At 28.6% G+C, this 57,671-nt stretch carries 58 protein-coding genes, 1 pseudogene and 2 riboswitches (1 of these 61 running past the window's edge); of the genes and pseudogenes, 43 read left to right on the forward strand and 16 right to left on the reverse strand.

Features of this window, described 5'->3' with window-relative positions; genetic code table 11:
• The 3 genes from BUB83_RS09955 to BUB83_RS09965 form a co-directional block, all read left to right on the forward strand.
• Positions 1–1,248: PTS sugar transporter subunit IIA (locus BUB83_RS09955; protein ID WP_159434069.1), on the forward strand; the 1,248-nt coding region annotated here is incomplete at its 5' end.
• Between the two features lie 17 nt (positions 1,249–1,265).
• Positions 1,266–2,195: a 1-phosphofructokinase gene (pfkB, locus tag BUB83_RS09960; RefSeq protein ID WP_073338323.1), complete on the forward strand. Its 930-nt coding sequence runs from the start codon at positions 1,266–1,268 to the stop codon at positions 2,193–2,195.
• Positions 2,196–2,209: 14 nt separating this feature from the next.
• Positions 2,210–3,463: a zinc-binding dehydrogenase gene (locus BUB83_RS09965; protein WP_073338324.1), complete on the forward strand. Its 1,254-nt coding sequence runs from the start codon at positions 2,210–2,212 to the stop codon at positions 3,461–3,463.
• Positions 3,464–3,523: 60 nt separating this feature from the next.
• On the opposite strand, the gene BUB83_RS09970 is transcribed toward BUB83_RS09965, so the two are convergent.
• From BUB83_RS09970 to BUB83_RS09985, 4 genes are read right to left on the reverse strand one after another with little or no spacing between them, the layout of a single operon-like run.
• On the reverse strand, positions 3,524–4,222 hold the full coding sequence (locus BUB83_RS09970; protein WP_073338325.1) for a YesL family protein: 699 nt from the start codon (positions 4,220–4,222) through the stop codon (positions 3,524–3,526).
• 37 nt (positions 4,223–4,259) lie between these two features.
• A complete protein-coding gene (locus BUB83_RS09975; RefSeq protein ID WP_073338326.1) occupies positions 4,260–4,763 on the reverse strand; it encodes a hypothetical protein in 504 nt (167 codons plus the stop codon).
• A 14-nt stretch (positions 4,764–4,777) separates the two neighbouring features.
• Positions 4,778–5,401 carry a J domain-containing protein gene (locus BUB83_RS09980; protein ID WP_073338327.1) on the reverse strand — a complete coding sequence of 208 codons (624 nt, stop codon included), beginning with the start codon at positions 5,399–5,401 and terminating at the stop codon, positions 4,778–4,780.
• Positions 5,385–6,266 carry a DUF5685 family protein gene (locus BUB83_RS09985; protein WP_073338328.1) on the reverse strand — a complete coding sequence of 294 codons (882 nt, stop codon included), beginning with the start codon at positions 6,264–6,266 and terminating at the stop codon, positions 5,385–5,387. The genes BUB83_RS09980 and BUB83_RS09985 overlap by 17 nt, the downstream gene beginning before the upstream one ends.
• Positions 6,267–6,504: 238 nt before the next feature.
• Between BUB83_RS09985 and BUB83_RS09990 the strand changes: the two genes are divergently transcribed.
• Complete coding sequence (locus BUB83_RS09990; RefSeq protein ID WP_073338329.1) at positions 6,505–7,548, forward strand: DNA polymerase IV; 1,044 nt, start codon at positions 6,505–6,507, stop codon at positions 7,546–7,548.
• Positions 7,549–7,640: 92 nt separating this feature from the next.
• Positions 7,641–8,000, forward strand: coding sequence for a hypothetical protein (locus BUB83_RS09995; protein WP_073338330.1), 360 nt, complete (start codon positions 7,641–7,643; stop codon positions 7,998–8,000).
• A 78-nt stretch (positions 8,001–8,078) separates the two neighbouring features.
• On the opposite strand, the gene BUB83_RS10000 is transcribed toward BUB83_RS09995, so the two are convergent.
• Positions 8,079–8,738: an HD domain-containing protein gene (locus BUB83_RS10000; protein WP_073338331.1), complete on the reverse strand. Its 660-nt coding sequence runs from the start codon at positions 8,736–8,738 to the stop codon at positions 8,079–8,081.
• A gap of 173 nt (positions 8,739–8,911) precedes the next feature.
• Between BUB83_RS10000 and BUB83_RS10005 the strand changes: the two genes are divergently transcribed.
• Together BUB83_RS10005 and BUB83_RS10010 are read left to right on the forward strand one after the other, a co-directional pair.
• Positions 8,912–9,685: a nitroreductase family protein gene (locus BUB83_RS10005; RefSeq protein ID WP_073338332.1), complete on the forward strand. Its 774-nt coding sequence runs from the start codon at positions 8,912–8,914 to the stop codon at positions 9,683–9,685.
• Between the two features lie 32 nt (positions 9,686–9,717).
• A complete protein-coding gene (locus BUB83_RS10010; RefSeq protein WP_073338333.1) occupies positions 9,718–10,287 on the forward strand; it encodes a class I SAM-dependent methyltransferase in 570 nt (189 codons plus the stop codon).
• Positions 10,288–10,375: 88 nt separating this feature from the next.
• On the opposite strand, the gene BUB83_RS22205 is transcribed toward BUB83_RS10010, so the two are convergent.
• Entirely contained in the window at positions 10,376–10,537 is a 162-nt protein-coding gene (locus BUB83_RS22205) for a hypothetical protein (RefSeq protein ID WP_200801464.1), read from the reverse strand.
• Positions 10,538–10,786: 249 nt separating this feature from the next.
• Here BUB83_RS22205 and BUB83_RS10015 point away from each other — a divergent pair, with 249 nt between their 5' ends.
• The 13 genes and pseudogenes from BUB83_RS10015 to BUB83_RS10075 all read left to right on the forward strand — a co-directional run bounded on the left by BUB83_RS10015 (position 10,787) and on the right by BUB83_RS10075 (position 25,626).
• The gene (locus tag BUB83_RS10015) at positions 10,787–12,658 is read left to right on the forward strand and encodes a type IA DNA topoisomerase (protein ID WP_073338334.1); all 1,872 of its coding nucleotides are present in this window, start codon (positions 10,787–10,789) and stop codon (positions 12,656–12,658) included.
• A complete protein-coding gene (locus tag BUB83_RS10020; RefSeq protein ID WP_084133502.1) occupies positions 12,651–13,382 on the forward strand; it encodes a hypothetical protein in 732 nt (243 codons plus the stop codon). The genes BUB83_RS10015 and BUB83_RS10020 overlap by 8 nt, the downstream gene beginning before the upstream one ends.
• A 178-nt stretch (positions 13,383–13,560) precedes the next feature.
• On the forward strand, positions 13,561–14,133 hold the full coding sequence (locus BUB83_RS10025) for a TetR/AcrR family transcriptional regulator (RefSeq protein ID WP_073338335.1): 573 nt from the start codon (positions 13,561–13,563) through the stop codon (positions 14,131–14,133).
• 24 nt (positions 14,134–14,157) lie between these two features.
• Positions 14,158–16,365, forward strand: a complete 2,208-nt coding sequence (locus BUB83_RS10030; RefSeq protein ID WP_073338336.1) for a DNA topoisomerase III — start codon at positions 14,158–14,160, stop codon at positions 16,363–16,365.
• Between the two features lie 267 nt (positions 16,366–16,632).
• Entirely contained in the window at positions 16,633–16,902 is a 270-nt protein-coding gene (locus BUB83_RS10035) for a hypothetical protein (protein WP_073338337.1), read from the forward strand.
• A 319-nt stretch (positions 16,903–17,221) separates the two neighbouring features.
• Positions 17,222–19,576: a sensor histidine kinase gene (locus BUB83_RS10040; RefSeq protein ID WP_084133503.1), complete on the forward strand. Its 2,355-nt coding sequence runs from the start codon at positions 17,222–17,224 to the stop codon at positions 19,574–19,576.
• A gap of 58 nt (positions 19,577–19,634) precedes the next feature.
• Positions 19,635–19,937 (forward strand): hypothetical protein, encoded by a 303-nt coding sequence (locus BUB83_RS10045; protein ID WP_073338338.1) that lies wholly within the window; start codon positions 19,635–19,637, stop codon positions 19,935–19,937.
• Positions 19,938–19,969: 32 nt separating this feature from the next.
• Positions 19,970–20,176: a hypothetical protein gene (locus BUB83_RS10050; protein ID WP_073338339.1), complete on the forward strand. Its 207-nt coding sequence runs from the start codon at positions 19,970–19,972 to the stop codon at positions 20,174–20,176.
• A gap of 122 nt (positions 20,177–20,298) precedes the next feature.
• Complete coding sequence (locus tag BUB83_RS10055; RefSeq protein WP_073338340.1) at positions 20,299–20,550, forward strand: MBL fold metallo-hydrolase; 252 nt, start codon at positions 20,299–20,301, stop codon at positions 20,548–20,550.
• Positions 20,551–20,668: 118 nt separating this feature from the next.
• A complete protein-coding gene (locus tag BUB83_RS10060) occupies positions 20,669–21,637 on the forward strand; it encodes an alpha/beta fold hydrolase (RefSeq protein ID WP_073338341.1) in 969 nt (322 codons plus the stop codon).
• 316 nt (positions 21,638–21,953) lie between these two features.
• Positions 21,954–22,785: pseudogene (locus BUB83_RS10065) on the forward strand (MBL fold metallo-hydrolase).
• 439 nt (positions 22,786–23,224) lie between these two features.
• The gene (gene rsgA, locus BUB83_RS10070) at positions 23,225–24,292 is read left to right on the forward strand and encodes a ribosome small subunit-dependent GTPase A (protein ID WP_073338342.1); all 1,068 of its coding nucleotides are present in this window, start codon (positions 23,225–23,227) and stop codon (positions 24,290–24,292) included.
• A gap of 173 nt (positions 24,293–24,465) precedes the next feature.
• Positions 24,466–25,626: a GGDEF domain-containing protein gene (locus tag BUB83_RS10075; RefSeq protein ID WP_073338343.1), complete on the forward strand. Its 1,161-nt coding sequence runs from the start codon at positions 24,466–24,468 to the stop codon at positions 25,624–25,626.
• Between the two features lie 76 nt (positions 25,627–25,702).
• Here BUB83_RS10075 and BUB83_RS10080 read toward each other — a convergent pair whose 3' ends face one another.
• From BUB83_RS10080 to trhA, 8 genes are all read right to left on the reverse strand, one after another.
• Positions 25,703–26,692 carry a transposase gene (locus BUB83_RS10080; protein WP_084133505.1) on the reverse strand — a complete coding sequence of 330 codons (990 nt, stop codon included), beginning with the start codon at positions 26,690–26,692 and terminating at the stop codon, positions 25,703–25,705.
• A 187-nt stretch (positions 26,693–26,879) separates the two neighbouring features.
• The gene (thiE, locus tag BUB83_RS10085; RefSeq protein WP_073338344.1) at positions 26,880–27,509 is read right to left on the reverse strand and encodes a thiamine phosphate synthase; all 630 of its coding nucleotides are present in this window, start codon (positions 27,507–27,509) and stop codon (positions 26,880–26,882) included.
• The gene (gene thiM, locus BUB83_RS10090; protein ID WP_073338345.1) at positions 27,499–28,314 is read right to left on the reverse strand and encodes a hydroxyethylthiazole kinase; all 816 of its coding nucleotides are present in this window, start codon (positions 28,312–28,314) and stop codon (positions 27,499–27,501) included. The genes thiE and thiM overlap by 11 nt, the downstream gene beginning before the upstream one ends.
• Positions 28,293–29,507 carry a putative hydroxymethylpyrimidine transporter CytX gene (gene cytX, locus BUB83_RS10095; protein ID WP_073338346.1) on the reverse strand — a complete coding sequence of 405 codons (1,215 nt, stop codon included), beginning with the start codon at positions 29,505–29,507 and terminating at the stop codon, positions 28,293–28,295. Before cytX ends, thiM begins: the two co-directional genes overlap by 22 nt.
• Positions 29,500–30,324, reverse strand: coding sequence for a bifunctional hydroxymethylpyrimidine kinase/phosphomethylpyrimidine kinase (gene thiD / locus BUB83_RS10100; RefSeq protein ID WP_073338347.1), 825 nt, complete (start codon positions 30,322–30,324; stop codon positions 29,500–29,502). The genes cytX and thiD overlap by 8 nt, the downstream gene beginning before the upstream one ends.
• Before the next feature lie 14 nt (positions 30,325–30,338).
• On the reverse strand, positions 30,339–30,833 hold the full coding sequence (thiW, locus tag BUB83_RS10105; protein WP_073338348.1) for an energy coupling factor transporter S component ThiW: 495 nt from the start codon (positions 30,831–30,833) through the stop codon (positions 30,339–30,341).
• Between the two features lie 142 nt (positions 30,834–30,975).
• Positions 30,976–31,084: riboswitch (TPP riboswitch) on the reverse strand.
• A gap of 112 nt (positions 31,085–31,196) precedes the next feature.
• Positions 31,197–32,753 (reverse strand): ABC-F family ATP-binding cassette domain-containing protein, encoded by a 1,557-nt coding sequence (locus tag BUB83_RS10110; protein ID WP_073338349.1) that lies wholly within the window; start codon positions 32,751–32,753, stop codon positions 31,197–31,199.
• Between the two features lie 282 nt (positions 32,754–33,035).
• Positions 33,036–33,680 (reverse strand): PAQR family membrane homeostasis protein TrhA, encoded by a 645-nt coding sequence (gene trhA / locus BUB83_RS10115; protein WP_073338350.1) that lies wholly within the window; start codon positions 33,678–33,680, stop codon positions 33,036–33,038.
• 200 nt (positions 33,681–33,880) lie between these two features.
• On the opposite strand from trhA, the gene BUB83_RS10120 reads away from it, so the two are divergent.
• The 6 genes from BUB83_RS10120 (at position 33,881) to BUB83_RS10145 (ending at position 39,979) form a co-directional block, all read left to right on the forward strand.
• Positions 33,881–34,462 (forward strand): DUF1836 domain-containing protein, encoded by a 582-nt coding sequence (locus tag BUB83_RS10120; protein ID WP_073338351.1) that lies wholly within the window; start codon positions 33,881–33,883, stop codon positions 34,460–34,462.
• Between the two features lie 315 nt (positions 34,463–34,777).
• A complete protein-coding gene (locus BUB83_RS10125) occupies positions 34,778–35,224 on the forward strand; it encodes a MarR family winged helix-turn-helix transcriptional regulator (RefSeq protein WP_073338352.1) in 447 nt (148 codons plus the stop codon).
• Positions 35,225–35,270: 46 nt separating this feature from the next.
• Positions 35,271–36,659, forward strand: a complete 1,389-nt coding sequence (locus tag BUB83_RS10130) for a dihydrolipoyl dehydrogenase family protein (protein ID WP_073338353.1) — start codon at positions 35,271–35,273, stop codon at positions 36,657–36,659.
• Positions 36,660–36,715: 56 nt separating this feature from the next.
• A complete protein-coding gene (locus BUB83_RS10135; protein ID WP_159434070.1) occupies positions 36,716–37,177 on the forward strand; it encodes a DUF1499 domain-containing protein in 462 nt (153 codons plus the stop codon).
• A gap of 72 nt (positions 37,178–37,249) precedes the next feature.
• Positions 37,250–38,224: a YbgA family protein gene (locus tag BUB83_RS10140; protein WP_073338354.1), complete on the forward strand. Its 975-nt coding sequence runs from the start codon at positions 37,250–37,252 to the stop codon at positions 38,222–38,224.
• A 126-nt stretch (positions 38,225–38,350) separates the two neighbouring features.
• A complete protein-coding gene (locus BUB83_RS10145) occupies positions 38,351–39,979 on the forward strand; it encodes an IS1182 family transposase (RefSeq protein WP_073338355.1) in 1,629 nt (542 codons plus the stop codon).
• 216 nt (positions 39,980–40,195) lie between these two features.
• On the opposite strand, the gene BUB83_RS10150 is transcribed toward BUB83_RS10145, so the two are convergent.
• Complete coding sequence (locus BUB83_RS10150; RefSeq protein ID WP_073338356.1) at positions 40,196–41,686, reverse strand: carboxypeptidase M32; 1,491 nt, start codon at positions 41,684–41,686, stop codon at positions 40,196–40,198.
• Positions 41,687–41,835: 149 nt separating this feature from the next.
• On the opposite strand from BUB83_RS10150, the gene BUB83_RS10155 reads away from it, so the two are divergent.
• The 5 genes from BUB83_RS10155 to BUB83_RS10175 all read left to right on the forward strand — a co-directional run bounded on the left by BUB83_RS10155 (position 41,836) and on the right by BUB83_RS10175 (position 45,065).
• Positions 41,836–42,153, forward strand: a complete 318-nt coding sequence (locus BUB83_RS10155) for a hypothetical protein (RefSeq protein WP_084133507.1) — start codon at positions 41,836–41,838, stop codon at positions 42,151–42,153.
• Between the two features lie 230 nt (positions 42,154–42,383).
• Positions 42,384–42,608 (forward strand): FeoA family protein, encoded by a 225-nt coding sequence (locus tag BUB83_RS10160; RefSeq protein WP_073338357.1) that lies wholly within the window; start codon positions 42,384–42,386, stop codon positions 42,606–42,608.
• A complete protein-coding gene (locus BUB83_RS10165; protein WP_073338358.1) occupies positions 42,608–42,832 on the forward strand; it encodes a FeoA family protein in 225 nt (74 codons plus the stop codon). Before BUB83_RS10160 ends, BUB83_RS10165 begins: the two co-directional genes overlap by 1 nt.
• A gap of 60 nt (positions 42,833–42,892) precedes the next feature.
• Positions 42,893–44,902, forward strand: a complete 2,010-nt coding sequence (gene feoB / locus BUB83_RS10170) for a ferrous iron transport protein B (RefSeq protein WP_084133508.1) — start codon at positions 42,893–42,895, stop codon at positions 44,900–44,902.
• Positions 44,903–44,912: 10 nt separating this feature from the next.
• A complete protein-coding gene (locus BUB83_RS10175) occupies positions 44,913–45,065 on the forward strand; it encodes a FeoB-associated Cys-rich membrane protein (protein WP_084133509.1) in 153 nt (50 codons plus the stop codon).
• A 63-nt stretch (positions 45,066–45,128) separates the two neighbouring features.
• Here BUB83_RS10175 and BUB83_RS21920 read toward each other — a convergent pair whose 3' ends face one another.
• Positions 45,129–45,284 carry a hypothetical protein gene (locus tag BUB83_RS21920; protein ID WP_159434071.1) on the reverse strand — a complete coding sequence of 52 codons (156 nt, stop codon included), beginning with the start codon at positions 45,282–45,284 and terminating at the stop codon, positions 45,129–45,131.
• Between the two features lie 265 nt (positions 45,285–45,549).
• On the opposite strand from BUB83_RS21920, the gene BUB83_RS10180 reads away from it, so the two are divergent.
• The 12 genes from BUB83_RS10180 to BUB83_RS10235 all read left to right on the forward strand — a co-directional run.
• Entirely contained in the window at positions 45,550–46,212 is a 663-nt protein-coding gene (locus BUB83_RS10180) for an FMN-dependent NADH-azoreductase (RefSeq protein ID WP_073338360.1), read from the forward strand.
• 176 nt (positions 46,213–46,388) lie between these two features.
• On the forward strand, positions 46,389–47,495 hold the full coding sequence (locus BUB83_RS10185) for a GGDEF domain-containing protein (protein WP_073338361.1): 1,107 nt from the start codon (positions 46,389–46,391) through the stop codon (positions 47,493–47,495).
• Between the two features lie 109 nt (positions 47,496–47,604).
• Positions 47,605–48,711 carry a GGDEF domain-containing protein gene (locus tag BUB83_RS10190; RefSeq protein ID WP_073338362.1) on the forward strand — a complete coding sequence of 369 codons (1,107 nt, stop codon included), beginning with the start codon at positions 47,605–47,607 and terminating at the stop codon, positions 48,709–48,711.
• Between the two features lie 49 nt (positions 48,712–48,760).
• Entirely contained in the window at positions 48,761–49,768 is a 1,008-nt protein-coding gene (locus BUB83_RS10195; protein WP_073338363.1) for a C39 family peptidase, read from the forward strand.
• 102 nt (positions 49,769–49,870) lie between these two features.
• A riboswitch (cobalamin riboswitch) is annotated at positions 49,871–50,049 on the forward strand.
• Positions 50,050–50,191: 142 nt separating this feature from the next.
• Positions 50,192–51,388: a glutamyl-tRNA reductase gene (gene hemA / locus BUB83_RS10200; RefSeq protein ID WP_073338364.1), complete on the forward strand. Its 1,197-nt coding sequence runs from the start codon at positions 50,192–50,194 to the stop codon at positions 51,386–51,388.
• Positions 51,346–52,017: an NAD(P)-dependent oxidoreductase gene (locus BUB83_RS10205; RefSeq protein WP_073338365.1), complete on the forward strand. Its 672-nt coding sequence runs from the start codon at positions 51,346–51,348 to the stop codon at positions 52,015–52,017. Before hemA ends, BUB83_RS10205 begins: the two co-directional genes overlap by 43 nt.
• Positions 51,995–52,867, forward strand: a complete 873-nt coding sequence (hemC, locus tag BUB83_RS10210; RefSeq protein WP_073338366.1) for a hydroxymethylbilane synthase — start codon at positions 51,995–51,997, stop codon at positions 52,865–52,867. The genes BUB83_RS10205 and hemC overlap by 23 nt, the downstream gene beginning before the upstream one ends.
• Positions 52,868–52,877: 10 nt before the next feature.
• Positions 52,878–54,347, forward strand: a complete 1,470-nt coding sequence (cobA, locus tag BUB83_RS10215) for a uroporphyrinogen-III C-methyltransferase (RefSeq protein ID WP_073338367.1) — start codon at positions 52,878–52,880, stop codon at positions 54,345–54,347.
• A 6-nt stretch (positions 54,348–54,353) separates the two neighbouring features.
• Entirely contained in the window at positions 54,354–55,322 is a 969-nt protein-coding gene (hemB, locus tag BUB83_RS10220; protein WP_073338368.1) for a porphobilinogen synthase, read from the forward strand.
• A gap of 2 nt (positions 55,323–55,324) precedes the next feature.
• Positions 55,325–56,599 carry a glutamate-1-semialdehyde 2,1-aminomutase gene (gene hemL, locus BUB83_RS10225; protein WP_073338369.1) on the forward strand — a complete coding sequence of 425 codons (1,275 nt, stop codon included), beginning with the start codon at positions 55,325–55,327 and terminating at the stop codon, positions 56,597–56,599.
• A gap of 157 nt (positions 56,600–56,756) precedes the next feature.
• The gene (locus tag BUB83_RS10230; protein WP_073338370.1) at positions 56,757–57,602 is read left to right on the forward strand and encodes a sirohydrochlorin cobaltochelatase; all 846 of its coding nucleotides are present in this window, start codon (positions 56,757–56,759) and stop codon (positions 57,600–57,602) included.
• Positions 57,599–57,671: the start of a cobyrinic acid a,c-diamide synthase CobB gene (locus tag BUB83_RS10235; protein WP_073338371.1), read on the forward strand. 1,241 nt of this gene lie beyond the right edge of the window; 73 of the gene's 1,314 nt are visible here — the first part of the coding sequence; its start codon is at positions 57,599–57,601; its stop codon lies beyond the right edge, outside the window. The genes BUB83_RS10230 and BUB83_RS10235 overlap by 4 nt, the downstream gene beginning before the upstream one ends.

Raw genomic sequence — 57,671 nt, forward strand, 5'->3', positions numbered from 1 at the left:
CAAGCAAAAGAAATTGGAAGTTCAGTATTCTTTTTATTAGAAGCAAATCCAGGTCCAGGGCTTGGAATTTTATGTGCATACTATGTATTTGGTAAAGGAATGTCTAAAAACTCAGCACCAGGAGCAATAATCATACATTTCTTAGGTGGAATACACGAAATTTATTTCCCATATGTATTGATGAATCCAGTATTAATATTAGCTGTAATAGCTGGGGGAGCAAGTGGAGTACTTACATTCACATTATTAGGAGCAGGATTAGTAGCAGCAGCATCACCAGGAAGTATATTCGCTATAATGCTTATGACACCAAAAGGTGGATTAATACCAGTACTTGCAGGGATAGTAGTAGCAGCAGTGGTATCTTTCTTAGTGGCTGGATTCTTCATTAAAAGAGGAAAAGGTAATGACGAAGAATTAGAAGAAGCAAAAGCTAAAATGGTAGATTTAAAAGGTAAAGAATCTTCAGTTGTTAAAATAACAAAAGATATCAAAAAAATAGTATTTGCTTGTGATGCAGGAATGGGTTCAAGTGCAATGGGAGCATCTAAATTAAGATCAAAATTAAATAAAGTTGGATTAAATATAACGGTAGTTAATAATGCTATTAACGAAATACCAGCGGATGCAGATTTAGTAATTAGCCATGAATCTTTGACTTCAAGAGCTAAAACAAATGCACCCACTGCAGAACATGTATCAATAACTGATTTCTTAACAAGCCCAGAGTATGATAAAATAGTTGAAAGATTAAGTTCATTAAATAGTGGAAATAAAGAAGTAGTTGCTGAAGATAAATCAAAAATGGTAGAAACAGAAAATACAGTATTGAGAAAAGAAAATATTAAATTAAATATAAAAAGCACAGATAAATATGAGGCAATTAAAATGGCAGGTAAGCTATTAGTTGAGGGTGGTTATGTAGAAGAGCCTTACATTGATGCAATGCTACAAAGAGAAGAAATTGTTACAACTTATATAGGTAACAACTTAGCAATTCCTCATGGAATAGGAGAAGCTAAAAAATACATTAAAAAATCAGGAGTTGTTGTGTTACAATACCCAGAAGGAGTTTCCTTTGGAGATGGAAACATTGCAAATCTAGTTATAGGTATAGCTGGCATAGGTGATGAGCATTTAGTGATTTTATCTAATATTGCCACTGCATTAGAAGATGAATCTGATGTGAAAAAATTAATAGAAACTAACGATGCTGATTTAATATATAAAACTTTTGTAAATATGTAGTTCTAGGAGGTAATAAAATGATTGTTACAGTTACTTTAAATCCTGCATTAGATAAAACAATGGAAATAGATGATTTTAATTTAGAAAAAATCAATAGAGAAAAAAGATCTAGAGTAGATGCAGGTGGTAAAGGAATAAATGTTTCTAAAGTTATAAAATCTCTTGGCGGCGAAAGTTTAGCAACTGGATTTATAGCGGGTAATGCAGGAAACTTTATAAAACAACAACTAGATAGCTTTGGAATACAAAATAATTTTGTTATAACTCAAGGAGAAACAAGAACAAATCTTAAAGTTGTAGATTTAAAAAATAAAACATATACAGACATTAATGAGAATGGACCTTTTATTTCAGAAGAAGAGTTGTTTAACGCTGAGAAAAAAGTTCAAGATTCTATAAATGAAGAATCTGTATTGGTTCTTTCAGGGAGCATACCTAAAAACTTAAGTAATAAAGTATATTTTAATATGATAACGAAAGCAAAAGAAAAAGGGGCAAAAGTTATTATAGATGCTGATGGAGATTTACTAAAAGAAAGCATTAAAGCTGGACCATATTTAGTAAAACCTAATATTGATGAATTAGAACGATTATATGGTGTAAAATTAAATACAACAGATGAAGTTATAGAGTGTGCTAAAAAGTTGTTTGACTTTGGTGTAGAGCTTGTAGTTGTTTCCTTAGGTGGAGATGGATCAATATTTATTACAAGAGAGAAAACTTTAATAGTTGAACCAATTAAAGTAGATGTTAAAAGTACTGTTGGTGCTGGAGATTCAATGGTAGCAGCGTTAGCATTATCATTAGATAAAAACTATCCTTTTGATGAGGTGGTAAGATTATCTGTTGCAGCAGGAACAGCAGCTGTTATGATGGAGGGTACACAAGCACCAGAATATGAAGATATAATAAGAATTTCAAAAGAAGTAGAATATAAATATATTTAAGGAGAATGATAAAAATGAAAACAAGAGCAGCTAGAATACATGGAAAAAATGATATAAGAGTACAAGAATTTGAATTACCAGAAATAAAGGATGATGAAATTTTAACTAAAGTTATTTCAAATAGTATTTGTATGTCAACATACAAAGCGGCAAAACTTGGTTCAGAGCATAAAAGAGTACCAGAAGATATTGCAGAAAACCCAGTTATTACAGGACATGAATTTTCAGGAGAAATAGTTCAAGTAGGAGCTAAATGGCAAGATCAATTTAAACCAGGGGATAAATTTGCGGTTCAACCTGCATTAAACTATTTAGGTAGTCCATATTCACCGGGATATTCATATAAATATTTTGGAGGAAATGCAACTTATACAATACTTCCTCATGAGTGTATGGAACTTGGATGTTTATTAAAATATGAAGGAGAATCTTTTGCAGATGCTTCTTTAGCAGAGCCAATGTCATGTATCATAGGAGCATTCCATGCAAATTATCATACAAAAGACTTCGTATATGAGCATTTCATGGGAATAAAAGAAGGTGGTAAACTTGCCCTTTTAGCATCAGCTGGTCCTATGGGTATGGGGGCTATAGATTATATAATTCACTGTGATAGAAAGCCTAGTTTGTTAGTTGTATCAGATATAGATGCAGCTAGATTGAAAAGAGCAGAAAGTATTTTAACAGTGGAGGAAGCAAAGAGAAATGGAGTTGAGCTTCACTATGTAAACACAAATGAAGTAGAGAATGGTGAAGAGTATTTAATGGAACTTACAAATGGAGAAGGGTATGATGATGTATTTGTATATGCACCAGTAAAACCAGTTGTAGAAATGGGTGGAAATATTCTTGGAAGAGATGGTTGTTTAAACTTCTTCGCAGGCCCTACAGATAATAAATTCTCAGCTAGTTTTAATTTCTATAATGTACATTATGCATCAACTCACATAGCAGGAACAAGTGGTGGAAGCACAGGGGATATGATTGAGTCTTTAGAGATGACAGCAAAAGGCACAATAAACCCAGCTGTTATGGTAACGCATATTGGTGGATTAGAGGCTGTTCCAGAAACTATTTTAAATCTACCTAATATTCCAGGTGGGAAAAAACTTATTTATCCACATATAGATATGGAGTTAACAGCTATTGATGATTTCGAAGAAAAAGGTAATGCTGATGAAAGATTTAAAGCTTTAAGTGAAATAGTAAAAGCTAATAAAGGGCTTTGGTGTTTAGAAGCTGAGAAATATGTTATAGCTAATTTTTAGTAAAATATAAAATAAGCGGAACAGATAATTGAATATCTGTTCCGCTTTTATTATGTAGTATTATTTGTTTGGGATTAAAGTTTCTTCTATTTCAGTTAAAAAGTCTTTTGAATTATACATTATAGCATATGCACCTACACTAAAAACAAAGAAAGTTGTATATTGAGGATATATAGATAAAATCAAAATTTGAGCAACAACAATAATTATGTTTAGTATTGAGTGTTTAATTCTTTTGAAGCTATAAAAAAATGATAATTTTAAAAGATCTTTTGTATTAAAATAAAATCTTGATATTATAGGGAACATAGTTAATGATATAAATAAAATAATAATTATAAAGCTTAAAAATATATTTGATAAAAATGCAGGCAAATTATTTGCATTAATTAAACTTATATCAAAATACAAAAGCTCTATTAATAAAACAATTAATCCCCATAGTAAAAAGGATTGCTTAAAGCTGTTTTTATAAAACTTAAAAAAACTTTTTGTTAAAGAAATATCTTTATCTCTTATAAGTTTACCCATGGTAGAATAAAGAGCTGTAAGAGAGGGTCCTATTGTAATAGTTGAAGCAATAAAAATTGGAATATACCCTTCTGTAACAACTAATGACCCAAAAGTAAGCATAAAAATAAATGGAATGTTAAGTAGTATAAAATAGACATTTGAGACAAAAATCCATGAAAAATAATTTGTAATAACATAAAGAATGTTATCGTCAAATTGTTTTGAGTTTTGGTTAAATAAGCTCATAGGTTGCTCCAATCTATATTACTGAAAAGTAATATAATTAAAATTTAAATTTTGAAAAACGTTGTATCATTAGGGTTACCAAATAATCATAAGCCATAAATAATAGTTGGGCAAGAATAATGGAAACCACTAAATAAGTTGTTAAGTATTTAATATCAATCATAGTAGCAAAAAACTGTTTGTATAATAAAATCAAAATAACTAAAACAATATTAAAATAAACCAATTTGAGAAATATTTCAATAGGGACTTTTCTTATTTTTTCAATAAGAAATTTTATAAATCCATAAGCTCCAAAAAAAAGTATATATAGTATACTTATACCTTTTAAAGGCAACAAAAATAAGCTTAAAAGACTTATGGCAGAATATATAATAACACTTGTTCTGAAGTTGAGATTTATTATTGCTATTGGTATTAAAAAAGAAGCAACAACAATAAAGGACAACTTATTCGTTGGCATAATTGAACTAAAGTATAGCAGTATAATACTTAGGGCTGTAATCATACCGCCTTTTGCCATGTTAGATGCTTTATTCATATAGAAGGACTCCTTTAACAACAGCCTATTAAATCGCCACCAAAGCATTCACAGAAGGTATCTAAACACCATAAGTTCATGCAAATATTACAGAAATCAGGATCTCCACCACGGTTACCATAGTATTGTTGTCTGTAGGAATTATTTTTAGTATTTATAAAATTCAATGTATCTCTATACTCTTGATTGGAAGGAGACATTTTAGAAGCTGTTGATACATATCTAAAACCTGCATCTTGCCAACCTTTTTGAATATAAAGTAGTCCCATCAAATAATTCCACTCAGCATCATGAATTTTTATTTTATTTAAAGTTTGTTCTGCAGCGGATAGATTTCCAGAACGTATATCCATTCTTATTTTGTTATAATCATATCCAGAAGAACCATTGCCGGAATTTTGTGATGAAGAATAATTATTTGAAGAGTTGTTTTTAGAGGAATTATTAGTAGAACTATTTTTTTCTAAATAATCATAGGCTTCATTTAGTTCTCTCATTTTTTCTTCGGCTAAATCTTTTAGTGGATTATCACCATATTGGTCGGGATGATATTTTCTTGCTTGTTGTCTATAAGCTTTCTTAATTTCGTCCATGGATGCATTTTCTTTGACACCTATCACTTCATAGGGATTTCTCATTATTTTCTACTCTCCTTTTAAATACTATGTCCATTTTCTCAGGTAATCCAAAGAGAAGGATATTTTCTATTAGCAATTTATTTTTTTCTATGGGTAAATTACAAAAATACTCATAGCAACTTCTAGCACAATCACAAAGTAATACGTCAATTCTATTTTCAATTTTAATTTTAAAATCTTGAAATAATAGATTATTCTTATTTAAACTAGCTTCAATAGCATTAAATTTTTTCAAAGCCATATCTTTTTCTAAATCATCAAAAGCATCAATTATATAAATCCATTTTCCTAAATTATACCCAAGCCAATAAAGATCAAATTTAATATCTATATCTTCTGCATAATTTGAAATTATATAAGCTGTTAAGTCAGCAAAAGGATGAGATAACTCATCTAATAAAGAAGCATCAATTTTGGACTCGAGGTTATCAAGTTCCTTTAGTCTTTTCTCAATAAAATTTAATTGATTAATTTTTTGCGTATCTGACGTTTTTATATATCTTTGTAAAAAACCAGCTTTTATTTTGGCTTTTATAGATTTATCATCATTAAAGTCATCCAGTAATTTATAATAAAGTAAAGCAACATTACAAAAGGCGGCATAATCGATTGCGGTAGAGTCCACAACTTTTACTCTAGTTTTTAAAGGATGTGCAATACATCTATTCTTGATATAAGTATTTTTAGTATTAGCTAATGAATCCAGTAGAATAGCTAAAAAGGTCATATCATAGTTTAATGCCAATCTTGGAAGCTCACCAAATTGATTTTTTATAGAAATACACAAACCACAATAGTAAGCCTTGAATTTTTCGTAATCTTTTATCTTTAGTTCCATTTTACATGGTATTACATATCCGAACAATAGATTTCTCCTTTAAATATTATATTTATAAGTAACACATATATAAATAATACTATAAAAACAACTATAAAGCATACTGATTTATTATTATTTTCGAGAATATTTATAATTTATTAATTATTTTCCAAGAGCTATTGGTATTATAATCAATTAGTAATAAAATTATTGTATAAAAATAATAGAGATATTATAAAATTTAAATAGAGTAAATTTTTTTGAAAGTGAGGGGGATATAAATATGAAACGTTCAATTATACATGTAGATATGGATGCTTTTTTTGCTGCAATAGAAGAAAAAGATAATCCTTCTTTAAAAGGTAAACCAGTAATTGTTGGGGGAACAGAAGAAAGAGGTGTAGTTTGTACCTGCTCCTATGAAGCTAGAAAATTTGGAGTACATTCAGCCATGCCAACTTATATTGCAAAACAAAAATGTCCTTTTGGAATATTTGTACCCGTAAGATATGAAAGATATAAAGAAATTTCTTCTCAAATATTCGAGATTCTATTTAGTATAACAGATTTAGTAGAGCCTTTATCAATAGATGAGGCTTATCTTGATATTTCGAATATTGAAGATGAATCATTAATGATAGCAAAAAAAATAAAAAAAAAGGTAAAAGAAGAAACTGGGCTCACTATATCAGTAGGAATATCTTATAATAAGTTTTTGGCTAAACTAGCATCAGATTGGAATAAGCCGGATGGAATAAAAATTATTGAAGAAAATGAAGTTCCAGAAATTTTATTACCTTTACCTATTAGAAAAATATATGGAATAGGAGAAAAATCAACTAAAAAACTTAACGGCATAGGCATCTATACGGTAAATGATTTGATGAAAATACCCACAGATTTGTTTGAAAGTTATTTTGGTAAATATGGACATGAAATTTATAATAGAATAAGAGGAATTGATAATAGAGAAGTAAAAATTTCTAGAAAAGTAAAATCAATTGGTAGGGAAACAACTTTAAAACGGGATATAAATGATATAGATAAATTACAAAAATATGTAGAAAGATTTTCTAAAAACATAGCATATTCATTGGAAAAAAGAAATTTAGCAGCAAAAACCTTAACTATAAAAACGAGAACTTCTGATTTTATAAGTCATACAAAAAGTAAGACAATGAATGAATATTTTTATAAAGTTGAGGATATTATTATAGTAGGGGGACAAGTACTAAAAGAAATAGACTTAAACTTAGATATTAGACTCATAGGAATCAGTGTATCAAATCTTAAAGAAAAGTCTTTAGAGCAAATAAGTATGTTTTAGAAAAATTTGATACAAATTGTTAATAAATATTATGAAACTTTTTTTGTGACTAAAACGTCTATATAAGTGAAAGAAGTTTTAGGGGGGAGTTTATGTTTGAAATATTATCATTTGGTGCTTTAGTAGTAGCATTACTAATCAAATATAGTGAGGACTATCAACAATGGTTAATAGACAGTAATTTAAACAAAGAAACTAATGAAATAGTATATTTGTTCTTTAGATTTAAAAGAAGAGATAGATTTATTAAATTTAGCTATAGAGGATACATAATATTATTTATAACTTTAGTATTTTTTTGTATTACATATCGTATAAATAAAACAGTAGTAATACCATATGTTATTTTATTAATATTATTTGTTGTTTCAGTTTTTATTTTATATACTTTAACTAAAAAGGAAGTTGCTAATTTCAGTTCTTTTATGAAAAATATAAAAAAACTCAGCTAAAAAGGCAATGAAAGAATATAAAAACTTTAATTGCCTTTTTATAAAAGAGGCTAATTTTATTAGCACTAATAGCAATGGTTAATTGACATCTTCACAATTCCATTCGTTATAAAATTCAGTAAGATAATTTTCCATAAATTCATGTCTTTTTTTAGCAATTTCTTTACCGGATGAGGTATTCATTAAATCCTTTAATTTCAATAGTTTTTCATAAAAATGATTTACAGTGGTATTTTTAGCGTCTTTATATTGATTAAAATCATTAAATGATTTTGGTGGTATACTGGGGTTATACATTTCTCTATTTTTATTTCCACCATAAGCAAAAGTCCTAGCTATTCCTATAGCGCCAATTGCATCTAGCCTATCTGCATCTTGAACAACTTTACCTTCTATAGTGTATTGAGTTGAATCAACTGTGCCACCTTTAAAAGACAAAGTCTTAATTATAGTGCAAATTTGATCAATATAGATAGAATCAACTCCGATGCTTTCTAGCCATTTGGAGGATATTTCTGCCCCTATATTACTATTTCCATCATGAAATTTCCAGTCAGCAATATCATGTAATAAAGCAGCTAGTTCAACTACAAAAATGTTGGCATTTTCTTTTTTAGCTATAAAAACAGCTGATTTATAAACTCTAAGTATATGCCACCAATCATGACCGGTACCCTCACCATCAAGTTTTTCTTTTACAAAGGCTTTTGTTTTTTCTATAATTAAATTTTTATCCATATTTTCTCCTTTTAAATTAAGTTTAGTATATTATAGTATATCATAGTATAGTTATCCTAGTTCAACTATTAATTTATACGCAATGTTTATCTATATAATAAAAATTAATAATAATAAATGAGTATTAGTGGTAGAATGGTATTATTGAATATTTATATGAAAGGATGATAATAATGAATTTTATAGATAGAGTTAATACAAGAAAATCTGTTAGAAAGTATAAGGAAGGTAGTATTGAACAGGAGGATTTAAAGAAAATTGATTCCATTATTGATGAAGTTAAGCCTTTGGATGAAAGTATTTCATTTAAAGCCAAATTGGTTAATTATAATCAAATGAAAGAAACATTTAAAGGAATAAAGAATATGTATTTTAAGGTAAAAGCTCCTCATTATATTATACTTACTTCAGAAATTAAAGATGGCTACAAGGAAAATATAGGATTTGTTGGGGAGCAAATTGTACTTCAACTTACAAATTTAGGGGTTGGGAGTTGTTGGCTAGGAAGTCCAATAGATGAAAATATTTTAAGAAATATAATTGAAATGGATGATAACCAAAGATATATTATTATGATTGCTTTAGGGTATCCATTAGAAAAACTTTCAGTTGTAGAACAAAGAAAAAGAATATCAATGAAAGAATTAATGCTTGAAGAAAAAAATACAGAGCACGAATTTATTTTCAAAGCACTACTATCAGCACCTTCAGCAGTTAATTCACAACCATGGAGAATTAATTTCATAGATAATAGAATTGATTTTTATAAAAAAAATAATTTTATTACTAATAAACTATTAGGTAAATACGGAGAATTAGATATGGGAATAGGGCTTAGTCATATTTACTTTGCGTCAAAAGAATTTGGATATTCTCCAAAAATAATTAATTCAAATGAAACAAAAAAATTTAAAGATACAGAATATTTTTTTAGTGTGCAACTATGATTTATAATGAGTACTAAAGGAGATAAATTAAAATGAAAAAATTCGATCCTCAAAACAAAAATAAATTAGATAGTCCGGAAAGAAAAAAACTTCTTCCTCCGGATAAAGTTTTAAATATTATAGGGATAGAAAAAAACATGGTAATTGCAGATATAGGATGCGGTACAGGATATTTTTCTATTCCTATTGCAAAACTTGTAGGGCCTAAAAGTAAGATATATGCTATAGATATTAGTAATGAAATGCTTATAGAAACAGAAAAAAAAGCAGAAGAAGCAGAAATCACAAATATTATAACTATGAAAGCTGGTGAAGAGAGTTTTGATTTACTAGAGAATAGTTGCGATATGGTTTTTTCTTCAACGGTGTTACATGAAGTGGATTGCCCACAAGAATTTTTACTTCAATGTAAAAAAATTATAAATGAAAAAGGGAGTATTATTATTTTAGATTGGAATAAAGTAGAAGGAAAAGTTGGTCCTCCGATTAATCACAGAATAAGTGTGGATCGAGTTGAAGAATATGCTAAAGAAGTTGGATTAAATATGGATAGTGTGGCGTATTTAGGAAATAACTTTTATATAATAAAATTAGTATTGTAGATAAAAGTAGTTCAAGTTAAAAGCAGAAAATCTAATGATTTTCTGCTTTTGTTTTTAAAATTAGAGCGCATTAATTGATGTAAATTAATTAATCAATTAAATTTTTCTTTTTAGAAAGAAGATTACTACCACAAACAATAGAAATCACACCTAAAGTTACACCCATAACAATAGTTATAGTTCCTATAGCGATATTTGCGGCACCTGCAACTTTTACTGCCTTATAGGTTTTTTCATCATATTTTATCATAAAGACCCTCCAGTATAATTTTATTTTGCTTATTTATATAGGTAGAAGATTTTTTACTTAACTTATTATAATATTATACCAAACTGGATATAACTTTAAACAGAAATAACCAATAAATTTCAATTAAGATAATATTATAGATTCTATTTTAGCACAATTAATAAGGAATTAGTAACATTGATTTTTAACTATTGATTTATTGTGGTAAAATATTATGGGTATATTAATAAATTTTGTGAGGATGATTAAATGAGCAGATTAATACTAGCTGAAAAACCTTCAGTAGCAAGGAATTTAGCGGAAGCTCTTGGATGCAAGAAAAAAGGTAATGGATATTTAGAAGGTGACGATTATGTGATTACATGGGCGTTTGGACATTTACTTACTTTATATGATTGTAAGGACTATGATCCTAAACTAGCTTTATGGAGTTATGATAATTTCCCTTATATACCCCAAAAGTTTCAGTACAGAATAAAAAATGACGGGGTAAACAGGAATATTATTGATGCAGGAGCAAAAAAACAATTAGAAGTCATAAAGGAGTTAGCATATAGAGAAGATATTACAGAAATAATATCTGCCACCGACTTTGATAGAGAGGGGGAACTTATTGCCCTACTTATATTTAAATATTTAAAAGTCAATAAACCTATATATAGAATTTTGATTAATGAATGGACACCAGAAGAAATAAAGAAAGGATTAAATACTCTTAAAACTAATGCAGAAATGAAAAGTCTTCAAGATGCAGGAATTTGTAGACAATGGGCAGACTGGGTTATCGGAATAAATTTCACTTCTATGGCTACAATGAAGTATTCTAGGGGTAAAGGCAACTTGTTAAATATAGGAAGAGTGCTTATGCCTACTTTAAAAATGATATATGATAAAGACATGCAAATAAATAATTTTAAAGTAGAAGAGTTTTTTGAGTTAAATGCAGTATTTAAAAACGAAAAAGGTGAATATAAAGGTAAATTTTTTCATGGCAAAAAAGAAAAATTTTCCAATAAAGAAAGTATAAAAAAATTAAAGGATGAAATTCAAGGTAAAGATGGATTAATAACAGAGAAAGAAGTAGAAATAAACAAGGTTAATCCACCAAGCTTATTTAATTTGAGTAATTTACAAGGGTATATAACAAGTAAGTATAAAGGATGGACTTCAAATAAAGTATTACAAGTAGCTCAAAGCCTTTATGAAAAGAAATACATTACCTATCCTAGAACAGAGAGTACTGCTTTAGAAGAAAGTTTAAAAGAAAAGGCGGAAAAAGTATTACAGACTTTAACTAGAAATTTACCTTTTAAAGATGAAATAGTTTTTAGTGATACAAAGAAAGTTTTTAATAACAGCAAAGTTGAAGGCCATAGTGCTATCATTCCTACGTATATCATACCTAAAAATTTATCAAAGGATGAAATGAATGTATATAATGCTATAAAAAATAGATTTATATCACAATTTATGCCTTCATCAGAATATGAAAACACTAAAATAATTACAAGTGTAAAAGGTGATGTTCATGATAGGTTATTTGTGACAAAAGGTAAAATATTGAAAATTGAGGGTTGGTTAAAGCTATATAATGATGAGAAAAAGGATGAACTATTACCCCCAGTAGAAAAAGATGATATGGTAAAAATGAAGGAATTAAAAGTATTATCCAAGAAAACGAAGCCACCAGCGCACCATACTGAGAAATCTTTGCTTAAAGCTATGGAAACCTGTGGTAAGGGTAAAAGTAGTGATGAAGAAGAAGAGAGTACTGAAATATTATATGGATACTCTATAGGTACAGCAGCAACTAGGGCAGAGACTATAAATAAGCTAAAATATGCAGGTTATATTGTAGCTAAGGGTAAATCTTTATTAGTAACAGAGAAAGGTATAAAATTAATTGAAACTTTCCCTATAAAAGAGCTTATGGACACAGATTATACCGGAAGATTAGAAAAAAAGCTGTATGATATGGAAAAAGGAAATATCAAAAGATTAGATTTTTTAAAGGAAATATTTGATTTTACAGTAGATGGGGTAAATAAAATTAAAAGAAGTAGAGCGGATATAATTTGTGATACAAGGGAGAGGAAAAAGGGGGAGGAAAAAAGTGAATAAAAATTCTAAGATTAAATGGCAGGTGAAACTAGGAGTATTATTGGTGCTATTATCATTTATAGTATATTTTATAAATTACGCTATATTTAAAGACTTCCATCATATTCTAACGTTTTTTTTAGAGGATTTAGCTTTTATACCTATAGAAGTTTTAGTGGTTACTTTGTTAATTGATAAAGTAATAGAAAAAAGAGAAAAAGAAAATATGATGCAAAAATTGAATATGGTGATAGGTGTATTTTTTATTGAAATAGGAACATCTATTATGAAAACTTGCGTAAAGTTGGATCCTAATGTGGATAGAATAAGATCTGCAATGATAATAAAAGAAGAGTGTAATAAAGCAGAGTATAATAATCTTTTAAAGATACTTAAAAACTATGAATACTCTATTTCTATTGAAGGCGTAGATTTGCATGAAGTTAAAGAGTTTCTAACTTCTAAAAGAGAATTTTTAATAAGATTATTAGAAAATCCAAATTTGTTAGAACACGAGACTTTTGCAGAATTATTAAATGCAGTTTTCCATGTAGAAGAAGAACTACTTGCTAGAGATCTAGATAAATTATCCAAAGAGGATGAGGAACATATTGAGTCAGATATAATAAGAGTTTATAAATATATTGTTTATGAATGGGTTCAATATATGAGACATTTACAGGGGAAATATCCTTATTTATTTAAGACAGCTTTGTATAATAATCCTTTCAACTTAAGAAAATAAAAATAATATTTAAAAATTTCCAGGAAATCAGCTTGATTAATATGAGTATTTTATAAATTTATTAATCAAGTTGAAGTTTGTTTGACAACTGAATGAACATTCACTTACAATAAAGTATAATGGAAGAATTATTTTAATTTTTACTAAGCAACAAAAAATGAGAAGGGAACGATGGTAAATGAGGATAAAAGATGATAAAAAAATTGAAAGCATAAAGATTGCTGCCATAGAGCTTATTCAAGAACTAGGATTCCATGGTACATCAGTTTCCAAAATTGCTAAAAAAGCTGGGGTGTCACCTGCTACCATTTATATTTATTATGAGAATAAAGAAGAAATGCTAAAGGAACTTTATATAGAATTAAAAGATAGAATGATTTCATTTATACTTAGAGATACTGATAACTTAATGCAAGCAAAAAAAACTTTTTATCTTATATCTAAAGCGTATTATGAATTTATACTTTCAAATAAAGATGAGTATTATTTTATAAAGCAATTTAAAAGTTGTCCGGCTTTGCATGATCAATGCGACCAAAATTTAAGTAGTTATAAGAAAATTAATGAAATTATAAACAATTATAAAGAACAAGGAATTATAAAAGATGTAGATAATAGCTTGATTTTTGCTTTTTTACTTTTTTCAGTGGAAGGAATTAGCGAGTATAATCTATCAGGTAAATGCTGTATATCTGAAAATAGTTTTGACCAAGTTTATGATATGATATGGGATGGAATTAGTATAAAGTAATTTAAAATTGAGAGGATTGTTTAGATGAGTAAAATATTAGTACTTGCTGAGAAACCTTCTGTTGGAAGAGAATTGGCTATAGTTTTAAATTGTAACAATAAAGGAAATGGATATTTGGAAGGAGCAAAATATATAGTTACTTGGGCTTTAGGTCATTTAGTAACTTTGGCAGATCCGGAAGCTTATGATAAAAAGTTTGCACAGTGGAGTATGGAAGAATTGCCTATAATACCTGCTCAATTTAAGCTAGTAGTTATTAAACAAAGTGGAAAGCAGTTTACAGCCGTTAAAAATCAAATGATTAGAAAAGATGTTTCAGAAATAGTTATAGCAACTGATGCTGGACGAGAAGGCGAATTAGTAGCAAGATGGATTATAGAAAAAGCTCATGTGAATAAACCAATAAAACGTCTTTGGATTTCTTCAGTTACAGATAAAGCTATAAAAGAAGGATTCAATAAATTAAAAGATGGGAAACTATATGATAATTTATATGCTTCTGCAGTTGCAAGATCAGAGGTGGATTGGGTTGTAGGAATAAACGCAACTCGTGCTTTGACTTGTAAATATAATTCTCAATTATCTTGCGGAAGAGTACAAACACCAACCCTTGCAATTATTGATACAAGGGAAGAAGAAATTCAAAAATTTAAACCTAAGAGTTTCTACGGGCTTAATGCAGTAGCAAAAGGGTTAACTCTTACTTGGCAAGATAAAAATACTAATGATTTAAGAAGCTTTGATAAAAACAAAGTTGAAGATATTTATAAAAGCTTAAGAAATAAAAATGCGGAAATAATTGAAGTTTCAAAAACTTATAAGAAAAAATATGCACCTCAATTATATGATTTAACGGAGCTTCAAAGGGATGGAAATAAAATATATGGATTCTCAGCTAAAGAAACTCTTTCTGCTATGCAAAAATTATATGAGAGCCATAAGGTTTTAACGTATCCAAGAACAGACTCAAGATTTATTACTGATGATATTGTAGATACTTTAAAAGATAGAGTAAAAGCATGTAGATTTGGTAACTATTCTGCAATAGCTTCAGAAATAATGAGAAATCCAATAAAAGCAAATAATGCATTTGTGGATAACAAAAAAGTTTCAGATCATCATGCTATTATTCCAACAGAGCAGAATGTTAATATTAGTGCATTTAATGATAAAGAAAGAAAAATATATGATTTAGTTGTGAAAAGATTTTTGTCAGTTTTATTACCACCTTTTGAATATGAACAAACAACTATCAAAGCTAAAATTGGTAACGAAATCTTTGTTGCTAAAGGAAAAATAGTTAAAAAAGAAGGTTGGAAAATAGTTTATAAAAACAATATGCAAGAAGAAGAAACAAGTGAAGATATTAAAGATCAAACTTTACCTGATATTAATAAAGGGGATTCGTTAAATATATTGAATATTGTTAAAACTGAAGGGAAAACAAAGCCGCCAGCATTATTCAATGAAGCAACTCTTTTATCAGCCATGGAGAATCCAGTAAAATATATGGCTGAAGAAAGCAAAGATTTGAAAAAAATAATTGGAGAAACTGGCGGACTTGGAACAGTTGCTACAAGAGCAGATATTATTGAAAAATTATACAATACTTTTCTTATTGAAAAGAAAGGCAAAGATATTCATATAACGTCTAAAGGAAAACAATTATTAGAGCTTGTACCAGAAGAATTAAAATCCCCAGCCTTAACAGCAGAATGGGAGAAAAAATTAGAATTAATTTCAAAAGGATCTTTGAATAAAAACACCTTTGTGAATGAAATGAAAGAATATTCTAAATCAGTGGTTAAAGAAATAAAATCAAGTGATAGTAAGTTTAGACATGATAACTTAACAAGAAATAAATGTCCAGAATGTGGAAAATACATGCTTGAGGTTAATGGCAAAAAAGGCAAAATGTTAGTATGCCAAGATAGAGAATGTGGACATAGAAAAGGCGTAGCCAGAATTACTAATGCAAGGTGTCCTAATTGTCATAAAAAATTAGAGCTTAGAGGAGAAGGAGAAGGACAAATATTTGCATGTAAATGTGGTTATAGAGAAAAGTTATCTTCTTTTGAACAAAGAAAGAAAAAAGATAATAATAAAGCATCGAAGCAAGATGTATCAAAATATCTTAAAAATCAAAATAAAAATAAGAAGGATGAAGAACCATTTAATAATCCTTTTGCGGAGGCTTTGGCTAAGCTTAAATTTGATAATGAAGATAATTAATAATAAAAATTAATAAAAATTTTAATGGAAACAGTTGAGGGAAACAATGCCTTTGACTGTTTATTTTATTGATTTTTGAAAAATCCACTATATTAATAAAGGGAATATATTTTTTTGTAATCACATGGTAAAATATAGCTTATAGTATAATAAATGGACAAGATGATTGTTGGTTATAAGTTTTAATAATTAATTTGAGTTAATACTAAATAGTAAAATAGCTTATTGATAAGTGAGTTGGGGGAGAGGATTAAGAAATGAGTTTTAATGATTACGCAGAAACTTGGGATACTGAAAAATGAAGAGAGAAGTTTATGTATTGTGGATTTAGATAAAGAAGATGGGAGTTTTCATAAAGAATATGAGGATTTTGATGGGCATAATGGTTTTAATCAAGAGGATTTAAAAGATATTTTAACAAGTGTGGGATTCAAGGATATACAATCAAATACATTTTTTTATGATGAAAAAATAATAGAAGGACAAAAAGTCAGCTATTCCTTATTTTTGATGAAGGCAAGTAAAAATGAAAGCTGATAAATTTTTATATAGGTCTATGCTTATTAGGTAGAGGAGAAAATATATATACCCCATGGTTTTATATAGCTTATTTAAAATGAACTAAGATTGCGATATAGCCTGTGATCAAGATGTTGAGGCAATATAAGCATATTCTGAAGATGGTATGATTGAAACGATTTTAACGATTAGCAGTTTAGAGTTTGTGTATAAGAAACTTGTAGATTCAATTGGAGATAGTATTACAAAATAAAGGAATTAAAAAGGTTTTATGGTATAATTTAATATGTTATATATTAAATTTAAATACTAATTTTGTAAAAGGGGTTCGGATATAATGAAACGTTATATAAAAAAAGCAGTACTTTCATTACTGGTACTAATTAATATTTTATTACTTAGCAACTCGTATATATTTGCTGAGGGAAATATAGAAAAGCATATACTTATTCTGAACTCTTATCATCAAGGATATACATGGACAGATGATATAATTAAAGGTATAAAAAGTGTTTTGGATGACACGGAAAATGTTATTCGGATTGAATATATGGATACAAAAGTAATAAAAGATAAAGAACATTTAAAAAACTTGTATGAATTGTATAAGCATAAGTATAAAGATAGTAAATTTGATGTGATTTTGGCTAGTGATAATGATGCTTATGAATTTTTAAAATCATATCATGAAGAATTATTTCCAGATACTCCAATAATAGTTTGTGGACTGAATCAGTACGACCAATATATAACTAAAAATGATAATTTATTTACAGGAATTAGTGAAAATGTAGATGTAAAAAGTACTATTGATTTAGCTATGAAGTTACATCCAAATACTGAAAATATATATGTTATATCTGATAATTCCTTATTTGGTGATATAAATGAAGAAATTATAAAGGAAATAGAGGCGTTATATTTCAAAGAAATAAAGTTTGATTATATAAAGGAAGATTCTATAGATAAGGTGATAAATATTATAAAAGACATACCTGTTAATAGCATAATATTTCAAACTGCAATTTTTAAAGATAAATTTGGAGAACTTGTTCCTGTGGAAATAGGTAGCAAACTTATTTATGAGAAAACAAAGGTTCCATTATATAGTTGTTGGAAAATGCAATTGGGAGGGGGCGTTGTTGGAGGAAGAATGATTGATGCCTACAATCAGGGTCAGATAATAGCTAATATGGCAGTGGAAATATTAAGAGGTAAAAATATATCTGAAATCCCTTTTATAGAAGAAAGTATAAGTGAATATACTTTTGATTATAATCTTTTAAAAGAATTTAATATAAATATTGATAGACTACCCAAAGAAAGTAAATTTATAAATATGCCAGTTTCATCTTTAAAAATAGAAAAGAGTTTAATCTATTTATGTGGGATTATCATAATAATTTTTCTTTCCATAGTAAACTACAGTCGGTTGAATAATATAAAAAAACTAAGAAAAATAGAGAAGGAATTGAAAAGAGAAAAAAAAATATTGAAATCAATTCTTGACTCTACAGTAGACGGAATTCTAGTTGCGGATACTCAAAAGAATATTATACATGGTAATGATAGCTTAAATAAAATATTAGGAATACAACAAGAACATTTAGATATAAAAAATAGTCATGAATTCGAAAATTATATTAGAAGCATAGTTATAAATTCAGAAGAAGTTATTAATTGGTTAATAGAAAGCATAGAAAATATATTTGATAGTACTTATATTATAAAGTTAAAGGATGGAAGAGTATTTGAGGGATTATCTAAGGCTTTTATAATAGATGAAAAATTGAGTGGAAGTATTTGGAGTTTGAGAGATATCACCAAAAAAAGAGAAATGGAAAAGCTTGAAAAAGAAGTTGAAATAAAAGAAATGTTATTGGAAGAAGCTAAGAAATGTGAGCTAATGAAAGATCAATTTTTTGCAACTATTTCACATGAATTAAAAACTCCTTTGAATATTATTTTAGGGGTTGTACAATTAATTAATGAACTATATTGTGATAAGAAATCAATTGTTTATCATGAAAAATTAAATACATATACAAAAATTTCTAAACAAAATTGTTATAGACTACTTAAACTTATAAATAATTTAATTGATATTACTAAAATTGATTCAGGATTTATGAATTTAAATCTAGAGAATCATAATATTATAAGTAATGTAGAAGATATTACTATGTCTATAGCTGAATACGTAGGCAGTAAAGGGATTGAGCTTGTATTTGATACTGAAGTAGAAGAAAAAATAGTAGCTTTTGATGCTGATAAACTTGAGAGAATCATGTTGAATTTATTTTCTAATGCAATAAAATTTACTAAGCATGGGGGAGCAATACATGTAAATATCTTTGATAGAAAAGATAAGGTGATTATCAGCGTAAAAGATACAGGAATAGGAATTCCAGATTATATGAGAGAGCAAATTTTTGATAGATTTAGACAGGTAGATTCCTCACTTAGTAGACAAGCTGAAGGAAGCGGCATAGGCCTCTCATTAGTAAAATCAATAATTGAATTACATAATGGAAAAATAAAAGTAATTAGCGAAATAGGAAAAGGGAGCGAATTCATAATAGAATTGCCCGTAAAAGTATTAGCTGAAGATATTTCTGAAAATAAAGTGGATAATTTTATTCAATCAAAGGTTGAACGGATATCTATAGAGTTTTCAGATATTTATTCTTGAAAAAATTCAGATAAAATTTACAAAAAAAGAGGAATAAATATTTAAGGAGGTATTTTTTATGAGTTTATTAATGTTTATTGCTACTGATCATGCATTACCATTTATAGATTATAGTAAAGTTAAGTATTATAAGTTTAAGAATGGAGTTAAAGTAGAAATTGATGATGACGGGACTATTTATCATTATACCCATGAAAGTGATAAAAATTCGCCAGACTTATTAATTCCTTGTAGTGCAGAAGAAGCGGATAGCATTGTTGTTGATTCAGAAGAGGACTTTAATGAAATACAAATTTCTATAGGATATAAAGACTCGGATATTCAATGGTATACAAATAAGAATATTATATATATACATTAAATTGGAGATATTCGGACAAAAGAGCGAATGAATTGATTGATTATTTAAAGGAAAATATGAAGGAAGGCTATGAGGTAGAGCTGTGGTTAACCTGGATGGATGAACGTATAGAACAGGATAAATACTATTTTGATATTGAAAATATATTAATTAAAGATATAAAGAATGTGTTTGATTTTTCTACTTTTAATAAGCCACGGGGCATTGTTATTTTGAAAAGAAGCATACATGAACTTTAAAACATATTGTATTATATTGTGCTACGATATTTATTTTTGAGAAAGAAGGAAGAAAAGTTATTTATGCTCCTTGTGATGTAAAGCCATTTTCTGAAAATCATATTTTTGAAAATGCTGATGTTATGGTTATTGGGAATACTGTTGTTGGTGAAGTTTTAAAGGATGGCTATGTTTTAAGTGAAGATAATATTTTTAGAAAAGAATTGTTTAGTAGGAATGAAATTGTAGAATTAAAAAATAAATATAAAATTAAAAAAGTTATTATGGCTCACTTGGAAGAGGATTGGGGCAAGTCTTATGATGATTATTTAGAATTAGAAAAGCAGTATGATGGAATTAGTTTTGCTTATGATGGTATGACTTTTCAGGTGTAAAACCTACGTTGTTTAGCATAAATACAAGTAATATTTTTTTGCTGGATTAATGATTATAATTTATTAGTGAGGGTATAGAGTGCCATGGAACAGAAATCAAATATCCTTGGAGGTAACAATGAAAAAAATCATGAGAATATTAAGAAGAGGGATAATAATAATTTTTAGTATTTTAATAATCATTATTATAATTAGCTTTATCAATCATAAAATTAAGTTAAATCAAGAATCAGAATTATTTAAACCCCTAGGTAAAATGGTTAAGGTAAATGATCATTATATGCATGTTTATACTGAAGGGGAAGGAAACGTGACTTTGGTATTTATGTCAGGGGGAGGAACTTGCTCGCCAACTTTAGATTTTAGAAGCTTATATTCTAAATTAAGTGATGATTATGGTATTGCAGTTATAGAGAAAGCTGGATATGGTTTTAGTGAAGTTTCGGATGTTCCAAGAGACATAGATACGGTTCTAGAAGAAACAAGAAAAGCGTTAACGTTAGCTGGACAAAAGCCTCCATATGTAGTATTTCCACATTCCATGTCAGGAATAGAAGCAATTTATTGGGTAAATAAATACCCAGAAGAAGTTAAAGCAATTATAGGATTAGATCCAGCTATTCCAGAAACTTATGAAAACTATCTAATGCCAAATAAAGCTATTCTAAACTTAGCAGCATTTGCAGCTGAAATCGGATTTACAAGGTTTATTCCATCTGTTTGTGAAAGCTCAGCTGCAATTAAGGCGGGGTCTTTAACTGAAGATGAAAAAGAAATATATAGAGCAGTTTTTTATAGAAGAACAGTTACAAAGACAATGTTGAATGAGTTAGAATGTATTAAAGAAAGTGCAGAAAAAGTTGATGAAATGGGATTACCTGAAGTTCCTATGCTATTGTTTATCTCAAATGGTAATGGAACAGGTTGGGAGAAAGAACAATGGCAACAATATCTAATTGACTATGCCTCAGGAATAGCTGAAAATCAGAAGATTATATTAGATTGTGGGCATTATGTTCATGATTATGAGTACGAAGAAATTGCATCTAGAAGTAAAGAGTTTTTAAACAATATTATATTAGACTAGGAGAATATTTAAAATTAAATTACTATTTTAAATATTAATTTAAGTACACAATTGTTATTAACCTTAGTTGTAATTAAAGGGATGATATCACAAGGTACACTGGCAGCGGTATTTTATTATATACCTTTTGAAATTATTATTTTAGTTATTGAAACTATTTTATTCAACAAATTTTTGCTTGAATATAAGGCTAGTAGACGAATAAGATATGCTATAGTTGCAAATATAGTGAGTTTTATATGTGGCATATTTATAATGTTAAATTTTTAAAATAAAGGAGTGCGTTTATTATGAAACTAGTTTGGAAGGTGAATAAATGAAATTAAAAGTATTGCTAGATAACAACACTTTAATAGAACGTTATTTTTTTCGGGGAACAAGGAGTATCATATTTAATTGAAGATGAATCAGTGAATGTTTTATTTGATACAGGATATTCAGATGCATTTATTAGGAATGCACAGAAAATGAATACAAGTCTTATGAATTTGGATTTTTTAGTCATTTCACATGGACATATAGATCATACATGGGGATTAGTTCCTTTGATCAAGCTTTATACGGAAGCAAAAATCGAAAGTATAAAGTATAATAAGCCAACACTTATAGCGCATCCTTATGCATTTTTATATAAGGAATATGAAGTAGACCAAGAAATAGGTTCCTTAATAAGTGAAGAAAAACTGAGTAAAAACTTTAATATGAATTTAAGTAAAGAGCCTGTTTGGATATCAGATAAAATAGGTTTTCTTGGAGAAATTGAAAGAAAGAATGATTTTGAAAATAAAATTCCAATTGGAAAGTTTGAAGTTAATGGAGTGAAAGTAGATGATTATTTAATTGATGATTCTGCTATGGTTTATAAATCATCAGAAGGATTGGTATTAATAACCGGATGTTCTCATGCAGGTATTTGTAATATTATTGAGTATGCAAAGAAAATTTGTAAAGAAAACAGAATTGCTGATATAGTTGGAGGATTTCATTTACTTGACCCTAGTAAAGAACAATTGGAAGGAACTATAGAATATTTTGAAAAAGAAGATATTAATGAAGTTCATGCATGCCATTGCACAGATTTGAAATCAAAAATAGCGTTATCAAAAGTAGTTAATTTAAAAGAAGTAGGGAGTGGATTTACGTTATAGGTATCCCAGTTCAACTATTAATTTATACGTGTCCAAAACTCCTAGAAACATGGAGATTTTGTACAAGTATAAATTAAGTTTCACAGAGGGATCCCTATAGAATATAAGTAAATGTTAAGTTTAGCATTATTATTATTATTATTATTATTAGATTTGTGATATAATAAGATATCTAAAAGAGTATATATTAGTACCCTATTTTAGAAAAGAAAATAAAAGGAGTGGTGTATTATGAAAAATTTAAGCATGTTGATTATAAAAAGTGAATTGAATAAAAGCTACTCTGGGGATAATATTTGTTAAATATAACTATTAGAATATCTTATAATATATTTTAAAATAATAGATTTATTTTTATGCCTATAGACCTTGGAGTAGCAAAAATGAAAATTTTTGAATTCTAGGGTATTTTTATGCCCAAAATTAATTGGAGGTAAGTATGGATAATAAAATAAATCTTTTTCATTGGGGATTAAAGGAATCCTTTATAAAGGAATATGAAGAAAATTATCAAGGGTATTATTTAGGTAGAGTGGTTGAAGAACAAAAAAATTTATATAAAATAGTGACTGAAGAAGGCAAGATGCTAGGAAAGATTTCAGGTAAAATGTCTTACAATGCAATTGAAAGAATGGATTATCCAACTGTTGGAGATTGGGTAGTTGTTGATAGAGTCAATCATGATAATGGGGTAGCCATTATTAATGGAATATTGAAAAGAAAAAGTAAGTTTTCAAGAAAAGTAGCAGGAAATAGAAGCGATGAGCAGATTGTTGCTGCAAATGTTGATAACTTGTTTATTTGTATGACTTTAAATAATGATTTTAATTTAAAAAGATTAGAAAGATATATAAGCTTAGCTTGGAATAGTGGGGCGACTCCAGTAATTTTACTAACAAAATCTGATTTATGTGAAGATATTAATGAAAAATATTCACAGGTAGATAGCATTGCCTTTGGAATAGATATAATCGTGGTGTCTTCAGTTGAAATGTCAGGGATTGAACAGGTAAAAACATATTTAAAAGAAGGTAGTACTATTGGGTTTGTAGGCTCTTCAGGGGTAGGGAAATCAACATTGGTTAATAGTATATTAAATGAGGAAAAACAACTTACAAAGGATATTGGAAATGGAGATAAAGGACGGCATACAACTACTTATCGAGAACTTATTCAAACTAATTTAGGGGGAGTAATTATTGATACCCCTGGAATGAGGGAAGTTGGTATGTTGGGAGATAATGAAAGTATTTACAATTCTTTTAAAGATATTGAAGAAATATCTGCTAGGTGTAAATTCACAAATTGTAGTCATAGAACAGAAGTAGGATGCGCAATAAAAGAAGCTATGAAAAATGGAAATATTTCAGTGGAGAGATATAATAATTATCTAAAACTAAAAAAAGAAGCAGAATTTATGGAGAGAAAATCTAATAAAAATAGTCAACGAGCATATGTAAGAGAGATTAAAAAAAGAAACAGGGCTATGAAAAAGGTTAAATTCTAATAATTTTTGTAAATATCAATGATATTTAGTTCCAATTAACTATTGATAGTTAATTGGAACTAAAAGGGTGTTAAAATTGTTTCATTTGAATTATAATTAAGAAAAATATATATAATTTAATTATGAATTTAGGAAAGATTATTTATAAGCTTACAAGGGGTATGGTGGATAATATGCGGAAATTTTTAGAAGATTTATTTGTTAAAATCCCAAAAGAATATAAGGATGAGTTTGAACGAGAAGCAACTTTAAATAGTTTAAAAAATTCTGCTCATTTTTTAAAGTGGATACTTTTAATTGAAATCATAGTTACTATAGTGTCATTTGTGCCTATGTCAAAACCTCTTTATGGAACATCTTTGAAATATTACAGAGGAATGTATTTTTTATTAATAGCAATGGTAATATTTTATATTATTTTATTTAGAAATATTAATAAGCATAAAAACATAAAAACTAAAAAGTTACAAAACATAATTTTATTTCACATTTTAAGTGGATTAATATGGAGTGCAGGAATATCAATAATAGATCAAATTTATAATAGAGAGGCTACAGTTTATTTGACTTTTATTGTGGCAATAGCACTTGTTGTATATATAAAACCTAAATTATTATTAATAGTTTACGGTTTGGTTCAAGTATTTTTTGTTAGTATGAGATTTATAATTAATGGCACAGAAGCTGAAGTTTTTGCAAGTACTCTAAATACTTCAGTCTTTATCGTAATAGGATGGGTTATTGAAAGGCATCTTTATAAAAATAGATTAGAAAATTTTATAAAAACAAAGATTATAGAAGAAAAAAATTTAGAATTAAAGAGGGCTAATGAAAAACTAGAAACGATTTCTTGTGTAGATTCACTAACTAACTTGTATAATAGAAGAAAACTAGATATTATTATTGATGAGCAATGGAAAAATGCTATAAATGAAAATATTGAATTATTTTTAGTTATGATTGATATTGATTATTTTAAAAAATACAACGATACTTATGGGCATATAGCAGGCGATGGATGTATAATTGAAATATCAAATGTGCTTAAGGATTTTTGTGAAGATCACTCAGGCTTTGCAGCCAGATATGGTGGGGATGAATTTTGCTTAGTTTTACCAGGTATTCACAATGCAACATTAATAGATGAAATCATGTCTTTGAAAAGTAAAGTGAGAAATTTAGAGATGTTAAATGAATTATCTCCAATAGATAAATATGTAACAATTAGTATAGGAATATATAATGATAGCCCTAAAAAAGATATAAAACCATGGAGCTTTGTCGTAAAAGCAGATCAAGAGTTATATAAAAATAAACTGAAAAGAGAATTTTGATATAAAGGTTAAAATTATCAGTAGCTATTATTAGATATTTATCTTAAAGGTATATAAAAAGGATGTGTTTTTATTTTTAAGCGGGGTATTCTTTTAAAAATTTAGTTAAAATATTAGTGTAGTAAGAATTGCTTTTAATTAATTCATAGCCTTTATTACAAAGGTTACAAAGAGCAGAAACACTAATGCCACCTAAAAGGGAACTTATATTTTTAAAATTTATATCACAAAAACTACGCATTAAAAACACACTGAAAGCTCTAAATTCAGTTGTATTTCTTCGATATTTTATTTGTAAATCATAGTTGTTTATATTTGTATTATTACAAATGAAGCTTATGATATCCTCAGGTTTTACTCTTTTGGTAGTTTCGGATTTTCCACTAGTATATTGCCAGTGATCTTTATTAAGTTCAAAGTTTTTAATCTCTAATAGAAGAGTGTTGTATTCATCATAGACATTATTTAGAGAATCACAGATTTGTTCTGTATTTGACAATGAATCCTTAAGTGCTTGTCTTGCTTTTACGAATGTAAAATAATTTTTCCTTGCAATAATTTTATTAGTATCATAATAATTTAGAATAATTGACGAATCAACTATATTGAGAACATCTTCATGAATACCTAAATATATTCCTAAACTTGAGTATTTATAATCTTCGACTTTATTTTTATAGCCACTTATATCTTTTGGATTATTATGAATATATGCTGAAACAAATTTTAAAGCGGGTTCACTTTGAACAATTTTACTTTTAAATCTATCTGAAAAAACATGACCGTGTCTTTTATAAGTTTTATTATAATAAATTGCATAACTAAGATTTATCCCATGCATGAATTTACTTAGATTAGCTCCATTAGATGCTATTAGTAAATGAACATGAGTACTCATAATACAATAGGCTAAAACTTTGAATCTGAAAGTAGTTTGGTACTTTTTTATTGTATTTAAGAAACGATCTTTATCAGTATCAGATTTAAAAAGAGTTATTTCACTTGAACCCCTCATTATAATATGATAGGTTCCTGTTTCTACTGCATTTCTTGCTTTTCTACACAAATTAAACACCTTCCTTATGGTATTATCTAGACATATATAGCCTAGCGCAATTTAAAATTTAGATTTATAACTAAAGTATTGACCAATAAAATAAATTTAATCAAAATAAAATCAAAATAATAGGGACGGTTCACAAATATTTTTATATAAAAATATTTGTGAACCGTCCCTAAAGTTTTTTATATTTCTAAAAAGATTGTGGACAGTCCAAAAATTTTTGGGAGGCTAATTTTATATTGTCTTGGCCTAGTATGGCAGAAACAACTGCAAAGCCTTCTATATTTGTAGGAATTAGTTTTTTATAGTTTGCATGATTTATACCACCTATAGCAACTACGGGGATATTTACTGTATTTTTTATTTCCTTTAAAGTAGAGATGCTTACTGAGCGAGTATTTAGTTTTGTAGAGGTTGAAAACATGGCCCCAACACCTAAATAATCAGCCCCTTGTTTTTTTGCTAAAACAGCTTCTTCTAAAGTAGCAGTAGAAATACCTAATATTTTATTTTCTCCAAGTATTTTTCGGGCAATTTCACATGGAAGATCAGATTGACCAAGATGTACGCCTGCGGCGTCTATTGCTAAAGCGATATCTAATCTATCGTTTATAATTAGTGGAATGTTATATTTATCAGTAACTTTTTTTACTTTTAAAGCTGAGTTATAAAAATCTAAAGATGAAATGTTTTTTTCACGAAGTTGAATTATTGAAACTCCGCCTAAAATAGCTTCTTCCATAGCAGTGCACAAATCTCTATCACCTAAAATATCTCTATCTGTAACTAGATATAATGAATAATCAACTTTATCCTTCATAAATTTTACCTCTTTTATTTATGTCATCAATTGAAAAGTTATAAATAGAATCCATTAATTTCACTTTAAAACTACCTATGCCATCTCCTTCTTTTAGTGAATCGTAAGCTATTTCACCAGACAAGCTCATTGTTAAAATTCCTAATGTAGCTGCAAGAAAATAATCTTGAGTAGCGCCACAGAAAGCACCAATTAATGAAGTAGTCATACATCCAGTACCAGTAACTTTAGTAAGAATTTTATTTCCATTATGAAGAGTAATAATTTTTTTACCATCAGAAATATAATCAACTGCACCTGTAATAGCAATGACGGTATTATGAAGTTTGGCAGCCATTAAAGCTATTTTTTCTCCTTCACGGCAACTATCTTCTCTAGAATCAACCCCTTTTGAAATGGAATCTATACCACATAAGGCCTTGATTTCAGATAAATTACCTCGTATCACAGAAAAATTAATTTCTTTTAAAAGTTTTTTTATAGTTTCAGTTCTGTATTTTGAGGCAGAAATTCCAACGGGGTCTAGAATTACGGGAATATTTAGCTTGTTAGCTTTAATTCCAGCTTTAATCATAGATTCAATTTTAGTATCATTTAAAGTACCTATATTAATAATAAGAGAATTAGAAATTGAAACAATATCTTCAATTTCATTTATAGCATCAGCCATAACAGGAGAAGCACCAATGGCTAAAACGATGTTTGCACAGTCATTAGTGGTAACATAATTGGTTATATGATGAACAAGAGGATTTTTTTCATTAATATCAATAAGTAATTTTTCTATTTTTGAATAAGTTTCCATGAATTCATAAACCTCCAACTAATAAAATATAAGAATCCAGTTACTATGATTGTAGGAAGGGTAGCTCCTAAAATAAAATCATATTTAATAAATATATAGTAAATGGAAACACCAACAACCCATACAATAACTGAACCTATATTTAATAAAAGTGTTTCTTCAATCTTTGTTTTTTTCTTAATAATAAAATAATCAGTTAATAAAATGGCGAATAATGGACTGAAAACTGAACCTATGGCATATAAGAAAAATTCATAATTTTCAATAGCAAACATTAGAGAAATGATTGTCCCTATAATTGTCATAATTATTGAGATTTTCTTCTCGTCTAGCTTAGGCATAATATTTAAAAAAGTAACGCCTGCAGAATAAGCATCCATAAAAGTAGTAGTTATAGTAGAAAGAAAAACAATACCAAAAGCAATAAGGCCAAGATTAGCCGCTAGCATAATAGCAGAAGGATCAGGATTCTGAGTAACAATAGCAGCTCCTAGACCAATAATATACATCCATGAACTTCCTAAGAAATAACCAATAAAACTACCGTATTTAGCATCATTTTCTGATTTTGAAAATCTAGTATAATCAGAGATTAATGGTAACCAAGAAAGAGGCATTACTACAGAGAGTTCTAATGCACCACCAAATGATATTGAATTATCTGAAATGCTATTAAATAAACTTTGATTAGAAAAAATAATTGATGCAAGAACAAGAGTTAGTCCAAATAATAAAATAACAGCTATGACATTTACTTTTTTAAATCCCTTTATTCCAAGAAAAATCCAAAAACAAATACATAATCCTATTAAGATACTCCAAAGTATTGTGTTATTAATTCCCCATAAAGTATTGCTGATTATATTTAAAGATAAAGCGGCAGATTTAATCATTATAGCGGTCCAACCTATCAATTGAAGTACATTTAAAATAGAGAATAAATACGTGCCATATAAACCAAAAGAAATTCTTGTTGAAGTAATAGCTGGAATTCTCTCACGAGTACCTATAACACCGCCTAAAACTAATATAGCAGTACCAATTAGATGTCCAACTAAAATAGTTATTAAACCCATCTTAAATCCAAGGGGAGCAATAAAACCACCAGTTAATATTTCTGCTATTGAGATAGAAGCTCCGCACCACAAAAATGCAAAACTCCAAAATGATAATTTATTTTCTGTATTATTCATATAACATACCTGCCTTTTCATAGAGAGTGTAGAAATGATTTGTAGGTCCAACGCCTTTGCCGATATCAAGAGAATGGGCAATTGCAGTAGTTATGTATTCTTTTGATTTTTTTATACTTTCCGCAACCGAGTAGCCTAGTGCAAGATTTGCAGTTATTGCAGAAGATAAGGTGCACCCTGTACCATGAGTGTTTTTTGTAGCAATTCTTTCACTTTCAAAGTAAGATATTTTTTCTCCATCAAATAACACATCTACAGCACTGCCTTCCATATGACCGCCTTTTATTAATACATTTTTAGGCCCAAGTTTCTTGATTTCCTTACTAGCTTCAATCATATCTTCAATATTTGATATTGTTACCTTTTTCCCCAGTGCCTCTTCTAATATTACTTCTGCTTCTGGAATATTAGGCGTTAAAACATAAGCTAGAGGCAATAATTTTTCTATTAATACTGTTTTTGATTCAGGGTGTAATAAAGAAAAACCACTTTTAGATATCATAACAGGGTCTATAACTATATTCTTAGGAAAATATTCTTTGATTTTCTGACTGATTATTTCTATAGAATTTATTATTGAAACCATACCTATTTTAACCGCGGATACTTCAATATCTGTGAATATTGCATCTATTTGTTTTCCAATCATACTAGAAGATACATCTTCAACGGCAAAAACTCCTTGAGTATTTTGAGCAGTAATGGCTGTAATAACGCTCATTCCAAAAACACCATTAGCACTAAAACTTTTCAAGTCTGCTTGTATTCCAGCACCACCACTTGAATCTGAACCAGCTATAGTTAATACATTTTTCATCTTAAAATCCCCTTTTATAAAGTGTCTTTTAGTTTTAGAATTTTCATTGAGTCTAATGCTTTTATCAATAAATAAGCAATGGTACTGCCACCGGTAGTGCTGATTAGAAATGGTATAACAAAGAAAAATAAAGCAACAGATTTACCCATAAGCAAAGTAGCCACAGGATAAGCAATAATGCCACCAATTATTCCAGTACCAATTATTTCACCAAAGACAGCAAATAAATATTTTTTTGTGTGTTTGTACAATATAGCTGAAAGATAAGCTCCAATCATAGAACCAGGGAAAGCTAAAAGTGAGCCAGTCCCTAAAATGTTTCGCATTAATGAAATACAAAAGGCAATACAAACACTATAGATAGGACCTAAAGTTATTGCAGAAAAAACATTGATAAAATGTTGCATAGGAAAACATTTTGAAACACCTACAGGAAAGTAAACTAAACTACCGGTTACAATGCCAAGTGCAACTAGAAGTGATGAAAAAACTAATTTTTTCGTTTTCATAAATAAACCTCCATTTTACTACAGGAGTTGAGAGGTAACCTTGAAAAATATTTCAAAAATATTTTATTTAAGGAAATAAGAGTGAAAGGATTTTTATGAAATTAAAATAAAAAACACAAATCCGTAGATTTGTGTTAGAAATTATATTTTCATAAACATCATCCTACGCTGGCATTATCCAGATCAGGTTAAGGGTCTAAGAATTTTATTCTTACTCTCAGCTGGAATCACCAGCTCCCCTGTGTTAATTTAGTTATTCGATTATAAAGTTATCATAGCATAGGTTTATAGTTCTATCAATAGGGACGGTTCACATATTTTTTAATATTATAAAATAATTTAACAAAAAGTTGTGAACCGTCCCTAAATAATTTTAGTTGTCCAGGATTCACAGTTCCATACATGGGTAACTATGTCGTTATAGAATTCAGGTTCGTGACATATAAGAAGGATGCTGCCTTTGTATTCTTTTAAGGCTTTTTTTAGTTCATCTTTTGCATCAACATCTAGATGGTTAGTGGGCTCGTCTAGTACAAGTATATTTGATTCACGGTTTAGTATTTTACATAAACGAACTTTAGCTTGTTCTCCACCACTTAGAACTAGAACTTTGCTTTCGATGTGCTTAGTTGTAAGACCACATCTAGCTAAAGCGGCACGAACTTCGTATTGAGTGTAAGAAGGAAACTCTTGCCATACTTCTTCAATACAGCTATTATAATTTGCTTCTTTAATTTCTTGTTGGAAATAACCTATATGTTGATGTTCACCTAGCTCAACTTCACCAGAAATTGAAGGTATTTCACCTAGAATGCTTCTTAGCAAAGTAGTTTTACCTAAACCATTTGCGCCAACTAAAGCGATTTTTTGTCCTCTTTCCATTACTAAATTTAAAGGTATAGATAAAGGCTCATCATAACCGATAACTAAATCTCTTGTTTCAAAAATTAATTTATCAGAAGTTCTAGCAGCTTTAAAGTTGAAAACTGGTTTTGGTTTTTCCTTATCAAGTTCGATAACATCCATTTTGTCTAATTTTTTTTGTCTAGACATAGCCATATTTCTTGTAGAAACTCTAGCTTTATTTCTAGCAACAAAATCTTTTAAGTCATCAATTTCTTTTTGTTGTTTCTTATAAGCAGATTCAACTTGTTTTTTTCTAGCTTCGTAAACATTCATAAAATTATCATAATCACCAACGTAACGATTTAATTCTTGATTACCCATGTGATATATAAGATTTATTACGCTATTTAAAAAAGGAATATCATGAGAAATTAGTATAAATGCATTTTCATAAGCATTTAAGTAACGTTTTAACCACTCAATATGTTGTTCATCTAAATAGTTTGTAGGCTCGTCCAAAAGTAATATGTCAGGTTTTTCTAACAAAAGTTTAGCTAGTAAAACTTTTGTTCTTTGACCACCACTTAAATCAGCTACATCTTTATCCAATCCAATATCATTTAATCCAAGACCTGATGCAATTTCAGAAATTTTAGCATCAATAATATAAAAATCGTTGTGATCTAGTATATCTTGGATTGTACCCATATCTTCAAGCATAACTTCTAATTCATCAGGGTCAGCATCGCCCATTTTTTCACATATATTTGTAACCTCAGCTTCAAGATCAAAAAGATATTGATATGCATTCTTTAAAATATCATAAATTGTCATACCTCTTTCTAAAGAAGTATGTTGGTCAAGATATCCAACCCTTACACGTTTAGACCATTCAATAGTTCCATCATCGGGTTCTAATTTTCCTGTTATTATGTTCATGAAGGTAGATTTACCTTCTCCATTTGCGCCTATTAATCCAATGTGTTCACCTTTTAAAAGTCTAAAAGATACATTATCAAAAATAGCACGATCACCAAATCCGTGGCTTAAATTCTTTACTGTTAAAATACTCATATTTCAAATCCTTTCTTTTCTTATATATGGGATACCTATATTAAAATAATATTATACTTTATTAACATGTGATAGAAATACACATATTAAATTATATAATAGTTGCCGTGTATTTTAAAGAAGAATATCTTGATTAATATGGTATGAATTATAAGTAATAGCAATGAATTTTTTGTATCTAAAGCAATAGTTGAGCTAGGATAACTATATAGATCAAAAAAAGAATTGAGAATATAGGTGCATATAAAACAAAAGAACTGCGAAGCGAGCTTCGCAATTCTTTTAAATAACATATTTATATATCATTAAATAATGAGCAAGACTTCCTATTAGTATAAAAACATGAAAAATTTCATGAAATCCAAATTTCCAAATCTTGATTTTTTCTGATTTGATTGCATAAAAAACTGCGCCTACTGAATAAGATAGGCCGCCACCGAATAAAAGCATTAAACCAGAGGTTGGCAAAATCTTAGAAAGTGGATAAATAACAAATATTGCAGCCCAGCCTAGAATAAGATAAAAACTTGTATATAACCATCTAGGGGCATCAAACCAAAGCAATTTAAGAACTATTCCAAGAATACCTAAGGCCCAAACAATTGTCAACAATATATAACCAGTTGTACCTTTTAAGGTTATAAGGCAAATAGGTGTATAAGTAGCAGCAATTAATACATATATCATGCTATGGTCAATTCTTCTAAGAATAGCTATTGTTTTATTTGAAGCAATTTTCCAATGGTAAATTGTAGAGGCGGAATACAAACCGATTAAACCAAGGGAAAATATAACGGATGAAAGAATCTTAGCATAGCTACCTGAGCCAATAGAGTTAACAAGTAAAAAAAACAAACCAACGGTTGATAGAAAGATACCAACTAAATGTGTTAAAGAGTTTATGGGTTCCCGAATTGCAACTTTCATATAAATACCTCCTTACCTAGTTTTTAAAACTAGGTGATGTTATATTAATATAATAACAATAATAAATAAAAAAGTCAAACTAATAATTCTAAAAACTTTGACAGGTAGTTTCCAATACTATATAATTTATTTAAACAAATATTTTTAATATTGGAACGATTTTATACTTAGGTGTTTGTAAAATATAATGGAGTGATGTTATGGATAAAAAAGATAAACTTTTAGCACATAAAGCAGTTGAAATTGAAGATATTCCGGATATTGATTTATATATGGATCAGGTAACTAGTTATATGGATTCAGTGTTAGATAATGTTAAAATTGACGAAGACGATAAAGTTCTTACTAAAACAATGATTAATAATTATGTAAAAGCCAAAATCATAGAAAAACCAAATAAAAAGAAATATACAAAAAATCAAATAATGGAATTAATTATGATTTATCATTTAAAAAATATTATTCCCATAAGTGATATAGATAATTTATTAAAATATGAGAAAAGTAGATTTATAACGCCTAAAAATGATGATAAAGATGGTAAAAATATAGAATATAAGAATAATAATGCAATAAAAGAAATTTACAAAAGTTTTCTTGAAATTCAAAAGGAAGTTATAGAAGAGTCTAGAGAGAAATTTAAAGAATATAATACTGAAAATGGAAATGCTAATGAAAGTCAGCGAGTTAAAGAAATAATAAAATTAGTTCTTCAAGCAGATATGGATAAAAGAATGGCGGAATTAATGATAAAAGAATTTAAATTTACTAAAATTGAATAATAATATATTAAGGGGCACATAAAATTTTGTGTTCTTTTTTTTATATTATTTTGAGTATTTTCTTTATAGGTATCCCAGTTCAACTATTAATTTATACGTGTCCAAAACTCCTAGAAGCGTGGAGATTTTGTACAAGTATAAATTAAGTTTCACAATGGGATCCCTATATAATATTGACAAATAATTTAAGTAGGATTATAATTAGTTAAAAGATTGTGCACAATTTAATTTACAACAACTTAAATTAAAATGCATCAATTTTTTATGAAGTATAAAAATATTAGTATAAATATAATAATCGAAGGGAAGGTAGTTATGGATAATAAAGAAAAAATATATGAAGAAGCTTTAAAATTAGATAATCAAATATGCTTTCCTTTATATGCAGCATCTAGATTAATAGTAAGAAAATATAGACCTATGTTAGAAAAAATAGGACTTACTTATCCACAATACTTAGTAATGATGGTTTTATGGGAAAATAAAAATATGAATGTTAAAGATTTAGGGGAAAAGCTATATCTTGATTCTGGAACACTAACACCTTTACTAAAAAGATTAGAAGCAGCTGATTTTATTAGTAGAGAGAGAGATAAAAAAGATGAGAGAACTGTAATTATTAATTTAACAGATAAAGGAACAAAACTGAAACAAGATGCTAAAGAAATTCCTATTTCTATGATGGAAGATTGTTGTGGTGAAAGTATAGATTTGATAAAACTAAGAGAATCATTAAATGAATTAATAAAATCTTTAAAATAGTAAAATTAAAAATAGAGTTTAATGATTATGAAAGGGGTTTTTTAATATGAAACAATATGATGTAGTAGTAATTGGAGCAGGTGCGGGGGGACTTACAGCAGCTTATACAGCTTTAGGATTCTCTAAAAAGGTTGCTCTTATTGATAAAAACAAACCCGGTGGAGAATGTACTTGGTCAGGATGCGTTCCAAGCAAGGCTTTAATAAATATTGCCGAGGAAATACATATGGCTAAGAAATTTAATTTGAATTTAAAAATAGATTCTACTGAAGTTATGGAAAGAGTTACAAAAGTAATAGAAAATGTGTACTCAAATGAAAATCCTGAAAAGTTGATAAATGATGGGATTGATTATATTAATGGATTTGCTAGATTTATAGATAAAAACACTATAGAAGTTAATAATGAACAAATAAAAGCTAAAAAGATTATTATAGCTACAGGATCTTCTCCACTAGTTCCACCTATAAATGGATTAGATAAAGTTGATTATTTAACAAATGAAAGTATATTTACATTAAAAAAACTTCCAGAAAGCTTAATTGTTTTAGGTGGAGGACCAATAGGAATAGAGTTAGCGCAAGCGCTTAATAGAATAGGGGTAAAAGTAAAAGTCATCGAAATGTTACCTAAGATATTATTTAGGGAAGAACCAGAACTAGTAAGTATGCTTCATGATAGATTAGAAAGCGAAGGAATTGAAATATACACAGGAACAAAAGCTATAGAAGTTAATTCTGATAATGGTAAAGTTTCTGTGAAAGTTCAGAAAAACGAAGAAGAATTTGAAATTGAAGGTGAAAGTATACTGCTTGCACTTGGAAGAAAAGCTAATCTAGAAGGTTTAGATTTAAATAAAGTTGGTATAGAAATTTCTAGAAAAGGCATTGAAGTAGACAATCATTTAGAAACTTCACTAAAAGGAGTTTATGCTATTGGAGATGTAGTTGGACCTTATAATTTTTCTCATATGGCAAATGTACAAGGTATTACTGCAGTGCAAAATGCTGTTTTACCAATTAATAAAAAAATCAATTACCAAAATGTTGCATGGTGTTCTTACACTGACCCAGAGCTTGCTAGAGCAGGAATGTTAGAAACAGAGGCTAGAGAAAAGTTTGGAGATAGCATAAGGGTATATACTCATAGCTATGACCACATTGATAGAGCTATGACTAAAGAAAATAGTATAGGACTAGTAAAAGTAATTTTAGATAAAAAAGGTAAGGTCCTTGGAGCAAGTATTTTAGGCGATAGAGCAGGAGAAATCATATCTGAAATTCAAGTAGTTAAAACATTAGGTGTAAACTTTGGAAAATTGGCAGATGTAATTCATCCTTATCCTACTTATGCAGAAGTTTTAAATAAGATAGGTAAGAAGGTAAAAGTCGATAATTTATTAAATAATCCAATTGTTAAATTGTTTAGAAAATAGGTAAGCCTATGTCAAATAAAAATAAAAAAATAAATAAAAAAAAGGAGAGATTTAAAATGAATTTATTTTTAAAAATTCTTGGTGTAATTATTGTATTAATATTATTAATGGTGGTAAAAATGATTGTGGATAATAACAAAACTCCAAAAACTATAGGGGTTAATAATGGAAAATTAGCAGTAATGCCAAGTAGTCCTAATGCTGTATCATCTCAAGCAACAGAAAAAGAAAAAAAAGTTGATCCACTAGAATTTAAAGGGAATATTGATGAATCAAAAGAAGCAATATTAGAAATAATAAAATCTATGGGAAATGTTAATATAATTGAAAATAAAGAAGATTATATTTATGCAGTTTTTACTACAGAAAAAATGAAATATAAAGATGATGTTGAATTTTATTTTGATAAAAAAAGCAAATTAATTCATTTTAGATCAGCATCTAGAGTTGGATATTCTGATATGGGATTAAATAAGCAAAGATATGAAGATATAAAGAAAGCATATACAGAAAATTAAAATATTCTGATAAAAGTATGAAAAAAACTTAAAATTTTTACCAGGGATATATTAAAAGTGGAGGATGATAAAATGAAGGAATTTATAAAGCCTAGAGTTGTGATAAGCAAATGCTTGGAACATGACAAGTGTAGATATGATGGGTCAATGATTAATAATGAATTCATAGAAAAATTAAAAGAATATGTAGATTTTACTCCAGTATGTCCAGAAGTGGAAGTTGGGCTACCTATACCCAGGCAGGCATTAAGAATAATTTTATCAGAAAATGAGGAACAAAGCTTAGTATTCTCAAGAACTGGAGAAGATATAACAGAGAAAATGCAATCATTTTCTAATGGGTTTTTAGATGATTTAAATAAATCAGAAATAGATGGATTTATTTTGAAAAGTCGATCACCTTCTTGTGGAATGAAGGATGTTAAAATGTATAAAACTTTTGGAAAGGCACCTTCTATTCCAAAGAAAACAAAAGGAATTTTTGCCAAGCAGGTTTTAGAAAGTTTTCCGGATATAGTATTAGAAGATGAGGGAAGACTTTCAAACTATAATATAAGGGAAAGTTTCTTGATTAATATATTTACATCAGCTTTTTTTAGAAAAGTTAAAGAAGAAAAAAATTTAAATTCTTTAATAAAATTTCATAGTGAAAATAAATACCTTTTAATGGCCTTAAGTCAAGGAAAGTTAAAGCAATTAGGAAAGCTAGTAGGAAACACTGAAGGAAAGAAAATAGACCAAATTTTAGAAGAATATGAACCTATTTTGTACAAAGCGTTAGGAACAATGCTTAACACTGGTAGAAATGTAAATATGCTTTTGCATTTATTTGGTTACTTTTCAAAGGATTTAACAACAAATGAAAAAGGATTTTTCTTAGAAGAATTAGAGAAGTATAGAAATAAAAAAGTCCCTTTTTCTGTTCCTTTATCATTAATCCACTCTTGGGTAATACGTTTCGGTAATGAGTATTTATTAAAACAAACTATATTTGAAGCTTTTCCAAGTGAATTAATTAATGTTACTGATTCAGGAAAAGGAGTTTAGAAAATCAGCTTTTAAAAAGTAATTTAGAAGGGGCTGGCGCACTAAAAAATTAATGCGACAGCTTTTTTGCGTAAAAAAATAAATCTTCCCCTCGGAAAAGTGGAAGATTTATAGTAAAATTAATATATGATTAAACACATTAATTTACATAAAAATTATACATCAAATCGTGGAAGTTATCAATTAAAACTTCCGCTAAATATTGAGTACATGATTCCAAATAATGATTCGGTGCGTTTGCTAAGTCAGTTTGTAGAGGAGATGGATTTAACAGATTTATATTCGACTTATTCCCGATTAAGGGAAAATCAGGCTACGCCTCGTCAGATGCTGAAGATTGTACTTTATTCTTACATGAATCATAGCTATTCTTCTAGGGAAATGGAAACCTCCTGTAAAAGGGATGTAAATTTCATGTACCTTTTAGAAGGTTCACCAGTACCAGATCATTCTACTTTTGCAAGGTTTCGTAGTCTTCACTTTGCTCCCTGTTCAGAAACAATTATGGCTGAAATGACAAATTTCCTTTATGAGATTGGAGAAATATTAGGAGATGCTATATTTATTGATGGTACAAAGATAGAGGCATGTGCTAACAAGTATACTTTCGTCTGGAAAAAAGCAGTTTCAAAAAATTTAGAGAGATTACTTTCTAAATTAGCTATTTTCGTATCTGAATGTGAGGAACTGTATGGAATAAAGCTTGTATACGAGAATAAAGTAAAAATAAAGCATGTAAAAAAGCTACGCAAGAAGCTTTACTCCTTGAAACAAGAAGAAAATATAGAATTTGTACATGGATGTGGAAAGAGGAAAACTCCTATTCAACGTTCAATTGAAAAACTTGAGGAATATCTTGGTAAGTTAAAAGAATATACACAGAAAATTCATACCTGCGGTAAACGTAATAGCTATTCCAAGACAGATAAAGACGCAACTTTTATGAGGATGAAAGAAGATGCCATGAAAAATGGTCAGTTAAAGCCAGGTTACAATGTTCAGCATGGAGTAGATTCTGAATATATAGTATGGCTTACTGTTGGCGAACAACCTACAGACACAACAACATTGATTCCATTTATAAAAAGCATGGAGAATTTCTTGTGTTTTAAGTATTTTAAAATTGTTGCGGATGCAGGATATGAGAGTGAAGAAAATTATGTTTATGTTAAAGATAATGGACAGTTATCCTATATTAAACCAGCAAACTATGAAATATCAAAAACAAGGAAATATAAAAATGATATAAGCAGAATAGAAAATATGGATTATACTGAATTGGGTGATTATTATACTTGCAAAAATAATAAGAAACTAACAGTAAATAAAATATTAAAAAGAAAAAGTAAGACAGGCTATATAAGTGAAAAAACAATTTATACCTCTGATGACTGTAGTAACTGTATTCACAAGAGCAAATGCATAAAAGGACATAACTGCAAAACACCACTAGAAGAAAGAGTTAAAAATCTTGAAACTTCAAAGCTGTTCAACATGCTTCGTAAAGAGAATCTTGAAAGAATAGTAAGTGAAGAAGGCTGCGAATTGAGAATGAATCGAAGTATTCAAGCTGAAGGCTCTTTTGCACAGATAAAGCAGGATATGGGATTTCGTAGATATCTATGTAAAGGTAAAAAGAATGTTTTAGCAGAAAGTGTTTTATTAGCAATGGCACATAATGTAAATAAGTTACATAATAAAATTCAGTCAGATAGAACTGGAATACATCTTTTGTCTCTTAAAAAAGGTGCATAATTTTAGAATTTTAAAAACTTTGGAAATCAAAAAAAGCCTTAATATCAAAGGCTTATTAAAGTGCGACATTTTTTAATTATGGAGCTTGTTAGAGGTTAAAGTATCCTTGAATTTTCTATAAAACATACAAAAAAACGCTGCCGCGTTAGCAGATTTTTTTATGCTAATGCGACAGCCCCTTAAATAATTCCTTGTTTTTAAATAAAGCTTAAACTACTACACTAAATTATATATTTCAGAATACTTTTTATTTAGATAATTAATAAAATACTCTGATTTTAATTCTTCACCAGTGATTTTCTTAATAAGTTCAGCAGGTTTATAAACTGCGCCATGTTTATGAACATTTTCTTTTAACCAATTGTGGATATCTGAGAAATTCCCTTGGCTAATCTGTGTATAAAGATTAGGAATATCTTTTTCCATAATTTTAACCATTTGAGCTCCGTATAAATTACCAAGAGCATAACTAGGGAAATATCCAAAGCTTCCATCGGACCAGTGCATATCCTGCAACACACCATCGGCATCAGAAGAAGGTTCAACCCCTAAATAATCTTTATATTTTTTATTCCAAGCAGTAGGTAAATCTTCAACTTTCAATTCATCATTTATTAGCATCTTCTCTAACTCATATCTTATAATGACATGAAGGCTATAAGTCAATTCATCTGCTTCTATTCTTATTAAAGAAGGCTCAACTTTATTGATAGCTTTATAGAATTGGTCTAAAGTTATACTTTCAAATTGTGGAAATTTTTTTTGAGCTTCAGGATAAAAATAGCTCCAAAATTCTTTTGAACGCCCTAAAATATTTTCGTAAAATCTAGACTGAGATTCATGAATTCCCATAGAAGTTCCTTCAGCAAGACCAGTACCCATTAAATCTTTAGAAATATCCTGCTCATATATTGCATGACCACCCTCGTGAATACATCCAAACATAGCAGACCTAAAATCATTTTCATAATAATGAGTAGTTATTCTAACATCATCCTTACCAAAATCGGTAGTAAAAGGATGCTCGGATTCATCAATTCTTCCTCTGCTAATAAAATCATATTCAAGCTTTGAAAGAATAAACTTTGAAAACTCTTCTTGATCATTTTTAGAGAAATACTTAGTAAAAAAATCCGTTTGTATAGAAACATCTGAAGTTTCTATTTTTTTTAATAGCATTACAATAGCATCTCTAACTTCACTAAAAACCTCATCAAGTTTTTTTACGGTTATTCCTGGTTCGTACATATCTAATAAAGTATCATATTTATTTTCCTCAAATGAAAGATAATCAACAAATTTTTTCTTATAATCCACCATTTTTTCAAGGTGAGGTTTAAAAATAGAAAAATCATTAGCATTTTTAGCTTCCTCCCAAGCAGCAGAAGAAATAGAGGCATCTACAGTATACTGAATATAAAAATCCTCAGGAATTTTTTTGATTTCGTTATAAGATTTTTCGATTTTTTTTACCATAGCATTTGTAATATCATCTAAATTAGATTCATTATTAAAATAATCTATAAATACTTTAACTTTATCATCAGTTATTAATTTATAATATTCACCACTTAAGAAACCAAGAATTTCGCCTCTATAAGCTTTACCTTTGGAGGGGGTATTAACCATTGCGTCCCAACTTAATACGGCCATTGCACTATTTAAATATTCGATTTTAGTTACATATTCTTTGAATTCACTTAACATAATATATCTCCTTAACTTAAAAAATTATGACACATATACTATTTTACTCCAAAAATATAAAAAGTAAAATTATTTAAAAAATTTTAATCATTATTTAAATTATGGGCAAAATAAGTTTAAGAATAAAAATTAAAGGAGTGGGTAGTCTAGTGAAAATATATCCTATTAATAATCAATTTAACTATCAGGTATATCCAGGTTTGATTTTTGAAGATAATGAAGGAAGACAAACAGATGGAAAAGATCATGAATTCTATAATATTTATGTTAATGGAGATTTTATAGGTAGAAAGATTTTGTTAGAACAAAATGATAAAATTGAAGATATGACTAATTATTTATCGCAAAATCAATTTTCAGCATTTTCTACAAAAGTAGAGGGAAACAATTATTATATTTTAGAACAAGACAATGAAATGGCATCTCATATGAAGAGGCAATTAGATGTTTACTTGAATATAAGCTAAGCATAAGTAAATGAAAAGATATATAAAAACCCCATAAATAGTTTTTTGGGTTTTTTAAATAAAAAAATAGGGACGGTTCACAAATTATTTGCATAATATTATGCAAATAATTGAGAACCGTCCCCTTAATTTACTTGACAATGAGAATGATTATCATTATAATGTAATTAATAAAACAATATTTAGTGATTAGTTTTTAATTTATAAATAAATAAAATGGAGGAATACTCATGCCGTTGACTATGGTTAATGAAGGAATGCAGGTTGTATTATTAAAAATAAATGAAGAAAAAAAATTGAAAAAAAGACTTCAGGATTTAGGATTATTTGACGGGGTTAAATTTGATGTTATATCAAATGATATGAGAGGACCTTTTATAATAAATGTTATGGGGTCAAAATTAGTTTTAGATAGAGGTACTGCTCAAAAGATAATTGTTAGGGAGGCGAGATAATGGAAAGAACTTTGGAACAATTAAAACCTGGTGATAGAGGTATTATAAAATCTATTGGTGGATTAGGAAAAGTTAGAAGAAGGCTTATGGAAATGGGAGTTACTAAAGGAACGGAAGTTAATATTGAGAAAGTAGCACCGCTAGGAGATCCTATTGAAATTAAAGTTAAAGGATATAATTTATCTTTAAGAAAGTCTGAAGCGAGTCAAATAGTAATAGAATAATTTTTTTTGCAACTACAATGAGATTGAATATTAATTGCAAGAATAGTAGGAGGAAATGAAGTGAATAATAGTATAAAGATAGCATTAGCAGGAAACCCTAACTGTGGTAAAACAACTTTATTTAATGCATTAACCGGGTCAAAACAATATGTAGGAAATTGGGCAGGAGTAACTGTTGAAAAAAAAGAGGGTAAAACTAAATATAAAGAAAATGATATTTTAGTGACGGATTTGCCAGGAACATATAGTTTGTCGCCTTATTCAATAGAGGAAATAGTAGCTAGAAATTATATTGTGGAAGAGTCACCAGATGTTGTTCTAAATATAGTTGATGCAACAAATATAGATAGAAACTTATATTTAACTCTTCAATTAGTAGAGTTAGGGAAACCTGTAGTGGTAGCTTTAAATATGATAGATCTATCAGAAAAAAGAGGAATAAAAATAGATTATGATAAATTGTCAAATATTTTAGGTGTGCCGGTGGTACCAATATCAGCATCAAAAAATAATAATATAGGTAAGCTAATGGAAGAAGTTGTTAATGTTTTTAATGATAAATTAAAATATTCAACAATAAATATAAAATATCATAAAGGAATTGAGAAAAAGATAAAAGAAGTGCAAGCGGTCATTGAAAGTGATGAAAGATTTAATAAATATAATAAAAGATGGATGGCTATAAAATTATTAGAGAAGGATGAAGAAGTTTCAAAAAAACTTGATAATGATTTAAGTGAATTTGTAAAAGTTTCAGAAGAAGAATTAGAAGATATTGAAGGTTTAATAGTAGATGGGAAATATGAATTAATCGGTGACTTAGTTTCTAAGGCAGTAAAAAAACCTAGTAGCAAAATAATAACCACATCTGATAAAATAGATAAAGTATTAACTAATAAATGGGCAGGAATACCTATATTTGCGGCTTTGATGTATTTTGTGTTTTGGAGTACTTTTAATATAGGTGGAATTTTTCTTGATATTATAGATGTTTTCTTTGCGGAAACATTATCAGGTTGGGTGTCGGTAGCCCTCGAATCAATAGGAGTTTCATCAGGCCTTCATTCTTTAATTGTAGATGGTATTATTGGTGGAATAGGTGGAGTTTTAGTGTTTCTTCCTAATATAATGATTTTATTCTTTGCTATTTCTATTTTAGAGGATAGCGGATATATGGCTAGAGTTGCTTTTATCATGGATAGGGCAATGAAGAAAATAGGATTAAACGGAAAAGCATTTATACCTATGATAATGGGATTTGGATGTAATGTACCAGCTATAATGTCTACAAGAACCCTTGAAAATGAAGAAGATAGACTAACAGCTATATTAATAAATCCATTTATGTCTTGTGGAGCTAGACTACCAGTGTATACTTTATTTGCGGCAGCTTTTTTTCAAAATAATGCAGGGTTAGTAGTATTTTCTTTATATATTTTAGGAATACTAGTAGCTATTACTATGGGGTTAATATTTAAGAAGACTTTATTTAAAAGTGAGAATTCAGCTTTTGTTATGGAACTTCCTCCATATAGAATACCTACATTAAAAGGTACATTTATTCATGTTTGGGATAGAGTGAAAGGTTTTTTAATAAAAGCAGGAACCATAATATTTGCAGCATCAGTAGCATTATGGTTTATCTTAGGATTTAATTTTTCAGGACAAGCAGAATTAGCGGATAGTTTTGGTGCTTATATAGGAAAGGCTATTGCTCCGATATTTGCTCCACTGGGATTTGGAAATTGGCAAGCATCATTATCATTGCTTACAGGAATTATTGCGAAAGAAGTTGTTGTTAGTAATATGGCTATAATGTATGGTATGGGTGATGCGGCCATGGGTTCAGCAAGCAGCTTTGCGGCAAATTTATCAGCGGCCTTTACTCAATTAAGTGCTTATGCTTTTATGGTATTTGTACTTCTTTATACACCATGTGTAGCGGTTATAGCAACAGTTAAAAGGGAAACAAATTCTTTGAAATGGACTTTATTTTCTGTATTTTACCAATTCGGGGTAGCTTGGATTGTAGCTATGATAATTTATCAAGTTGGATGTCTATTTATATAGGAGTGATAAAATGATTGGAAAAATAATAACTTATTTATTATTTACACTTATTATTATTTATACAGTATATACTTTAAGGAAAAGTTTTAAGAAACAACTTAAAGGTGAGTGTGGAAGTTGCACTTCTTGTCCACATGGAGATAGTTGTGCATCAAAAAAATAGCAAAAAAGCATGATTCAATGATAAATTATAATCATTCAATCATGCTTTTTTATATGTATGGAATTAGTTTTCTTTTTTCAAACCATTTATTAATAAAGAATAAATAAGTAAAAGCATAGCAAAAATTGCAATAGCACCTGAAATCCAGTATTTATTAGCTAAAATTATTGAGCCTACAGAAACACCAAGTTCTATATAATTAGATGATTTCCAAATCATTAAAATACGCCCCCAAATAAAAAATAATATAAAATTAATTATAATAATCATGGAGAGTGTATTCAAGGGGAGAATAAATCAAATATAAGGCAAATTTCATAAAAAACAAGCTTTTAAACATTTACATCTGCTTATTCTGTAGAAATAGAATTCTTTTTATATAAATATATGTTTAGGTAATAATTTAATTATAAACACATGTAAATGAATAAAAAAATATATTTAACAAAAAATAAATTAAAATAAATACATATGGAGGTTTTTTATGAAAAAGTTATTATATATTACTGTTAATTCTAAGCCAGAAGAAATATCCACTAGTAGAAAAGTGGGTAGGGAATTTGTAACTAGATTTATGAGCAAAAATAGTGATTACGAACTTAAAGAGTTAGATTTATATAAAGAGTACATTCCAGAAATTAATTACAAGATGATTAAAAGCAGAGCAGAATTAGTAGAGGGAAATGAATATGATTCTCTTAGCAGTGAGGATAAAAAAGCGGTAGATAGAGTAAATGATTTATGCGATGAATTTATAGAGGCAGATACTTATGTAATTGCAGCACCAATGTGGAGTTTAAGTTTTCCATCACCTTTAAAAAGATATTTTGATTGTATTATCCAAAATAATAGAGTAATCAAAATTGGTACTGATAAAGTAACAGGTTTATTAGATGATAAAGAAAGAAATATGGTGTATATTCAATCATCAGGAGGGGACTATCCTATGATTTTTAGTGGTAAATTTAATCATGGGGTGAATTATTGTAAAGAAATATTTACTTTTTTAGGTATTGATAGATTTGAAAAATTAATGGTTGAAGGAGTGGATGTTCCAGAAATAGGCAGAGATAAAGCAATTGAAAAAGCTTATGAAAGTATGGATAAATTAATTGATAGAATATCAAGACAAATTATGATGGTATAGAATAAATTTTGTTAAGAAAGTGGCTTTTTTGCCACTTTTTTTAAATTGATGGTATAATATAATTGTTATAATTATAATGTTGGATTAAATGATTTGTAATAAATGAATATTAGTGTTTTAGGGGACAAAGTAAAATAATTTATCATAAGTAAAATAATTTATCAGAGGTGGGTTTAATGTTTAATGAAAGAAGAATGACAATTGAGATGAAAGGAATAGTTTTTGACAAAGAAACAGAAATAGATTTTTATAGGAAACAAATAGATAATATCAAGTCTTATATGTATCCATTGTTTATAGTATTTTCGCTTTTTTACTTAATTGTTGGAATTTCTGACAGCATAGCATTAGGTAGTAATGACTTGATAGTAAAAATAGTTTTTATAAGAGGAAGCATATTTTTAATAACAATTATTTTGATGATTATTTTGGCAAGTTTGCAAAATTACAAGGTATTAAAAATATTTTTTGCTATTTATGGTGTACTATTTTGTTTATCATATCTTTATGGAGCTTATTTATTTAATTTTTTAGATTATTATATACAATGCTTTGAAGTACTTATAATTATAACAGGGATTTTTTTGATACCAATAGATTGGAAAAGTTGTTTTGCTATTTCAATAGCATTTCTTTTATCATTCTTTTCACTAGGGTTTTTAATGATTGAGAATGTTGAAAGCAATCGTTTTTTTATTACAGTTGAATACCAATTAATTATATTTTTACTTATAAGTATATTAACTTATAGAATATCAAATTTTGAAAGAAAAAAATATATATATGAAAACAAGATATCTCAGAAAACTGTTATGGATCAATTATTAGAAATCAACGATAAAGCTAAATTTAATATGGAATTTAGAAAAGTGTTTAATTATTATAAAACTCATGAAGGAAATTTATATGTTGTTTTATTTGGGATAAATGAGTTTGATAATATGGTTGGAAAATATGGGAAAAACATAGCGGATAAAGTTTTGCTAGAAATAACTAAGTTAGTAAAGAAATTTACTAGAGACAATGATATTTTTGCACGATGGGGAAAAGATGAATTTATATTATTATTGTCAGGAATGGAAGTTGATATTGCAATGAAAATTGCAGCAAGATTAAATGGCGGTATTGTAGATTATTATTTTAGTGAGGTTGGAGAGGTCAGTTGTTGCTTTGGACTAGCATCACCTAAAGAAAATGAAAGTATTGAAGAGTTTTTTGAAAGAGTTGAGAGGTATTTGTATAAAGCAAGAAGAGATGGTAAAAATGAAGTTATGTTTAGGTAATACTAGGAGTTGGTTGTGTAGTATAGAAAATAAATCAAAGTAGTGAGTATAAGGATTATCATATGTTTTTATGTGGTAGGTTTAAGTCAATTAAATTGGGGGATAATTTATGAAAGATAAAACAAATATTAGTTCATTTGCTCAATTTAAACAGAAGGATATGGAACAAGAATTCTATACAAATTATATTGGCCAGTTTATAAGCAAAATTGGTATATATATGCTGATTTTCATTTCGTTATATTGCATATTTTACGTGATTGATTTTTATACATTAAAGGATAGAAATGTTTTAAACGTTCTTTTAATTATTCGTATCCTAGTAATTTTATGTTCAATTATTTTTGGTATTGTTTTGAAAAAAATTAAAGAGGATAAAAGGCATAAAATAGTTATTTGGATAACTATTTATGAAATTTTATTTTGTATTATTTATCTATATATGTGTTTTTTGAATTATTCAACAGGATCACCAATTCATTATTTTGAATCTGTTGTAATAGTAGCTACTATTTTCTTAGTACCAAATAAGTGGATAAATTCTTTTATGGTTTCTATAGGAATGATATTGTTTTATTTAGCTATAACTTTTAATACAGTAAATCATAGTTACATGATTGAAGCGTTATATATTTCTATATATACTATAGTTACATTTGTGTTTATAAGTGTTTTGACATTTAAGTTGCATTGTTTAAAAAGAGAATTATATTTAAAAGAATTAGATTCTTCACATTTATCAATAATCAATAAAGTTATGAGAGTTACAGATAAAAAGAAATTCCATGAAGAATATAGAAAATTATTTCAAAAATATGATTCTCAAAATGGAGATATGGCATTAATTATTTTTAGTATCAATGAATTTGAAGGTATGAAAGACTTATATGGAAATAAAGTAATTGAGACACTTATGAAAGAGATATCTGTTTTATTAAGAATGTTATTGAGAGATAAGGATTTATTTGCTCATTGGGCGGAAGAAACTTTTGTTTTATTAATACCAGAAGTTAATAATCGAACGGCATTAAAAGTAACCAAAAGAATACAAGAGGGACTCTTTTCACATTATTTTGAAAAAGTAGGTAAAATAACTTGTAGCTTCGCTGTGGCATCACCACACGAAAATGAAAGCATGGATGATTTGTTGGTGAGAATTGAAAATTATTTAGGTATTGCTAAAGAAAATAAGGATAATGAAATAATATTTGATTGAAATGAATATATGTTAGGTATAAACATATTGATTAAAATAGGAGATAAGTATGAAAAAAAAACTTGGCTTATGGAGGAAAACACTATTAGGTTTTGCTTTTTTAGTTTTAATTCTTTTAGCTATAGGGTTCAAGATTTACTTTGTTGCTCCCATTAAAGTTGAAAAAGTTTCATATATTGATGATTATAAAACCATTAGTCTAGAATTTGACACAGATATTATACTAGATTCGAAAACAAAAGAAGGTATTTATATAACGGATTCAAAGGGAGTCCATATACCTTTGAGTTTTCATTTGAACGAAAACAGTAGAACTTTGATAATAAAACCATTTGATAAACCATATTCTTTGGGACAAAATTACATTTTGATGGTTAATGAAGTGCAAGGAAGATGGTTTGGAAATATCAAAGAACCGATGTTACAATCATTCAATATTAGTAAATTACCCGTGGATGAAAGTTATGGGTTGGGGAAATTTATTACAGAAAAAGTTGATAATGATAAGGATTATTATTGGTATGTTGACCAAGCTACCACAGGTGAATATGCAGGAACTAATTGTGGCCCAGCAAGTGCGGAAATGATAGGAAAATGGGTAGATGAAAATTTTAAAGGAACGGCAAAAGAAGCAAGAGAATTAGATTATGGGGATGATGGTGGATGGTATACTGAAAATATAAAGAACTATTTGGATAAGTTTAATATAAAATCTAAAATAATCTCAAATGTGACAAAAAGTTCTATGATATCATACCTAAAAAACGGAAATATATTGCTTTTAGGTATAAAAGCTGGTGAAATAAGTTTTAACGATCCAAGCAACAAACAACATAAAGATAGGTTTTATTGGGTATCGGCAGGACATTTTATAATAGTAAAAGGATATATTGTAGTGGATAAGGTTATTTACTTTGAAGTATATGACCCTAATAGTTGGTATGAAACCTATGATGATGGAAGTTTGATGGGGATAAATAGGTATTATAAAGCTGATGAAGTAGTAAAAGCATCAAAAGTTTGGTATGACAAATTATTATTAGTGGAGCCAAATTAATTGATTTATGCAAATAATAATTATATTCTATAAATATTACAAAAAAACAATAACCCTTTATTGTTTATATGTTTTCAATGCAGTATAATTAAATTATAAAACTAAATATTATATAATTATGGTACTTATTATAAGTTTAATAGGGAAAACAGTGAAAGTCTGTTACAGCCCCCGTTACTGTAAGCAAGGACGAATCCCGTGACCACTGAACATTTATGTTTGGGAAGGTGGGAGGAGAATGATATGCAAGTCAGGAGACCTGCCAAAATTATTGAAAGAACTACTTCGGAGGGAAGTGATGTTTATAACTATAATTAATAGAAAATTTAATTATAGCCATAATATATAAAGGGATATAACCTCTGTTAATAGCAGGGGTTTTTTTGTTTACAAATTTAAGTATGTTTTTCTAGGAGTGATAATGTGATACAACTTATTGGGTTAAAGCATAATATTGATATTTCAATAAGAGAGAAGCTTTCTATTGTACCAAGACATGTTAAAAATGCTTTGAATAAAATCATAGAATTTTCAAAGGGTGTTATTATATTAAGCACATGTAATAGAACTGAAATATATTTTGACTGCGATATGTATGGAGAAGAAGCATTAAATAAAATATTTGAATTGTTAGATTGGAATAAAGAGTATAAGGAGTATGTTTTTATAAGAGAAGAAGAAAGCGCAATTGAGCATTTAATGGAAGTAACCTGTGGGTTTCATTCTAAAATTTTAGGAGAAGACCAAATATTAAGCCAAGTTAAAGATGCTTTTGAAATCTCAAAAAAGAATAATACCACAAGCAAATCTTTATATAAATTGTTTCAGCTAGCAATTACCTGCGGAAAAGAGTTTAGATGGAAAAGTGGTATGTATAAAATACCTATATCATCAGCTTCTATAGTTGCAAAAGAAAGTAAAAATAAAGATATTACTAGTTATATGATTATTGGATATGGTGAGGTAGGAAAATTAGTGGAAAAGTATCTTGTTAATGATAAACTAGAAAAATTATATATAGTAGTTCGTTATGTTGAAGTTCATGAATCTAAGGATGATAGGATAAATTATATATCATTTAAAGAAAAAGTAGATTACTATGATAAAGTTCAATGCATTATAAGTTGTACTTCATCTCCACATATAATAGTAAAAAAAGAAGAATTACCTAAAAAACCTTATCTTATTTTTGATATGGCAATTCCTCGAGATGTAGATGAGAGTATTAGAGAATTAGAATGGGTAGAAGTTATAGATATAGATAGTATTTCTGCAATAGATGATGAAAATAAGCAAATAAGAAAAGAGGTAATGAACCAAAATAGAGTAATATTAGAAAAATATATAAAAGAATATGAGAAGTATAAGGTATTAAATGAAATAGTTCCTCATATTAGAAAAATAAAAAGTTACGGAGATTCTGTATACAAAGATAGATATGAAACTTTTATAAATAAGAAAGACTCCAAAAATAATGAAGAATTGGCACAAAAATTATTAAAAAGTACCTCAGATCTTTATGTTAATCGAGCAATAGAAGTATTAAAGGAAGAGCAATTGAAAGGGTGTGGAGATGAATGCATGAGAATACTACAAAAAATATTTATCCCACAGGAATAGAATATTTGCCAATATCATTAATATCAAAGGATTTAAAAATTTTAATAATAGGAGCAGGAAAGGCAGCTTTAATTAAAACAAAAACTTTTTTAAGAAAAGGATGCTCAGTTACAATTATTTCCAAGGAAATAAAAGAAGATTTTAAATTGTTAGAGCATAATCAAAATTTAAATATTATAAATGAAGAATATAGTATTGAGTTTATAAAAGATAAACACCTTATTGTAATAGCTATTAATGATAAATTAAAAGTTGATGAAATTATAAAAGATTGTGATGAATATTCAAAAATATATTTAAATTGTACTGATTTTAGTAAAGGTAAATTTCTTTTACCTATAAGCGATGGAACCAAAAGCATTGAATTTAGTATTCATACTAAAGGGGGCAACCCGAAGATAAGTCAGTATTTGAAGACTAAGGTAAAAGAAAATTTAGAAGAATACGATGAATTTGTTGATTTTGCCATAGAAATAAGAAAAATGATAAAAAATAATGAAAACAAGAAAGAAATTTTAAGTTTTATAGCTACAGAAGATTTTAGATTTATATTCAATAAAGGGAAAGCAGTCATTACCTTAAAAATATTTTTTGGAGGGGAAATTTTTGAAGATAAAATTAGCTACTAGAAAAAGTAAACTTGCTCAAGTCCAAACAGAATACACCATGGAATTATTGAAAAACAAGTTTGATATTGATAGCCAAAAACTTCTTATTGTTACAGAGGGGGACCGAAGACTAGATGTATCTTTGGATAAAATAGGAGGTAAAGGAGTATTTGTTAAAGAAATTGAACTATCGCTTATAAATAAAGAAGCAGATGCTGCTATACATAGTATGAAAGATGTACCTTTTGAAATGGATCCAGTATTTGAAATCGCTGCTATGCCTATAAGGGAAGATGTAAGAGATGCATTTATAGGAAATAAAGGGATTCATTTTGATGAATTGCCAAAGGGTTCAATAATAGGAACAAGTAGCCTTAGACGAGAAAAGCAATTAAAATTATTACGTCCAGATATAAAGACTGTGCCTATAAGAGGAAATGTTCAAACAAGGCTTAAAAAAATTGAAATAGAAAACTTAGATGGAATAATATTAGCTGCAGCAGGGTTAAAAAGACTAGGATTAGAACATATTATAACAGATTATTTTAGTATTAAAGATATTGTACCAGCCATTGGACAAGGGGCTTTAGGAATACAAGTTGTTTCAGAAAGTGAAAATGCTAATATATTTAGAAAATTGGATGATAATAAAGTTAGAATGTGTGTAGAAGCTGAAAGAGCTTATATGAGAGAATTAAATGGTGGCTGCCATATTTGTATAGGTGCTTATGCAGAGCTTGAAGAAGATACAATGAGTATAATAGGCATTTACGAAATAGAAGGAAAAGTTATTAAGAAAAGCATTAGTGGAAAAAAAGAAAATGGAAAAGCGCTTGGAAGAGAATTAGCTAGAAAAATATTGAAAGGGTAAGGAGATAAATATGAGTAAAGTATACCTTATGGGTGTTGGCCCTGGAGATGAAGAATTAATGACATTGAAATCTGTTAGAGTTCTTAAAGAATGTACTGCTGTTCTTTATGATAGATTGGCAGGGGGAAATATCTTAAAACATATAAATAAAGATTGTAAAGTGTTTTATGTGGGAAAAGAATCAGGAGCTCATTATAAAACTCAAGAAGAAATAAACGATTTAATTATTCAATTAGCAAAAGAAGGGCACATAGTAGGAAGAGTAAAAGGGGGAGACCCTTATGTATTTGGACGTGGTGGAGAAGAAGCTTTAAGATTAATAGAAGAAAATATTGATTTTGAGGTTGTACCAGGAATAACTTCTGCTATTGCAGTTTTAAACTATGCAGGAATTCCAATAACTCACCGAGGCATGGCACAAAGTTTCCACGTTTTTACTGGCATGAGTGCTAAAAATCTTAATATTAATTGGGAATCAGTAGCAGCATTAGAAGGAACTTTAGTTTTTCTAATGGGACTTGGTAGTTTAGATGAAATTATCGAAAATTTAGTTGTAAGAGGAAAAGATAAAAGTACTGCTTGTGGAGTTATCATGAGGGGAACTACTTCTAAGCAGAAAAAAGTTGTTGGTGATTTAACTGATATAAGTGATAAAGTAAAAAAAGCAGGGCTAAAATCACCTTGTATAATTGTAATTGGTGATGTAGTTCAATTGCATGAACAATTAAATTGGAAAGAAAAACAACCCTTATTTGGACTTAATGTTTGTGTAACTAGAACGAAAGAACAAGCAAAGCCGGTGACAGAAAAATTAATAAGCTTAGGAGCAGAGGTTACAGAAATTAATTCTATAAAAATAGAGAATACTCCTGAAAACCTTAAAGATTATATAAAAGAATTAGAAAATTATAATCATATAGTTTTTACTAGTGTTAATGGAGTAAATTCATTTTTTGATTATTTAAAAAATATAAACTATGATATCAGAAAAATTAAAGCTAAAATTTCTTCTATAGGGCCTGCAACCACTGATAGTATAAAAAACAGAGGTATTATACCTGAAATTCAAGCTAAAAATTTTGTTGCCGAATCTTTATTTGAAAGTTTAAAGACAGAAGTTAATAGTGGAGAAAAAATCTTGATACCTAGAGCTAAGATAGCAAGACCTTATTTGGTAGAAGAATTAAGAAAATTAGATTGTATTGTTGATGAAGTCCATGTTTATGATACTGTTACAGGAGATTTAGTTAATAAAAGAGCTTTTGAAGATGTAGATGTGGTTTTATATACAAGTCCTTCTACAGTTAGAAATATGATAAAAATGGTTGGACTAGAAGAACTTAAAATGAAAAAATCTTTAGCTATTGGACCAATCACAAATAAGGAACTGCAGATAAATGGGATGGAAGCAGTTGTTTGTGAAGAATATAGTAGTCAAGGGTTAATTGAGAAACTTTTAGAAATTAAAGAGGAGGCATAAAATATCGTGTTTAGTAGAAATAGAAGATTAAGAGAAACCAGCGCAATTAGAGCAATGGTAAGAGAAAATAAATTGACTCCGGATGATTTTATTTTCCCAATATTTGCAGTTGAAGGTGAAGGAATAAAAGAAGAAATATCATCAATAGCAGATAATTATCATTACTCAGTAGATATGTTAGAGGGCGTTATAAAAGAAGTTGAGGAAGCAGGCGTTAAGGGGGTAATAGTATTTGGACTTCCAAATAGCAAGGATGAAATTGCTTCTTCAGCTTTTGATCCCAATGGAATAGTGCAAAAAGCTGTAAGAAAAATAAGAGAATTAAGTCCAGAACTTTATGTAATTACAGATGTGTGTATGTGTCAATATACTACCCATGGACATTGTGGAATAATTGAAGAGGGTAAAGTTATTAATGACAAATCCCTTCCTTACTTAGCGAAAATTGCACTATCACATGCAAAGGCAGGAGCAGATATGGTGGCACCATCAGATATGATGGATGGTAGAGTAGCAGCTATAAGAGAGATATTAGATCAAAATGGATATAAACATGTTCCTATAATGAGTTATAGTGCAAAGTATTCATCAGCATTTTATGGTCCTTTCAGAGAAGCGGCTAATTCAGCACCAGGATTTGGAGATAGAAAAACTTATCAAATGGACCCAGCCAATTCAAGAGAAGCAATGAGAGAAATTGAAGATGATATAGCAGAAGGTGCAGATATAATTATGGTAAAACCAGCTCTATCATATTTAGATATTATAAGACAGGCAAAAGATAGATGCGATTTCCCAATAGCTGCTTATAGTGTAAGTGGAGAGTATGCAATGGTAAAAGCGGCTGCAAAAATGGGCTTGATTAATGAAAAACAAATTGCATTTGAAATGCTTATTTCAATGAAAAGAGCAGGAGCGGATATAATAATTACTTACTATGCATTACAAGCCTCAAAATGGTTGAAGGAGGATTAGAAATGAATTCACATGAGATATTTGAAGAATCAAAACAATATATGCCAGGGGGAGTAAATAGCCCCGTTAGAGCATTTAAAGATATGGAAATAACCCCACCAGTTATTAAAAAAGGTGAAGGGGCTTATATATTTGATGAAGATGGAAATCAATATATAGACTTCGTTGGTGCTTGGGGGCCGATGATACTTGGACATTGTGATAAAGATGTAGTAAAAGCTATAAAAGAAACAGCAGAAAATGCCATTGCTTTTGGTGCTCCCACTGAACTTGAACTTAAACTTGCAAAACACATGTGTACTACATTAGATAATTTTGACATGGTTAGAATGGTTAATTCAGGGACAGAAGCAACAATGAGCGCGGTTAAATTAGCAAGAGGATATACAGGAAGAGATAAAATCATAAAATTTGCAGGATGTTATCATGGACATTTTGATGGTTTCTTAATAAGTGCAGGTTCTGGGGTAATGACAGAAGGAATACCGGGAAGTGCTGGAGTACCAGAAGCAAGCATAAAAAATACAGTTATCGGAAACTACAATGATATAGAAAATATAGAAATGATTTTTGAAAAAATGGGTAATGAAATAGCAGGAGTAATAATAGAACCTGTGGCAGGAAATATGGGTGTAGTTCCAGCTAAAAAAGAATTTTTACAAAAATTAAGAGAATTGTGTGATGAAAACGGAAGCATATTAATATTTGATGAAGTAATGTGTGGATTTAGAGTTGCATATAAAGGAGCGCAAAGTTTATACGAAGTAACACCGGACTTAACAACTTTTGCAAAAATAATGGGTGGGGGACTTCCTTGCGGTGCTTACGGTGGAAAAAGAGAAATAATGGAAAAACTATCACCTATGGGACCAGTTTACCAAGCGGGAACAATGTCAGGGAACCCAATAGTTATGGCAGCAGGACTTGCTACTTTAACTAAATTATATGAAAATCCAGATTTATATGTGAAATTAGAAACATTGGGAGAAAAATTAGAAAAAGGTGCTTTAAAAATAGCAAAAGAGAAAAACTTACCTCTTTGTGTAAATAGATGTGGGGCAATGATAACTTTATTTTTTAATGAAGAAGGAAAAGTTGAAAACTACGAAGATGCTAAGAAATGTGATACAGATATGTTTAAAAAATTCTTCTTACATATGCTTAATTCAGGCATAAACATAGCACCATCACAATTCGAAGCTTTGTTTATCAATACAACACATACTGAAGAACACATAGATTCCTTTTTACAGGCAATGAAAAAATTCCAAGTATAACCGTAGGGGTCGGTTTCCACGCCGACCCTTGCCACATAAATTTTATTATTCCATACAAATAATCAGCCCCACAAATTCTATTGTTTAACATAAGCAACTAGAATCGGGCGGGCATGGAAACCCGCCCCTACAGTAAGATAAAGGATGGTTTTAAATTATGAAAAAAGCAATATTAGTAGTTAGTTTTGGAACAACTCATGAAGATACAATGAATTTAACTATAGGTAAAATTGAAAATATAATAAAAGAACAATTTCAAGATTTTGAAGTAAGACGTGCTTTTACAGCTCATGGAGTAATAAATGTATTGAAAAAAAGAGATGGGATCCATGTAGATACCCCAGAAGAAGCTTTTGAAAGATTAATGAAAGAAGGATATGAAGAAGTTTACGTGCAGCCACTTCATATTATTCCTGGACTTGAATTTGATTATATAAAATTAATAGCTCATAAATACGATAAACGTGGGAATTTTAAAAAAATAATGGTGGGAAGACCTGCCTTGTATTTTAAAGGGTTTGATGAAGAAGCACCAGATGATTATCAAATATTTATTGATGCAATAGAAAAAACTATTAATAAAAAAGATAATTTTATTTTTATGGGACACGGGACGCTACACTTTGCAAATGCATGTTATTCTTGCCTACAAAATGTTCTTGAGGATAATGGCTATAGTAATATTTTTATAGGAAATGTTGAAGGATACCCTACAATTGATGATGTGATTAAATGGGTAAATAAGAACAATATAAAAGAAGCTACTTTAATGCCTTTAATGTTAGTGGCGGGGGACCATGCAAAAAATGATATGGCATCAGATGAAGAGGATTCATGGAAATCAATTTTAGAAAGGCATGGAGTTAAAGTGAATATTTATATTCATGGACTAGGTGAAATTGAAGAATTTCAAGAGATTTATATAAATCACTTGATTGATGTAATCGAAGAAAAATATACAGATACAGGTAAAAATAAAAAAGGAAGAAGAAAATCTTTATGAAGACCATGTTAATATCATCAAACTCTAGTGGAGGAGGAAAAACCACAGTTACAATTGGATTAATGAAAG

The organism is Clostridium grantii DSM 8605, from assembly GCF_900129965.1.
GTDB lineage: Bacteria > Bacillota > Clostridia > Clostridiales > Clostridiaceae > Clostridium_AF > Clostridium_AF grantii.

Bases quoted from the DNA above. Each gene is read 5' to 3' on its own strand.
- pfkB (WP_073338323.1), top strand. From the start codon at position 1,266: ATGATTGTTACAGTTACTTTAAATCCTGCATTAGATAAAACAATGGAA.
- BUB83_RS09965 (WP_073338324.1), top strand. From the start codon at position 2,210: ATGAAAACAAGAGCAGCTAGAATACATGGAAAAAATGATATAAGAGTA.
- BUB83_RS09970 (WP_073338325.1), bottom strand. From the start codon at position 4,222: ATGAGCTTATTTAACCAAAACTCAAAACAATTTGACGATAACATTCTT.
- BUB83_RS09975 (WP_073338326.1), bottom strand. From the start codon at position 4,763: ATGAATAAAGCATCTAACATGGCAAAAGGCGGTATGATTACAGCCCTA.
- BUB83_RS09980 (WP_073338327.1), bottom strand. From the start codon at position 5,401: ATGAGAAATCCCTATGAAGTGATAGGTGTCAAAGAAAATGCATCCATG.
- BUB83_RS09990 (WP_073338329.1), top strand. From the start codon at position 6,505: ATGAAACGTTCAATTATACATGTAGATATGGATGCTTTTTTTGCTGCA.
- BUB83_RS09995 (WP_073338330.1), top strand. From the start codon at position 7,641: ATGTTTGAAATATTATCATTTGGTGCTTTAGTAGTAGCATTACTAATC.
- BUB83_RS10000 (WP_073338331.1), bottom strand. From the start codon at position 8,738: ATGGATAAAAATTTAATTATAGAAAAAACAAAAGCCTTTGTAAAAGAA.
- BUB83_RS10005 (WP_073338332.1), top strand. From the start codon at position 8,912: ATGAATTTTATAGATAGAGTTAATACAAGAAAATCTGTTAGAAAGTAT.
- BUB83_RS10010 (WP_073338333.1), top strand. From the start codon at position 9,718: ATGAAAAAATTCGATCCTCAAAACAAAAATAAATTAGATAGTCCGGAA.
- BUB83_RS22205 (WP_200801464.1), bottom strand. From the start codon at position 10,537: ATGATAAAATATGATGAAAAAACCTATAAGGCAGTAAAAGTTGCAGGT.
- BUB83_RS10015 (WP_073338334.1), top strand. From the start codon at position 10,787: ATGAGCAGATTAATACTAGCTGAAAAACCTTCAGTAGCAAGGAATTTA.
- BUB83_RS10025 (WP_073338335.1), top strand. From the start codon at position 13,561: ATGAGGATAAAAGATGATAAAAAAATTGAAAGCATAAAGATTGCTGCC.
- BUB83_RS10030 (WP_073338336.1), top strand. From the start codon at position 14,158: ATGAGTAAAATATTAGTACTTGCTGAGAAACCTTCTGTTGGAAGAGAA.
- BUB83_RS10035 (WP_073338337.1), top strand. From the start codon at position 16,633: ATGATTACGCAGAAACTTGGGATACTGAAAAATGAAGAGAGAAGTTTA.
- BUB83_RS10040 (WP_084133503.1), top strand. From the start codon at position 17,222: ATGAAACGTTATATAAAAAAAGCAGTACTTTCATTACTGGTACTAATT.
- BUB83_RS10045 (WP_073338338.1), top strand. From the start codon at position 19,635: ATGAGTTTATTAATGTTTATTGCTACTGATCATGCATTACCATTTATA.
- BUB83_RS10055 (WP_073338340.1), top strand. From the start codon at position 20,299: ATGGTTATTGGGAATACTGTTGTTGGTGAAGTTTTAAAGGATGGCTAT.
- BUB83_RS10060 (WP_073338341.1), top strand. From the start codon at position 20,669: ATGAAAAAAATCATGAGAATATTAAGAAGAGGGATAATAATAATTTTT.
- rsgA (WP_073338342.1), top strand. From the start codon at position 23,225: ATGGATAATAAAATAAATCTTTTTCATTGGGGATTAAAGGAATCCTTT.
- BUB83_RS10075 (WP_073338343.1), top strand. From the start codon at position 24,466: ATGCGGAAATTTTTAGAAGATTTATTTGTTAAAATCCCAAAAGAATAT.
- thiE (WP_073338344.1), bottom strand. From the start codon at position 27,509: ATGAAGGATAAAGTTGATTATTCATTATATCTAGTTACAGATAGAGAT.
- thiM (WP_073338345.1), bottom strand. From the start codon at position 28,314: ATGGAAACTTATTCAAAAATAGAAAAATTACTTATTGATATTAATGAA.
- cytX (WP_073338346.1), bottom strand. From the start codon at position 29,507: ATGAATAATACAGAAAATAAATTATCATTTTGGAGTTTTGCATTTTTG.
- thiD (WP_073338347.1), bottom strand. From the start codon at position 30,324: ATGAAAAATGTATTAACTATAGCTGGTTCAGATTCAAGTGGTGGTGCT.
- thiW (WP_073338348.1), bottom strand. From the start codon at position 30,833: ATGAAAACGAAAAAATTAGTTTTTTCATCACTTCTAGTTGCACTTGGC.
- BUB83_RS10110 (WP_073338349.1), bottom strand. From the start codon at position 32,753: ATGAGTATTTTAACAGTAAAGAATTTAAGCCACGGATTTGGTGATCGT.
- trhA (WP_073338350.1), bottom strand. From the start codon at position 33,680: ATGAAAGTTGCAATTCGGGAACCCATAAACTCTTTAACACATTTAGTT.
- BUB83_RS10120 (WP_073338351.1), top strand. From the start codon at position 33,881: ATGGATAAAAAAGATAAACTTTTAGCACATAAAGCAGTTGAAATTGAA.
- BUB83_RS10125 (WP_073338352.1), top strand. From the start codon at position 34,778: ATGGATAATAAAGAAAAAATATATGAAGAAGCTTTAAAATTAGATAAT.
- BUB83_RS10130 (WP_073338353.1), top strand. From the start codon at position 35,271: ATGAAACAATATGATGTAGTAGTAATTGGAGCAGGTGCGGGGGGACTT.
- BUB83_RS10135 (WP_159434070.1), top strand. From the start codon at position 36,716: ATGAATTTATTTTTAAAAATTCTTGGTGTAATTATTGTATTAATATTA.
- BUB83_RS10140 (WP_073338354.1), top strand. From the start codon at position 37,250: ATGAAGGAATTTATAAAGCCTAGAGTTGTGATAAGCAAATGCTTGGAA.
- BUB83_RS10145 (WP_073338355.1), top strand. From the start codon at position 38,351: ATGATTAAACACATTAATTTACATAAAAATTATACATCAAATCGTGGA.
- BUB83_RS10150 (WP_073338356.1), bottom strand. From the start codon at position 41,686: ATGTTAAGTGAATTCAAAGAATATGTAACTAAAATCGAATATTTAAAT.
- BUB83_RS10160 (WP_073338357.1), top strand. From the start codon at position 42,384: ATGCCGTTGACTATGGTTAATGAAGGAATGCAGGTTGTATTATTAAAA.
- BUB83_RS10165 (WP_073338358.1), top strand. From the start codon at position 42,608: ATGGAAAGAACTTTGGAACAATTAAAACCTGGTGATAGAGGTATTATA.
- BUB83_RS10175 (WP_084133509.1), top strand. From the start codon at position 44,913: ATGATTGGAAAAATAATAACTTATTTATTATTTACACTTATTATTATT.
- BUB83_RS21920 (WP_159434071.1), bottom strand. From the start codon at position 45,284: ATGATTTGGAAATCATCTAATTATATAGAACTTGGTGTTTCTGTAGGC.
- BUB83_RS10180 (WP_073338360.1), top strand. From the start codon at position 45,550: ATGAAAAAGTTATTATATATTACTGTTAATTCTAAGCCAGAAGAAATA.
- BUB83_RS10185 (WP_073338361.1), top strand. From the start codon at position 46,389: ATGTTTAATGAAAGAAGAATGACAATTGAGATGAAAGGAATAGTTTTT.
- BUB83_RS10190 (WP_073338362.1), top strand. From the start codon at position 47,605: ATGAAAGATAAAACAAATATTAGTTCATTTGCTCAATTTAAACAGAAG.
- BUB83_RS10195 (WP_073338363.1), top strand. From the start codon at position 48,761: ATGAAAAAAAAACTTGGCTTATGGAGGAAAACACTATTAGGTTTTGCT.
- BUB83_RS10205 (WP_073338365.1), top strand. From the start codon at position 51,346: ATGCATGAGAATACTACAAAAAATATTTATCCCACAGGAATAGAATAT.
- cobA (WP_073338367.1), top strand. From the start codon at position 52,878: ATGAGTAAAGTATACCTTATGGGTGTTGGCCCTGGAGATGAAGAATTA.
- hemL (WP_073338369.1), top strand. From the start codon at position 55,325: ATGAATTCACATGAGATATTTGAAGAATCAAAACAATATATGCCAGGG.
- BUB83_RS10230 (WP_073338370.1), top strand. From the start codon at position 56,757: ATGAAAAAAGCAATATTAGTAGTTAGTTTTGGAACAACTCATGAAGAT.